This window comes from Streptomyces sp. NPDC102274 (assembly GCF_044766385.1).
In the GTDB taxonomy this organism is placed as follows: Bacteria; Actinomycetota; Actinomycetes; order Streptomycetales; family Streptomycetaceae; genus Streptomyces.
The window spans coordinates 57,672-113,740 of the sequence record NZ_JBIWLW010000032.1 but is presented as its reverse complement, the minus strand read 5'-3'; the positions used below and the strand labels follow the sequence as shown (position 1 = coordinate 113,740).

51 protein-coding genes, 2 tRNA genes and 2 pseudogenes (1 of these 55 only partly in view) are annotated in these 56,069 nt (G+C 70.2%); 21 read left to right on the top strand and 34 right to left on the bottom strand.

Going from position 1 to position 56,069, the window contains the following annotated elements:
• Nucleotides 1–472 precede the first annotated feature (472 nt).
• A complete protein-coding gene (locus ACIRQP_RS32825; protein ID WP_403896641.1) occupies nucleotides 473–688 on the bottom strand; it encodes a hypothetical protein in 216 nt (71 codons plus the stop codon).
• 212 nt (nucleotides 689–900) lie between these two features.
• Nucleotides 901–1,347, bottom strand: a pseudogene (gene larB, locus ACIRQP_RS32820) (nickel pincer cofactor biosynthesis protein LarB); the annotation flags it as partial.
• Between the two features lie 104 nt (nucleotides 1,348–1,451).
• Here larB and ACIRQP_RS32815 point away from each other — a divergent pair.
• From ACIRQP_RS32815 to ACIRQP_RS32790, 6 genes are all read left to right on the top strand, one after another.
• Entirely contained in the window at nucleotides 1,452–1,850 is a 399-nt protein-coding gene (locus tag ACIRQP_RS32815) for a hypothetical protein (RefSeq protein WP_403896639.1), read from the top strand.
• On the top strand, nucleotides 1,847–2,758 hold the full coding sequence (locus ACIRQP_RS32810; protein ID WP_403896636.1) for a hypothetical protein: 912 nt from the start codon (nucleotides 1,847–1,849) through the stop codon (nucleotides 2,756–2,758). The genes ACIRQP_RS32815 and ACIRQP_RS32810 overlap by 4 nt, the downstream gene beginning before the upstream one ends.
• Complete coding sequence (locus tag ACIRQP_RS32805) at nucleotides 2,719–2,976, top strand: hypothetical protein (protein WP_403896633.1); 258 nt, start codon at nucleotides 2,719–2,721, stop codon at nucleotides 2,974–2,976. Before ACIRQP_RS32810 ends, ACIRQP_RS32805 begins: the two co-directional genes overlap by 40 nt.
• Nucleotides 2,976–4,214, top strand: coding sequence for a hypothetical protein (locus ACIRQP_RS32800; protein ID WP_403896631.1), 1,239 nt, complete (start codon nucleotides 2,976–2,978; stop codon nucleotides 4,212–4,214). Before ACIRQP_RS32805 ends, ACIRQP_RS32800 begins: the two co-directional genes overlap by 1 nt.
• 266 nt (nucleotides 4,215–4,480) lie before the next feature.
• Nucleotides 4,481–5,797 (top strand): mannitol dehydrogenase family protein, encoded by a 1,317-nt coding sequence (locus ACIRQP_RS32795; protein WP_403896629.1) that lies wholly within the window; start codon nucleotides 4,481–4,483, stop codon nucleotides 5,795–5,797.
• A complete protein-coding gene (locus ACIRQP_RS32790; protein ID WP_403896626.1) occupies nucleotides 5,794–6,537 on the top strand; it encodes a hypothetical protein in 744 nt (247 codons plus the stop codon). Before ACIRQP_RS32795 ends, ACIRQP_RS32790 begins: the two co-directional genes overlap by 4 nt.
• A gap of 110 nt (nucleotides 6,538–6,647) precedes the next feature.
• On the opposite strand, the gene ACIRQP_RS32785 is transcribed toward ACIRQP_RS32790, so the two are convergent.
• The 3 genes from ACIRQP_RS32785 to ACIRQP_RS32775 all read right to left on the bottom strand — a co-directional run bounded on the left by ACIRQP_RS32785 (nucleotide 6,648) and on the right by ACIRQP_RS32775 (nucleotide 9,808).
• On the bottom strand, nucleotides 6,648–7,613 hold the full coding sequence (locus ACIRQP_RS32785) for an aldo/keto reductase (RefSeq protein ID WP_403896623.1): 966 nt from the start codon (nucleotides 7,611–7,613) through the stop codon (nucleotides 6,648–6,650).
• 178 nt (nucleotides 7,614–7,791) lie between these two features.
• Complete coding sequence (locus tag ACIRQP_RS32780) at nucleotides 7,792–8,853, bottom strand: zinc-dependent alcohol dehydrogenase family protein (RefSeq protein WP_403896620.1); 1,062 nt, start codon at nucleotides 8,851–8,853, stop codon at nucleotides 7,792–7,794.
• 79 nt (nucleotides 8,854–8,932) lie between these two features.
• On the bottom strand, nucleotides 8,933–9,808 hold the full coding sequence (locus ACIRQP_RS32775; protein WP_403896617.1) for a sulfotransferase family protein: 876 nt from the start codon (nucleotides 9,806–9,808) through the stop codon (nucleotides 8,933–8,935).
• 495 nt (nucleotides 9,809–10,303) lie between these two features.
• On the opposite strand from ACIRQP_RS32775, the gene ACIRQP_RS32770 reads away from it, so the two are divergent.
• The 3 genes from ACIRQP_RS32770 to ACIRQP_RS32760 all read left to right on the top strand — a co-directional run bounded on the left by ACIRQP_RS32770 (nucleotide 10,304) and on the right by ACIRQP_RS32760 (nucleotide 11,638).
• Nucleotides 10,304–10,627, top strand: coding sequence for a DUF4333 domain-containing protein (locus ACIRQP_RS32770; protein WP_403896614.1), 324 nt, complete (start codon nucleotides 10,304–10,306; stop codon nucleotides 10,625–10,627).
• Between the two features lie 322 nt (nucleotides 10,628–10,949).
• A complete protein-coding gene (locus ACIRQP_RS32765; RefSeq protein WP_403896611.1) occupies nucleotides 10,950–11,252 on the top strand; it encodes an ArsR/SmtB family transcription factor in 303 nt (100 codons plus the stop codon).
• Nucleotides 11,249–11,638: a VOC family protein gene (locus tag ACIRQP_RS32760; RefSeq protein ID WP_403896608.1), complete on the top strand. Its 390-nt coding sequence runs from the start codon at nucleotides 11,249–11,251 to the stop codon at nucleotides 11,636–11,638. The genes ACIRQP_RS32765 and ACIRQP_RS32760 overlap by 4 nt, the downstream gene beginning before the upstream one ends.
• Nucleotides 11,639–11,848: 210 nt before the next feature.
• On the opposite strand, the gene ACIRQP_RS32755 is transcribed toward ACIRQP_RS32760, so the two are convergent.
• Nucleotides 11,849–13,177, bottom strand: coding sequence for an enolase C-terminal domain-like protein (locus ACIRQP_RS32755; RefSeq protein WP_403896606.1), 1,329 nt, complete (start codon nucleotides 13,175–13,177; stop codon nucleotides 11,849–11,851).
• Between the two features lie 148 nt (nucleotides 13,178–13,325).
• Nucleotides 13,326–14,663: a gluconate:H+ symporter gene (locus ACIRQP_RS32750; protein ID WP_403896603.1), complete on the bottom strand. Its 1,338-nt coding sequence runs from the start codon at nucleotides 14,661–14,663 to the stop codon at nucleotides 13,326–13,328.
• 673 nt (nucleotides 14,664–15,336) lie between these two features.
• On the opposite strand from ACIRQP_RS32750, the gene ACIRQP_RS32745 reads away from it, so the two are divergent.
• The 4 genes from ACIRQP_RS32745 to ACIRQP_RS32730 all read left to right on the top strand — a co-directional run bounded on the left by ACIRQP_RS32745 (nucleotide 15,337) and on the right by ACIRQP_RS32730 (nucleotide 18,515).
• Nucleotides 15,337–16,323, top strand: coding sequence for an alpha/beta hydrolase family protein (locus ACIRQP_RS32745; RefSeq protein ID WP_403896600.1), 987 nt, complete (start codon nucleotides 15,337–15,339; stop codon nucleotides 16,321–16,323).
• A 143-nt stretch (nucleotides 16,324–16,466) separates the two neighbouring features.
• Nucleotides 16,467–17,036: a TetR/AcrR family transcriptional regulator gene (locus tag ACIRQP_RS32740; RefSeq protein ID WP_403896594.1), complete on the top strand. Its 570-nt coding sequence runs from the start codon at nucleotides 16,467–16,469 to the stop codon at nucleotides 17,034–17,036.
• Nucleotides 17,037–17,149: 113 nt separating this feature from the next.
• Complete coding sequence (locus ACIRQP_RS32735; protein WP_403896591.1) at nucleotides 17,150–18,346, top strand: GDSL-type esterase/lipase family protein; 1,197 nt, start codon at nucleotides 17,150–17,152, stop codon at nucleotides 18,344–18,346.
• 82 nt (nucleotides 18,347–18,428) lie between these two features.
• Nucleotides 18,429–18,515: transfer RNA gene (locus tag ACIRQP_RS32730), tRNA-Ser, on the top strand.
• Nucleotides 18,516–18,611: 96 nt separating this feature from the next.
• Here the strand turns inward: ACIRQP_RS32730 and ACIRQP_RS32725 are convergent.
• The gene (locus ACIRQP_RS32725; RefSeq protein WP_403896589.1) at nucleotides 18,612–19,001 is read right to left on the bottom strand and encodes a hypothetical protein; all 390 of its coding nucleotides are present in this window, start codon (nucleotides 18,999–19,001) and stop codon (nucleotides 18,612–18,614) included.
• Nucleotides 19,002–19,057: 56 nt separating this feature from the next.
• Between ACIRQP_RS32725 and ACIRQP_RS32720 the strand changes: the two genes are divergently transcribed.
• On the top strand, nucleotides 19,058–19,837 hold the full coding sequence (locus ACIRQP_RS32720) for a helix-turn-helix transcriptional regulator (RefSeq protein WP_403896587.1): 780 nt from the start codon (nucleotides 19,058–19,060) through the stop codon (nucleotides 19,835–19,837).
• 26 nt (nucleotides 19,838–19,863) lie between these two features.
• Here ACIRQP_RS32720 and ACIRQP_RS32715 read toward each other — a convergent pair whose 3' ends face one another.
• The 8 genes from ACIRQP_RS32715 to ACIRQP_RS32680 form a co-directional block, all read right to left on the bottom strand.
• A complete protein-coding gene (locus tag ACIRQP_RS32715) occupies nucleotides 19,864–21,234 on the bottom strand; it encodes an NAD(P)/FAD-dependent oxidoreductase (RefSeq protein WP_403896585.1) in 1,371 nt (456 codons plus the stop codon).
• A complete protein-coding gene (locus tag ACIRQP_RS32710) occupies nucleotides 21,231–21,773 on the bottom strand; it encodes a flavin reductase family protein (RefSeq protein ID WP_403896582.1) in 543 nt (180 codons plus the stop codon). Before ACIRQP_RS32710 ends, ACIRQP_RS32715 begins: the two co-directional genes overlap by 4 nt.
• 125 nt (nucleotides 21,774–21,898) lie before the next feature.
• Nucleotides 21,899–22,414, bottom strand: a complete 516-nt coding sequence (locus tag ACIRQP_RS32705) for an SRPBCC family protein (protein ID WP_403896580.1) — start codon at nucleotides 22,412–22,414, stop codon at nucleotides 21,899–21,901.
• Nucleotides 22,414–25,083 (bottom strand): MMPL family transporter, encoded by a 2,670-nt coding sequence (locus tag ACIRQP_RS32700; RefSeq protein WP_403896577.1) that lies wholly within the window; start codon nucleotides 25,081–25,083, stop codon nucleotides 22,414–22,416. The genes ACIRQP_RS32705 and ACIRQP_RS32700 overlap by 1 nt, the downstream gene beginning before the upstream one ends.
• Nucleotides 25,080–26,099, bottom strand: a complete 1,020-nt coding sequence (locus ACIRQP_RS32695) for a hypothetical protein (protein ID WP_403896574.1) — start codon at nucleotides 26,097–26,099, stop codon at nucleotides 25,080–25,082. Before ACIRQP_RS32695 ends, ACIRQP_RS32700 begins: the two co-directional genes overlap by 4 nt.
• An 81-nt stretch (nucleotides 26,100–26,180) precedes the next feature.
• On the bottom strand, nucleotides 26,181–27,620 hold the full coding sequence (locus tag ACIRQP_RS32690) for a cytochrome P450 (RefSeq protein WP_403896571.1): 1,440 nt from the start codon (nucleotides 27,618–27,620) through the stop codon (nucleotides 26,181–26,183).
• A 17-nt stretch (nucleotides 27,621–27,637) separates the two neighbouring features.
• Nucleotides 27,638–28,318: a class I SAM-dependent methyltransferase gene (locus ACIRQP_RS32685; protein WP_403896568.1), complete on the bottom strand. Its 681-nt coding sequence runs from the start codon at nucleotides 28,316–28,318 to the stop codon at nucleotides 27,638–27,640.
• Between the two features lie 211 nt (nucleotides 28,319–28,529).
• A tRNA-OTHER gene (locus ACIRQP_RS32680) sits at nucleotides 28,530–28,628 on the bottom strand.
• 178 nt (nucleotides 28,629–28,806) lie between these two features.
• Between ACIRQP_RS32680 and ACIRQP_RS32675 the strand changes: the two genes are divergently transcribed.
• Complete coding sequence (locus ACIRQP_RS32675) at nucleotides 28,807–29,556, top strand: GDSL-type esterase/lipase family protein (RefSeq protein WP_403896565.1); 750 nt, start codon at nucleotides 28,807–28,809, stop codon at nucleotides 29,554–29,556.
• On the opposite strand, the gene ACIRQP_RS32670 is transcribed toward ACIRQP_RS32675, so the two are convergent.
• The 7 genes from ACIRQP_RS32670 to ACIRQP_RS32640 all read right to left on the bottom strand — a co-directional run bounded on the left by ACIRQP_RS32670 (nucleotide 29,543) and on the right by ACIRQP_RS32640 (nucleotide 36,435).
• On the bottom strand, nucleotides 29,543–30,799 hold the full coding sequence (locus ACIRQP_RS32670; RefSeq protein WP_403896563.1) for a beta-ketoacyl-[acyl-carrier-protein] synthase family protein: 1,257 nt from the start codon (nucleotides 30,797–30,799) through the stop codon (nucleotides 29,543–29,545). The genes ACIRQP_RS32675 and ACIRQP_RS32670 overlap by 14 nt on opposite strands.
• Nucleotides 30,799–31,038 carry an acyl carrier protein gene (locus ACIRQP_RS32665; RefSeq protein WP_403896560.1) on the bottom strand — a complete coding sequence of 80 codons (240 nt, stop codon included), beginning with the start codon at nucleotides 31,036–31,038 and terminating at the stop codon, nucleotides 30,799–30,801. The genes ACIRQP_RS32670 and ACIRQP_RS32665 overlap by 1 nt, the downstream gene beginning before the upstream one ends.
• Nucleotides 31,039–31,102: 64 nt before the next feature.
• Nucleotides 31,103–31,618 (bottom strand): hypothetical protein, encoded by a 516-nt coding sequence (locus tag ACIRQP_RS32660; protein WP_403896557.1) that lies wholly within the window; start codon nucleotides 31,616–31,618, stop codon nucleotides 31,103–31,105.
• A complete protein-coding gene (locus ACIRQP_RS32655; protein WP_403896554.1) occupies nucleotides 31,618–32,133 on the bottom strand; it encodes a type II toxin-antitoxin system RatA family toxin in 516 nt (171 codons plus the stop codon). The genes ACIRQP_RS32660 and ACIRQP_RS32655 overlap by 1 nt, the downstream gene beginning before the upstream one ends.
• Nucleotides 32,126–33,466 carry an aspartate aminotransferase family protein gene (locus ACIRQP_RS32650; protein WP_403896551.1) on the bottom strand — a complete coding sequence of 447 codons (1,341 nt, stop codon included), beginning with the start codon at nucleotides 33,464–33,466 and terminating at the stop codon, nucleotides 32,126–32,128. The genes ACIRQP_RS32655 and ACIRQP_RS32650 overlap by 8 nt, the downstream gene beginning before the upstream one ends.
• Nucleotides 33,467–33,480: 14 nt before the next feature.
• Complete coding sequence (locus tag ACIRQP_RS32645) at nucleotides 33,481–34,620, bottom strand: acyl-CoA dehydrogenase family protein (protein WP_403896548.1); 1,140 nt, start codon at nucleotides 34,618–34,620, stop codon at nucleotides 33,481–33,483.
• Nucleotides 34,621–34,725: 105 nt separating this feature from the next.
• Entirely contained in the window at nucleotides 34,726–36,435 is a 1,710-nt protein-coding gene (locus ACIRQP_RS32640; RefSeq protein ID WP_403896545.1) for an aldehyde dehydrogenase family protein, read from the bottom strand.
• A gap of 185 nt (nucleotides 36,436–36,620) precedes the next feature.
• Here ACIRQP_RS32640 and ACIRQP_RS32635 point away from each other — a divergent pair, with 185 nt between their 5' ends.
• Nucleotides 36,621–37,628: a bifunctional lysylphosphatidylglycerol flippase/synthetase MprF gene (locus ACIRQP_RS32635; RefSeq protein WP_403896542.1), complete on the top strand. Its 1,008-nt coding sequence runs from the start codon at nucleotides 36,621–36,623 to the stop codon at nucleotides 37,626–37,628.
• On the opposite strand, the gene ACIRQP_RS32630 is transcribed toward ACIRQP_RS32635, so the two are convergent.
• From ACIRQP_RS32630 to ACIRQP_RS32620, 3 genes are all read right to left on the bottom strand, one after another.
• Entirely contained in the window at nucleotides 37,612–38,412 is an 801-nt protein-coding gene (locus tag ACIRQP_RS32630) for a BTAD domain-containing putative transcriptional regulator (protein ID WP_403896539.1), read from the bottom strand. The two genes, ACIRQP_RS32635 and ACIRQP_RS32630, sit on opposite strands and share 17 nt — an antisense overlap.
• Nucleotides 38,413–38,964: 552 nt before the next feature.
• Nucleotides 38,965–39,624 (bottom strand): response regulator, encoded by a 660-nt coding sequence (locus ACIRQP_RS32625; RefSeq protein ID WP_403896537.1) that lies wholly within the window; start codon nucleotides 39,622–39,624, stop codon nucleotides 38,965–38,967.
• The gene (locus ACIRQP_RS32620; RefSeq protein WP_403896534.1) at nucleotides 39,621–40,901 is read right to left on the bottom strand and encodes a sensor histidine kinase; all 1,281 of its coding nucleotides are present in this window, start codon (nucleotides 40,899–40,901) and stop codon (nucleotides 39,621–39,623) included. Before ACIRQP_RS32620 ends, ACIRQP_RS32625 begins: the two co-directional genes overlap by 4 nt.
• A gap of 134 nt (nucleotides 40,902–41,035) precedes the next feature.
• Here ACIRQP_RS32620 and ACIRQP_RS32615 point away from each other — a divergent pair, with 134 nt between their 5' ends.
• Together ACIRQP_RS32615 and ACIRQP_RS32610 are read left to right on the top strand one after the other, a co-directional pair.
• Nucleotides 41,036–41,944, top strand: coding sequence for an ABC transporter ATP-binding protein (locus ACIRQP_RS32615; protein ID WP_403896532.1), 909 nt, complete (start codon nucleotides 41,036–41,038; stop codon nucleotides 41,942–41,944).
• The gene (locus ACIRQP_RS32610; RefSeq protein ID WP_403896529.1) at nucleotides 41,941–42,846 is read left to right on the top strand and encodes an ABC transporter permease; all 906 of its coding nucleotides are present in this window, start codon (nucleotides 41,941–41,943) and stop codon (nucleotides 42,844–42,846) included. The genes ACIRQP_RS32615 and ACIRQP_RS32610 overlap by 4 nt, the downstream gene beginning before the upstream one ends.
• Before the next feature lie 72 nt (nucleotides 42,847–42,918).
• On the opposite strand, the pseudogene ACIRQP_RS32605 reads toward ACIRQP_RS32610, so the two are convergent.
• A pseudogene (locus tag ACIRQP_RS32605) lies at nucleotides 42,919–43,056 on the bottom strand (SAM-dependent methyltransferase); the annotation flags it as partial.
• A 180-nt stretch (nucleotides 43,057–43,236) separates the two neighbouring features.
• Between ACIRQP_RS32605 and ACIRQP_RS32600 the strand changes: the two are divergent.
• The gene (locus ACIRQP_RS32600; protein WP_403896527.1) at nucleotides 43,237–43,599 is read left to right on the top strand and encodes a hypothetical protein; all 363 of its coding nucleotides are present in this window, start codon (nucleotides 43,237–43,239) and stop codon (nucleotides 43,597–43,599) included.
• Between the two features lie 73 nt (nucleotides 43,600–43,672).
• Here the strand turns inward: ACIRQP_RS32600 and ACIRQP_RS32595 are convergent, their stop codons facing one another.
• The 4 genes from ACIRQP_RS32595 to ACIRQP_RS32580 form a co-directional block, all read right to left on the bottom strand.
• Nucleotides 43,673–46,597, bottom strand: a complete 2,925-nt coding sequence (locus ACIRQP_RS32595) for a M56 family metallopeptidase (protein WP_403896524.1) — start codon at nucleotides 46,595–46,597, stop codon at nucleotides 43,673–43,675.
• Between the two features lie 54 nt (nucleotides 46,598–46,651).
• Nucleotides 46,652–47,185: a hypothetical protein gene (locus ACIRQP_RS32590; protein WP_403896521.1), complete on the bottom strand. Its 534-nt coding sequence runs from the start codon at nucleotides 47,183–47,185 to the stop codon at nucleotides 46,652–46,654.
• Between the two features lie 206 nt (nucleotides 47,186–47,391).
• Entirely contained in the window at nucleotides 47,392–47,862 is a 471-nt protein-coding gene (locus tag ACIRQP_RS32585) for a nuclear transport factor 2 family protein (RefSeq protein WP_403896518.1), read from the bottom strand.
• Between the two features lie 222 nt (nucleotides 47,863–48,084).
• Entirely contained in the window at nucleotides 48,085–48,315 is a 231-nt protein-coding gene (locus ACIRQP_RS32580) for a hypothetical protein (RefSeq protein ID WP_403896516.1), read from the bottom strand.
• A 346-nt stretch (nucleotides 48,316–48,661) separates the two neighbouring features.
• On the opposite strand from ACIRQP_RS32580, the gene mptB reads away from it, so the two are divergent.
• A complete protein-coding gene (gene mptB, locus ACIRQP_RS32575) occupies nucleotides 48,662–50,236 on the top strand; it encodes a polyprenol phosphomannose-dependent alpha 1,6 mannosyltransferase MptB (RefSeq protein WP_403896513.1) in 1,575 nt (524 codons plus the stop codon).
• Nucleotides 50,237–50,453: 217 nt separating this feature from the next.
• Here the strand turns inward: mptB and ACIRQP_RS32570 are convergent, their stop codons facing one another.
• On the bottom strand, nucleotides 50,454–51,779 hold the full coding sequence (locus tag ACIRQP_RS32570; protein WP_403896511.1) for a geranylgeranyl reductase family protein: 1,326 nt from the start codon (nucleotides 51,777–51,779) through the stop codon (nucleotides 50,454–50,456).
• 450 nt (nucleotides 51,780–52,229) lie between these two features.
• Here ACIRQP_RS32570 and ACIRQP_RS32565 point away from each other — a divergent pair, with 450 nt between their 5' ends.
• On the top strand, nucleotides 52,230–52,526 hold the full coding sequence (locus ACIRQP_RS32565; RefSeq protein WP_403896508.1) for a hypothetical protein: 297 nt from the start codon (nucleotides 52,230–52,232) through the stop codon (nucleotides 52,524–52,526).
• An 88-nt stretch (nucleotides 52,527–52,614) separates the two neighbouring features.
• On the opposite strand, the gene ACIRQP_RS32560 is transcribed toward ACIRQP_RS32565, so the two are convergent.
• Both ACIRQP_RS32560 and ACIRQP_RS32555 read right to left on the bottom strand, forming a co-directional pair.
• The gene (locus ACIRQP_RS32560) at nucleotides 52,615–53,487 is read right to left on the bottom strand and encodes a TauD/TfdA dioxygenase family protein (RefSeq protein ID WP_403896505.1); all 873 of its coding nucleotides are present in this window, start codon (nucleotides 53,485–53,487) and stop codon (nucleotides 52,615–52,617) included.
• A gap of 197 nt (nucleotides 53,488–53,684) precedes the next feature.
• Nucleotides 53,685–56,069: the final stretch of an amino acid adenylation domain-containing protein gene (locus ACIRQP_RS32555; protein WP_403896502.1), read on the bottom strand. Its footprint extends 7,260 nt past the window's final position; the window shows 2,385 of its 9,645 coding nt (coding positions 7,261–9,645); the start codon falls outside the window, past its right edge; the stop codon is at nucleotides 53,685–53,687.

Sequence of the window (56,069 nt, the reverse complement as noted above, 5' to 3'; positions counted from 1 at the left end):
TGCTGAGCGGTACGGCGGTGAAGTGGAACGGCGGTGAAGTGGAACGACGCGGAGCCGACCGCGAAGAACACACCTGGACGCCGACTACCGGCTATCGGCTGTTGGTTGTCGGCCGCTGACCACTGACTACTGACTACTGACTATTGACTACTGGCGTACTGGCGAGTCACGGAACGCGGACTCGTATGCGGGGCATCAGGCTCCCACACGACCACACCGTGAGTAGCAGTATGTTTCCGGACTGCGGCAGCCGCCGCTCCGGCATCAGAGGTGCTCCGGAGTCCCAACAACAGGGCTTGTCCACGCGCCGTTTCACGCCCCACGAACACCGACGGCACGTTCGTCCCCGCCCGTTGTACGCACTGGTCCCCGTGCCCGATCGCTCCCGGCGAGCGCCCGCCGGAGCCCCCTCGCCCCGCGTCGGTCGGGGTCGGGAAGCTCGCCCTCCGGACCGTCCGGCCGGATGTCTGGATTATGAACGGCGTGCCGAGGGGCTGCCGGTGGAGTCGTCGGCCGGGGCGATACCGAGCGAGCAGCGGGAGCAGATGGAGGAGATCGACGCGTCCCGGCGCCCGGTGTGGCCGGTGACGTGGCGGCGGTGCTTCCACTTGACCCGGCTGCACCTGGACGCCGGCGGGACGAGATGGACGAGATGCCGGCCGCAGCGGAACGAATCTTCAGTCCTCACCGACCACGCGTACGACCGGGGACCACTCCGAAGAGATCCGATCCGCGATCCGCGATCCGCGATCCGCGAACCGCGAGGACGAGCGGCCCGGCTACGTGCGGCGCCTGGCGGCGTTCGCCGCAGCTTCACCGGTCTCTCTATCGCGAACCGCAGTATCAGGCTGCCGAGCAGCATGTCGCCGGAAATCCCGGAAAACGGATTCAGCCAGAGGATCATGCCGCCGCCCGCGCCAGCCCGAAGGCGGCCATCGCCGCGCTGAAACCGGCATCGATGTTCACCACGGTGACCCCGGCCGCGCAGGAGCTCAGCATGGCCAGCAGCGCGGTCACGCCCTCCAGCGCGGCGCCGTACCCGGTCGAGGTGGGCACCGCGACCACCGGTACGGAGACCAGTCCGGCGACCACGCTGGCCAGCGCGCCCTCCATGCCGGCCACCACGATCAGCGCGTCGGAAGCCGAGATCGGTTCGATCCTGTTCAGCAACCGGTGGATGCCCGCGACGCCGACGTCGTGGTACTCCGACACGAGCAACCCGATACTGCGGGCGGTCGTCGCCGCCTCCGCGGCCACCGGACCGTCGGCGGTGCCGGCTGTGACGATTCCCAGCCGGAAGCCGCCCGGGGCGGCCGGCCGCCACACGATGATCTTCGCTTCTTCGTGGTATTCGCCTCGGCCAGTTCCGCGTCGGAGATCTCACGGCGCCGGTCGACCGCGCCGGCCAGGTCTTCTTCGGGGAGTTCGACGCTGGCCACATTGCCGTTGGCGTGAGCCCGCACCCGGCAGCGGCGCAGGCCGAGTGCGTGCAGGGCCGCTTCCGCGGCTTCGACGCGCGCCAGCACGTCTGTGGCGAGAACACCGCACCGGACCATCCGGCCCGGCACCCGACGAAGGTGAATCTGCACGACCTGGTGGACATCGCCATCGACACCAAGGTTCCGATCGGCGACGCGGTGATCACCATGGACGGAGTGACCGAGCGATTGGCCGCCGTGTCCACTTTCGCCAACGCCTACGCGCTGAACGCCCTGGTACTGCGGGCTGTCCAGTTGCTGGCCGGGACAGGGGTGGAGCCGCCGGTGTGGCGCAGCGGCAACTCGCCGGGCGGAGACGAGGCGAACGCGCGGTTCCTGGCAGATTTCCGTTCGCGTGTGGCCAAGCTATGAGCAGGACACTCACCGGGCGGGACCCGGCGACCAACCACACCGTCCGGGTCACCGTCGAGGACGGGCGGATCTCGCGGATACGGACACTCGCCGAACCGGCCGAACTGTGGCTCGCTCCCGGTCTGGTCGACCTGCAGGTCAACGGTTTCCAGGGGCACGACGTCAACGGTGAGGACACGGATCCCGGTGTCGTCGCGGAACTCGTGCGGTCGCTGCACCGAATCGGGGTGACCACGGTGGTTCCGACCATCGTCACCGCCGCCGAGGAGCGGGTGATCGCCTCTCTGAACGCGGTCGCCGAGGCCCGTGCGGCCGACCCGATGGTGGCGCACGCGATTCCCTACGTCCATGTGGAAGGGCCATATCTGTCCGGTGAGGACGGTCCGAGGGGAGTCCACGACCCCGACCAGATCCGGCGGGCCGACCTCGCGGAACTGCGCCGGTGGGGTGATCTCGTGGGGATGGTCACCGTCTCGCCGCACGAGGACGCGGCGATCGAGTTCATCGCGGAAGCCACGCGCAGGGGCGTGCGCTGCGCGATCGGCCACACCCACGCCACACCGGAGCAGATCACCCGCGCCATCGACGCGGGCGCGCGACTCATCTCGGCAACGGGGCGCACGCCGTGCTCGCCAGACACCCCAACTATCTCTGGTCGCAGCTCGCCGATGACCGGCTCCACGCCGGGTTCATCGCCGACGGACACCATTTTCCGGCGGAGACATTCAAGTCGATGCTCCGGGCCAAGGGAGTTGAGCGCTCACACCTGGTCTCCGATTCCACCGCGCTGGGTGGCAAGCCTCCGGGCCGCTACCGCACCGCGGTGGGCGGAGAGGTCGAGTTGTCGGACGACGGCCGACTGTCCTATGTGGGCACTCCGTTCCTGGCCGGTGCGTCACGGTCGCTGACCGACGGGGTGGCGACCGCCGCCGCGATGGCGGCTCTGCCCCTGTCCGTCGCGCTGCGCCTGGCGTCGGTGAACCCCGGACGATTCGTGGGGGAGCGCGGAACACTGCGCGTCGGCGGGCCCGCCGATCTGGTCACCTTCGCGTGGTCGCCGGGGGACACCACTCTCGACGTACGCACCGTGCTGGCCTCCGGCGTCACGGTGCGGGAGAGCGCGTGATGCCCCGGGTGGGTGTGGCCGTCCGCGACTGCACCCCACGGGCCGGGCTCGCGATGTCCGGGTTCGCCGCCCGCACCGAACCCGCCACCGGTGCACACGACCCGTTGACGGTGCGTGCGCTCGCGGTGGACGACACCGTCCTGCTCACCGTCGACGCCTGCGGTCTGCACGAGGATTTCTGCGCGCGGGTGCGTGCCGCGATCCCCGGCCACTCGGTGGTCGCGGCGACCCATACCCATGGCGGCCCGGTCACGATGCCGGGCCGCCTCGGCGGGCCGCTCGACCGGGCCTATCCCGACGCGCTGGCCGCCACCTGCGTCGAGGCCGCCCACAGCGCGCTGGCCGCGCGGGAGCCGGCGACGATCGAGGTGGGCGTCGGCCCGGATCCAGGAATCGCGCGCAACCGGCGGCGGATCGACGGCGCGGTATACGCCCCGCTGACCGTCGTCCGGTTCCGGCGCCCGGAAGGCTCGTCTCTCGTCTGTGTGGTGAACTACCCGTGCCATCCGGTGGTACTCGGCGCGGACAACCGTCGGTGGACGGCCGATTACCCGGGCACGGTGCGTGCGGCGATCGAGGCGGCCGAGCCCGGATCGGTGGGGCTGTTCCTCACCGGATGCTGCGGAGAGCTGAACACCGGGCACAGCGCCCACGCGTCGGTGTCGGTGGAGACCTCACAGGACCGCACCTTCGAGGCGTGCGAGCGGGTCGGCGGCCGGATCGCCGAGGCGGCGCTGGCCGTTCCCACCCGCTTGTCGCCCGCAGCGGGACCGGCCAGGGGTATCTCGGCGGAGACCGATCTGCCGCTACGCGCGCCGGACCCCCGGGACACCGCCGCGTCGTGCACGGACTGGCAACGGGAACTGCCCCTCGCCGCCCCGGCGAGGCAGGCACTGCTGCGCGGCTGGATCTCCTGGGCCGAGGACGTCGCGCCGACGCCCATGGCCTCCTGGACCGCGCGGGTGACTGTGCTGCGCTGGGGCGGCGTACGTCTGGTGGCCCTGCCGGGCGAACCCTTCTCGGAGACGGCGCGTGACATCACCGCCCGGCTCCCCGGCGACACCCTGGTCATCGGTTACGCCGACGGCTGCCCTGGATACATCCCGCCCGCGGGGGAGTTCGCCCACGGCGGGTACGAGGTGGACGAGGCACACCGCTACTACGGGATGCCGGCGCCGTTCGCCGAGGGCGCCGCCGAGCGGCTGACCGAGCTCGCGGTCGCCATCGGAGGTGAGTGAACGGCGGTACCGTCCGATCCGGATGAAATAGACGTTCTGTAGCGGATTTTGGGCCGGTCCGGGCGAGCCGACCACGCGGCGGAGGGCCTGCCCGAGGACATCTCACACGTCGACGGGCCGGAGGGCCCGGAGCTATCGCGAAAGCAGCGTCGTCCGCGCGCAGGCCAGGCGGACTTTCCCAACAGGCCCTGGGACCTGAACTTTTGAAAGGCGGAACAATGGCGAGGCTCAGCCGAGCGGCATGGGGAAACACGGAACCCGCACCGGTGCGTATCGCGCATCTCGGGCTCGGCGCGTTCCACCGGGCACACCAGGCATGGTGGACCGGGGCGGTGAGCCAGGACGACCCGTGGGGCATCGCGGCGTTCACCGGCCGCGGCCCGGCCGCCGCGACCGTCCTGGCCGGGCAGGACGGTCTGTTCACACTCCTGGTCCGGGCCCCGGACGGGGACGAGGCCCACGTCGTGTCGTCGATCTCCCGTGCGGTGGACGGTTCCGACACCGCCGCGTTCACCGGCTGCCTGGCCGACCCGGCGGTGGGCATCCTCACGCTGACGGTGACGGAAGCGGGCTACTGCCGGGGGGCGGACGGACGGATCGACCTGACCCACCCGGCGATCGCCGCGGACCGGCAGCGGCTTCTGGCCGGGCTCGACACCGCGGAGCCGCTGCGCAGCGCCCCCGGCCGGGTGGTCGCCGGTCTGCTGGCTCGCCGTCGAGCCGACGCGGGTCCGTTGGCGATCGTGCCCTGTGACAATCTCACCGACAACGGGGGAGTGTCCCGGTCGGTCATCAGGGACTTCGCCGAGACAGTCGATCCCGGTCTGACCGACTGGATAGCGGACTCCGTGGCCTTTGTCTCCACGGCGGTTGACCGGATCACCCCGCGCACGCACGCCGACGACCTGGTCGCCGCGGCCGCCCGCACGGGATGGGACGACCAGGCACCGGTGGTCACAGAGCCATTCCGGGAATGGGTGCTCGCCGGGGACTTCCCCGCCGGACGACCGGCTTGGCAGGACGCCGGCGCCCGATTCGTCGACGACGTCACGCCTTTCGAGGAGCGCAAGCTCTGGCTGCTCAACGGCGCGCACTCGATACTCGCCTACGGCGGGCTGGGGCGCGGGCACAGTACCGTCGTACAGGCCATCGCGGACGACACCTGCCGGCGCTGGGTCGAAGAGTGGTGGGTCGAGGCATCCGCGCATCTCGGGCAGCCCCAGGGGCAACTGAGGGAGTACCGCGCGCAGTTGTTGCTCCGGTTCCAAAATCCCCGGATCCGCCATCTCCTCAGCCAGATCGCGATGGACGGCTCGCAGAAGCTGCGGATGCGGGCGATCCCGGTGCTCCGGCGGGAACTGGCCGCGGGTCGACGCGGCGAAGCCGCCCTGCGGATGCTTGCCTGCTGGATCGCGTACGTGCGTGCGTCCCCCGCCGATCTGACCGACCCGTTGGCGGACAGCCTGCGGCAGGCCGCGCGGGCACCGTGGCGAGAGGCGTGCCGGGGGCTGCTGAGCGTGCTCGACGCCGAGCTGGCCGAAAATGACGGGGTCATCGCTGACCTCGACAGCATGGGGGTGTGAATGCCATGACAATGGCCGGGCAGGAGGTCATCGATGTGTCGCACTGGCTCGGCGCGCTCATCACCAGCGCCGAGATCATCGGTACCCGCGGCATCACCCCCGTGCGCGCACTGATCAACCGTGCCGCGGCGATGGTCCCCACCGAGTTGCGCTGCTTCAGCCTCGTGGTCGAATCCGGCACCACGAATCTGCACGCGATCACTTACGGCACGACGGAGGGGGCCTGGTCCGCGGCGGCGGACATCGCCGCCGAAGTCGATGTGCGGTACCTCGACGCGCCGGTGAAGCGTGTGCTGTCGCTCGTATCCGACCGTTATGACGAGATGTGGACGGCAGCCAAGGGAATGTACAAGGTGGAGCCGGTAGTCGCCGACGGCGGTCAGGTGGTGCTGTACGCCCCCCACGTCGCCGAGATCAGCCAGACCTATGGATCCGAGATCCGTGCCGTCGGCTACCACTGCCGGGACTACTTCGTGCGGCAGTGGGACCGTTACAAGCACCTGCCGTGGGGCGTGCTGGCGCACTCCACCCACCTGCGCGGCAGCGGTACCTACGACGTGACCGCCGGAGAACGCTGCCGCATCGACGTCACCCTGGCTACCGGGATCGACGCCGACACCACCCGGTCGCTGGGCCTGACCTATCTGGACCCCGCCTCGATCGACATCGCCGAGTGGTCGCGCGACCCCGAGACGTTGGTGGTGCACAACGCGGGGGAGATCCTCTACAGACTGCGTTGAGGGACAGCAGGTCCGCCGCGCACGTGCGGGTGGACTCCGTCGTCCGGTCCACCCCGGCCGCCCCCTCACGGCCGACCGCGATGGGGCGGGTCGTTCCGGCTGCCGGGGACCTACGTCCAGGGCAGCGCCGCCCGGCGCTTCCAGTACTCGGGAGCCGGCTCCGCCAGGACCGCGAGCCGGGCGAGCTGGTCGGCGTCGAGGCGTACCTCGTCGGCGGTGACGTTGCTTGCGAGCTGCGCGGAGGTGGCAGCGCCGGAGAGCACGATGTCGGCCCACGGCTTGTGAAGGACGGCGGTGAGGGCGACGGCGTCAGGGGTGGCGCCGGTCTCTCCGGCGAGATCCGCGAGGACGGGCGGCAGTCCCTCGTTGGCGAGACGGCCGTTGGCCATGGCTTCCTTGACGATGACGGAGCAGCCCGCGTCGTGTGCTTCCGCGAGGGCGGCTCCGGCGGAGGGCTCCAGCAGGTTGTGGGTGGCCTGGACGCTGGTGAACAGCTGGTCGCCGTCGACGGTGACCGCGAGCGCGGCGCGGATGGCGGCCGGCTGCTCGGGGCCGCTGGTGGACAGGCCGATGGTGACGCCTTCGGAGGCGAGGACCGCGAGCCGTTCGTGGAGAGCGCGATCGGTGAGCGCGGGGCTGTCGGGGGTGACGGAGTGGATCTGATAGAGGTCGAGGCGCTTGCCGAGGAACGCGCGGGTCTCGGCGATCTGACGGTCGAAGGTGGCCACGCTATGGTCCTTGACCTCGTGCACCGCCGCGTCGGTCCGCCAGCCGGCCGTGTAGGTGTAACCCCACTTGCTGCCGATCACGGCGTCGCGGACCCCGGGCCGGCCGCGCAGCCATGCGGCGAGGAACTCCTCCGCTCCGCCGTAGGAGCGCGCGGCGTCGAAGTACCGCACGCCCAACGCGTAGGCCTCGTCGAGCACTTCGTGGGCACGCGCGCGCATCGTGTCGACGGTCCGGTCGACGGGCAGGTCCCTGTCCCGGCCGAGGTTGATGTAGTCGGGACGGCCGATCGCCGCGATGCCGAGTCCGATGCGGGTGTACGCGGCCGCGGCGAGACGTTCGAATGGCACGGTCGATTGTCCTCCGTCGTACGGAGTACGGGACCTTCGCAGTCGTTCCGGTGTGGTGGACAGCCACCGCTCGGGAACACGGGTCCGCGCGAGCAGGACTCCATCCTACCGAGAACACGCCCGGCCTGCCCGCCCGAGGAACTGGCCGAAGAGTTCGGGCGCCCTCCGGGGAGTCGTGTCAGCCCCGGGGGGGAAGCTTGCCCGGTTGCGGCGCGATGACGGTGATGCCGGTACCCGAACCCTCACTCAGCCCCGCCAGCGCGGCTGGCACCTCGTCCAGCCCGATGATCGAGTTCACCAGCAGGTCGGGGCGCAGCCTCCCGGTGCTCACCTGACCCATCATCTCCGGGTACGCGTGGGCCGCCATCCCATGGCTGCCGAGGATTTCGAGTTCGAACGCGACGACACGGTTCACGGGTACGGCGGGGCCGCCCGGCGGCAGCAGTCCGACCTGTACATGCCTGCCCCGTGGCCGCAGACTCTCCACGGACGCCGAACAGGTCGCCACGGAGCCGAGCGCGTCGAGCGAGACGTGCGCGCCGCCGCCCGTTGCCTCCCGGACAGCGGCTGCCACGCCGCCGGGCACCGCTGTGGCGTCCACGCACACCTCGGCGCCGAACCTCCTGGCCAGCTCCAGCGCCCCCGGCGCGACATCGACCGCGACGACCCTGGCACCGCAGGCCACCGCGATCATCACCGCGGACAGACCGACTCCGCCGCACCCGTGTACGGCCAGCCACTCGCCCGCCCGGACGCGGCCCCTGGCCACGACGGCCCGGAAGGCGGTGGCGAACCGGCAGCCGAGGGCCGCGGCGGTGATGTAGGACATGTCCTCGGGCATGGCGACGAGGTTGACGTCGGCCCGGTGCACCGGAACGTACTCGGCGAACGACCCCCAGTGGGTGAAGCCCGGCTGCTCCTGGCGCAGGCAGATCTGTTGATCGCCCGCCGCGCACGCGGGACAGCTCCCGCAGGCGCAGGCGAAGGGCACGGTGACCCGGTCACCCACGTGCCAGTTGCCGACCTCCGCGCCCACCGCCTCGATCCGGCCCGCGGGTTCATGTCCGGGCACATGCGGCAGGGTGATCCCCTCGTCGTGGCCCATCCAGCCGTGCCAGTCGCTGCGGCACAGTCCCGTCGCCTCCACCCGCACCACCACGCCGGCGGACGGCGGCACCGGATCGGCCACCTCCCGCACCTCCGGCAGCCGGCCGAATTCCTCGAACACCACAGCTCGCACGGGCTCCACTCCCTGGTCGTCCGCCGGTCCACAGCCGGATCCGAGCCCCATTTGACCATCGGAATCCGACGGACAGGACCTAACTCTCGTAGCCCCACGACTTCGCGATCTCCACCAGACGCGAGGGCAGGTCGTGGGGAGTCTCGACCCGCTGCGCCGGTTTGATCACCCCGGATTTGATGGTGTCGCTCCAGTCGCCCAGTTGGGGGCGGAAGTCGCCGTGGTCGTGACGCCCGTAGTCGAGCATGCCGGGCTCCCACTCCACACCGAGGAACGCGCAGATCTCGCGGGTGACGTTCTCCGGATCGGTGGTGAGGCGCTCGTAGGTGACGACGCACCCGTCAACCGCGTTCCGTGACTCGTCCAGCCTCTCCGCGTAGCGCAGCACCTCGGCGTGGATCTCGTCCAGGTCGGGATCGGCGCGGCGGTTGACCAGGGAGGCCACCACCGCCGCCGGATTCCGCAGCAGGAAGATATAGCGGGCCTGAGGCCAACATCGGTGGAGCCTGGGCCAGATCAGGGTGTTGGGCGGAGTCTTGTCGACGATGATGTTCTTGCCGCTGCGCTCCAGCTCCAGATGGAGCACCCGGTCCCACAGCACGTGTTCCAGCTCGTCCTTGTCCATCTGCAGTTCTCTCATGGCATCCGCGCTGAACTCGCGGTCCATGTGCACATGCAGGGTGCGCAGATGCATCTCGTGCGGGGCCCGGATCTCGGAGTGGCTGTTGAGCAGGACACGCAGCAGCGTGGACCCCGAGCGCACCGGCGAAAGAATGAAGACCGGTGTCTCGACCAGCCGGGGCGCCCGCGGGGCCCGATAGCCGTCGTCCGCCCCTGTCCGTACCGCCGCGGATGGCCGGCCGAAGTCCCGCGTCGGCGGGCGAAGGGCCTGCCCCAGGAGCCTTCCCCTCCTCCTCAGCCCCTTCGTGATGGTGTACATTCGCGCCTTGCTCACGCCGGCACCCTTCTTGCATTGTCTGTCGCCCTGTCAGCAGACGCGCTGGGGGGCACACACGCAGTCCAGGCGGCGAGGGCGAACTTGAAGTGTATGGAAAGTGAAGAGGCGCCGGAGGTGGGCGATCCGCAGGGCTGTCACCTGCGACAACGCCCTTTTCTTAGTTTTTACTTGAAGAAAATGCACCGGAAGACGCTTTTCTTCATCCCGGGGGCTCATTCACCGCCGTCATGTGACGGCGTCGGACGAGACATTCCGCCGAAGCCGAGCGAATCCCCCGGTCGAGATCGCCAACATGTCCCTCGCCGCCCGCGCCCTGAGGTGTCGCGTGGTCTTCAGGTTGCCCCGTGCCCCGGTGAATCGGCGCCCGTGCGCGACAACGACCGCGCCGGTACGTGACGGACGGCAGTGCCTGTTTCCCAACCCTGAGCCGGTGCGTGCGGTGTTCTGAGAAGGCCCTTGTCGCGGCAGCCGCAGGGGCGGTAGGAATCTGGGGTGACTGAACAAGGGAAGTTCGCCCGTAGCGTCGTAGGGCTATCGGCTGTTGTCATCGCTGTCTGTGCTGTCGTGGTAACGGTCAACGTAGTGAACGCTCAACCGCCGCGTCTGTTGGACCAGGAAGCGGTGGAGCGGCAGGTTGCGGCCACCGTGCGAGGGGGGAGCGACATGTCCAGGGACGGGGTGTTCTGCCCGACCGCGATGGAAGCCAAGAAGGGCAACGTGTTCGAGTGCTCTGTCGCGGTGGGCGGCGGTGGTACAGATTTCGCCAAGGTTGAAGTTGTCGACGACCAGGGCAAACTCAGCATGGACAAGTACTGACGGTCCTGCGCGGTGCCACACCTCCGTCACCTGTTCGGAGGCCCGAGGTCGGCGAGGGCGTGTCTTCAAAGTCCCGCCTGCCCGGCGACGCCCGGCACGCGTGCTCGCCGCTCTCGCCTCCTGCGAACTGCCGGAGATCGTGCGGCTCCGAGCACACGAATACACCGGGGACCGCCGTCGCCAGGGCCGGTGACCGGCCCAAGGTCCACCCGGCGGGTGCGGGACTGTCCGAGCGGGAGAGTGCCGATGCCGCGGCGGCGGAAGTCGTAGCGCGGGGCCCCTCGACTTGATAGGCAAGTGAATGCTTGCCTATGCTGTGGTGGTGGCCGACGACCTTTTCAAAGCCTTGGCCGACTCCACCCGCCGCACCATCCTCGACGAGCTCGCGCAGAAGTCCGGACAGACACTGTTCGAGATCTGCTCGCGACTGAGCATGAAGCACCAGCTCGGCATCTCGCGCCAGGCGGTCTCCCAGCATCTCGCCGTGCTGGAGACCGCCGGTCTCGTCGAGACCAGGCGGGAGGGCCGCTACAAGTTCCACGATCTGAACACGGCCCCGCTGCGGCAGATCACCGAGCGATGGCCCGTGCCCGACACATCCGGACCGGAGGAGAGCACCCCATGAGGATCCATCTGACCAGCGTCTTCGTCGACGACCAGGCCAAGGCCCTGCGCTTCTACACCGAGATCCTCGGCTTCGTGAAGAAGCACGACGTCCCGGTGGGCGAGAAGGACCGGTGGCTGACCGTCGTCTCGCCCGACGAGCCCGGCGGCACCGAACTCCTCCTGGAGCCCGCCGGCCACCCGGCCGTCAAGACCTACCGCGACACGCTCGCCCAGGACGGCATCCCGCTCGCCCAGTTCGCCGTCGACGACGTGAAGGCGGAGTACGAGCGCCTGCGCGACCTCGGCGTCCGCTTCACCCAGGAGCCCCTGGAGATGGGCGCCGTCACCACCGCGGTCTTCGACGACACCTGCGGCAACCTGATCCAGATCGCGACACAGCCGTAGCGGACGGTCGGCCGCGTTCCGGTTCATGGGGGGGCTCCTCCTACAGCGTCCGCCGTCGTGCGTGACCGTACTCCCGTGATCGCCGTGTCTCTCCCCCCGGCCGACCGGTGCGGGGACTGTCACGCCAGGCCGGTGGCGACCGGGGCGTTGGTGCCTCCACCACCCGGCAGCCGTTGTCCCCGTACGCCCGCGAGGTTCTGTGAGGAGTCCTCAGCGCACAAGACAGGGGCGTTTGCCGTCGAACTTCCAGTCGGGGACGAGGTAGCGCATTCCGATGGCGTCGTCACGCGCCCCCAGTGCCTTCTCCTGGTACAGGTCGTGGGCCGCGAGGAGGCGGTCCATGTCGATCCGGACCCCCAGGCCGGGGGCGCTGGGCAGGGCGATCTCGCCGCCGACGATGCGGGGCGGGGCGGTGGTGAGTCGCTCCAGTCCCTCTTGCCAGATCCAGTGTGTGTCCAGGGCGTTGTACTCGCCCGGGGCCGCGGCTCCGCAGTGCGCCACCATGGCCAGGGAGATGTCGAAGTGGTTGTTCGAGTGGCATCCCCAGGTCAGGCCCATCGCATTGCACAGCTGGGCCACTCGCACCGAGCCCTGCATGGTCCAGAAGTGCGGGTCGGCCAGCGGGATGGAGACCGACTGGAGGGCCAGGGCGTGGGTCATCTGCCGCCAGTCGGTGGCGATCATATTGGTCGCCGTGGGGAGGCTGGTGGCGCGCCGGAACTCGGCCAGGATCTCGCGTCCGGAGTAGCCGCCTTCGGCTCCGCAAGGGTCCTCGGCGTACGCGAGCGTACCGACGAGCGGCCGGCACAGCTCGACCGCCTCGCGCAGCGACCACGCGCCGTTGGGGTCGAGGGTGATACGGGCTTCGGGGAAGCGGTCCTTGAGCGCGCGTACGGCCTTGACCTCCTCGCCGCCCTCCAGGACGCCGCCCTTGAGCTTGAAGTCGCGGAAGCCGTACAGGTCGTAGGCGGCCTCGGCCTGACGGACGATCGCCTCGGGCGACAGGGCCTCCTCGTGCCGGATCCGGTACCAGTCCACGGTGGAGTCGGGATCGCGGACATACTCCAGGTCGGTGCGGTCGGGGTCACCGACGTAGAACAGGTAGCCGAGGACCCGGACGGAGTCGCGCTGCTGCCCGTCGCCCAGGAGGGCCGCCACGGGCACGTCGAGGTGCTGCCCCAGGAGGTCGAGCAGCGCCGACTCGACGGCGGTGACGGCGTGGACGGTGGTACGCAGATCGAAGGTCTGGTCGCCCCGTCCGCCCGAGTCACGACCGGCGAACCGGTCGCCGATCTCGCGCAGGACGCGTTTGTAGTCGCCCACCGTGGAGCCGACGACGAGGGGTTCGGCATCACGCAGTGTCCGGGTGATCTTCTCTCCGCCCGGTACTTCCCCCAGCCCCGTACGTCCCTCGGAGTCCGTGAGGACCACGACGTTACGGGTGAAGTAGGGGCCATGTGCGCCGGAGAGGTTGAGCTCCATGCTGTCCCGGCCGGCGACCGGGTAGACGGAGAACGCGGTGACGGTCGGCTGGCTCATGACCGGGAACCTCCAGGTGTGCGGCGGCTGTTGGCCGGGGTGGCTGTCAGTGGCATGGGGGTGGTGGGTCCGATTCTCATCAGGATGCGTTGTGTGGTGAGGTGATCAGAGGTGATGTGAGATTGCTCGGAGAGTGCTCAGAGATTGATCAGAGGTTGAGGACGTCGAGGGCCCATTCGAGCGCCAGCACACCGCCCAGACCAAGGATCGCGAGCACCGTCGTGTAGGTGGTGCGGGCCTTGATCGCGTCGATGACCGAAAGGTTGAAGTACTCCTTGAACATCCAGAATCCGGGGTCGTTGACGTGGGAGAGGGCGATCGACCCGCAGGAGACGGCGAGGACCAGGAGCTCGGGGTGGACCCCGCTGCCCGCCAGGAGCGGCAGCACCACGCCGGAGGCCGTGACGACGGCGACCGTCGCCGACCCGAGAGCCACCCGGAGGATGACCGCGATGAGCCACGCGAGGATGATCGGCGAGACGGACCAGCCGTGGGTGAGGTCCTTGATGTAGTCGGAGATCCCGCCCTCGACGAGGACCTGCTTGAAGGCGCCGCCGGCGCCGATCACCAGGAGGATCATCGCCATCGCCTGGGCCGCCGAGGTACAGGACGCGCTGACGTCCGCCAGGCTGCGGCCGATCCGGGGTCCGAACGCCCAGATCGCCAGGAGCAGGGTCAGCAGGAGCGCGATCGGCGCCGATCCGACGAAGGCGACGAAGTGCAGGAACGGGTTCGAACCGGATACGGCCATGTCGGTCACCGCGGCGCCCGCGATCAGCACCACGGGGAAGAGGGCCACGGACAGCGACCAGCCCATGCCGGGCATCTCCTCGTCGGCGAACACGTGCTCACCGACCAGGCCCTTGGGTATGGAGGGGTTCATCGCCCTGACGAAAGGAAGACGCGGCCACACCAGGGCGATCAGCGCGCCGATGGGGACGGCGATGAACAGGCCGTAGAACAACGTCAGGCCGACGGAGGCGTGGAAGGTCGCGGCCACGGCGGTGGGGCCGGGGTGGGGCGGGAGGAAGCTGTGCATGGTGGACAGGGCGATCGACATCGGCAGCCCGACCCACAGCAGGTTCGCCCTGGTGACCCGGACGATGGTGAACGCGACGGGCACGATGATGACGAAGGCGACCTCGTAGAACATGGTGACCCCGATGAGCATCGCCGTCACCACCATGGCCACCTGGACCCATCGTGGCCCGAAGGCGTCGAGGAGCTTCCCGGCTATGCGTTGTGCGGCGCCGGAATCCCCCATGACGCGGCCGACCATGGCACCGAGCCCGATGGTGAGCATCGTGTCACCGATCTGGCCCCCGATGCCGTCCGAGAGGACTTCCGGGATCTTCTCCACCGGGATCCCCTGGACCAGCCCGACCGCGACCGCGACGAGCAGGAGGGCGGCGAAGCCGTTCAGTTTCAGCTTGGTCATGAGGAAGAGCAGAATCAGAACGCTGATCCCGACTACGAGCAGAGGCATGTCAGTTCCCCTTTGAACTGTCGGTCGAGTAGCCGGAGGCTCCGCCGGGCGTGGGACGGCGTGGGGGTGCGGCAGGGCACAGGTGTGAGGCGATCCGGGCGGCGCGGGCGGCGATCCGGGCTGCTCCGGGCCGCGTCAGCGCGCTCGTCGTACGGGTCCCACGCGGCGTCCGCGCCCTCGTCCCCGTCCAGCGCCCCGAACTCCCCCGTTCCGTAGGCGGGGAACCCCCGGTGCCGTCGCCAACTGAGCGGTCAGGTACGCCCGGTACGACTCCGGATCGAGGCTGCCGTCGTCCCGGAAGCTCGCGAGCGGGAAGGCCGGCACCCCTCGCGTCGTGACGTCACGCAGCAGCTGGGCGATGCCCTCGACCTCCGCGCTGAACCCTGTCATCGAGCCCGTCCCTATATGCAGATGACGTCTACGTATGAGAATGGAGGTTAGGCTCGCGAACGGGGTGGGGTCAATGGGTGCGGATGGCCGTGCGGCGACCGTGGCGCCGCGCGGTAGGTCGGCGTTCGGAGTTCGTCGACAAAGCGGAACCTCGTTCCGTATGTTAATCGGAACGGCGTTCCGGTTTCGGTGTGGCTGAAGCCGGACGCTGCCGACCGCCTCATGCCGCCGTCGGCCGAACGAGACCGTCGGCAGAGGCCATGGAAAAAGGGACATACGCATCATGAGTGAATCGACTTACACGGCCGACGCCGTCAGCGCGCCCACCCCGGTCCTCTCGGTCGGTCCGGTAGTGCTGTCGGCTCCCGGCCGGGCCGTGGACCTGGAGGTACGCGTCTCCGCGCCCGTGACCGGGAGCGACCTGCCGGTCATCCTCCTCTCGCACGGTCAGGGCCACTCGAACAACCTCTCCTCGCTGAACGGCTACGCCCCCCTCGCCAACTTCTGGGCGGCGCACGGCTTCGTCGTGATCCAGCCCACCCATCTGAGCTCCAGGACGCTGAGCCTGGATCCCGAGACCCCCGGGGCGCCTCTGTACTGGCGATCGCGGGCCGAGGACATGAAGCGCGTCCTCGACCGGCTCGACGTGATCGAGGCCGCCGTCCCGCAGCTCCTCGGGCGCCTGGATCCGGGCAAGGTCGCCGTGGCCGGGCACTCGATGGGCGGTCACACCGCGAGCCTGCTGCTGGGCGCCCGGCTCACCGATCCGCAGGACGGAACGGAAGTGAACCTGGCCGAGCCCCGGATCAAGGCGGGCGTGCTGCTCGCCGCGCCCGGCAGGGGCGGTGACGCCCTCAGTGAGTTCGCGGCCGAGAATCTCTCTTTCTTCTCGACCACGGACTTCTCCACGATGGCGACGCCCACGCTCGTGGTCGCCGGTGACAAGGACGCCTCTGCCCACCTGACGGTTCGGGGCCCGGACTGGCACGCCGATCCGTACTTCCTCTCCCCGGGCCCCAAGTCCCTGCTCACCCTCTTTGGCGCGGAGCACGGGCTGGGCGGGGTCTCCGGATACGACGTGGCCGAGACCACGGACGAGAACCCCGAGCGTGTGTCCGCGGTCCAGCGGCTCACCTGGGCCTACCTCCGTACGGAGCTCTACCCCGGGGATTCCGCCTGGCAGGCGGCGCGTGACGCGTTGATGGGCGGCCCCGACCCGCTCGGACGAGTCGAATCCAAGGAGGGGGAGCCGATTCCGCGTAACGAGTAAGTCGAAGAGGCACCCCGACCCGGTGGGCCGCGCGTGGACCGCCGCCACCCAGCGCGCGAAGCCTGCGCCCTAGGTCGAAATGTTATTTGCCTAGGAAGATTAGGCAGATGCATAATCGACTCAGGCTGATGGAGGGATGGGTCATGGTGAGAGCTGGGCTGACAGCGGAACGTCTGACACAGGCGGGGGCGGAACTGGCCGATCAGGTCGGTTTCGACAAGGTGACCGTCTCGGCGCTCGCCCGGCGGTTCGGTGTCAAGGACGCGAGTCTGTACTCGCACCTGAAGAACTCCCAGGACCTCAAGACCCGGATCGCTCTGCTGGCCTTGGCGGAACTCGCCGACCGGGTCGCCGCGGCCCTGGCCGGGCGGGCGGGCAAGGACGCCCTGGCGGCCTTCGCGAACGCCTACCGCGACTACGCCAGGGAGCACCCCGGCCGCTACGCCGCGGCGCGGCTCAGGCTCGACCCGGAGACGGCGGCCGCCAGCGCCGGCTACAGGCACGCGCAGATGACGCGCGCGATCCTGCGCGGCTACGACCTGACGGAGCCGGACGAGACCCATGCGGTCCGGCTGCTGGGGAGCGTCTTCCACGGCTACGTCAGCCTGGAGATGGCCGGAGGCTTCAGCCACAGCGCCCCCGATTCGCAGGAAACCTGGTCACGGGTAGTGGACGCGCTCGACGCCCTGCTCCGGAACTGGCCCGCACCATGAACCCGGCCATCACCCGACTGAACTCTTCAGGCAACCAGGTCCTGTCCGGACAGGACCTGGTGCCCCTCCCGGCAAGGTTTGCCCGTCGCGGCACCAGAACAACAGGCGGAGAAATGAACACCGAACACAACTGGATCACCACGCCCATCACCGCGGACATCCTGCGCGGCGCCCTCGACCTGGAACAGACCGCGCACGGCGTCCTGCCGCACCGGCTGCCCGCGCGGGCCCGCGCCCAGAACTCCGACGGACAGCTCGCCATGGTCGAGTCCCAGCCCTCCGGCGTCCGGCTCGTCTTCCGCACCGGGGCCACCGTCATAGAACTGGACGTGCTGCCCACCAAGAGGGTCTACGTGGGTACCCCGCCCCGCCCCGACGGCGTGTACGACCTGCTCGTCGACGCTCGCCCGGCCGGCCGGGCGAGCGTGACCGACGGCAACACCCTGACCATCGACATGACCACGGGGACCGCCGAGCACCGCCCCGGCCCCGTCGGCACCCTCCGCTTCGCCGACCTGCCCGACGACATCAAGGACATCGAGATCTGGTTGCCGCACAACGAGACCACCGAACTCGTCGCCCTGCGCACCGACGCTCCGGTCGAGCCGGCACCGGACCGGGGCCGCAAGATATGGCTGCACCACGGCAGTTCGATCAGCCACGGCTCCGACGCCGCCGGCCCCACCACCACCTGGCCGGCGCTGGCCTCCTCCCTCGGCGGTGTGGAGCTGATCAATCTGGGTCTGGGCGGCAGCGCCCTGCTGGACCCGTTCACCGCCCGCGCTCTGCGGGACACCCCTGCAGACTTCATCAGCGTCAAGATCGGCATCAACCTGGTCAACACCGACCTGATGCGCCTGCGCGCCTTCACACCCGCTGTGCACGGTTTCCTCGACACCATCCGCGAAGGCCACCCCACCGCACCGCTGCTGGTCGTCTCGTCCATCCTGTGCCCCATCCACGAGGACACCCCGGGCCCCACCGCGCCGGACTTCAGCAAGCTCAGCGAGGGGAAGCTCCAGTTCCGGGCCGCGGGCGACCCCGAGGAACGGGCGGCCGGGAAGCTGACGCTCAATGTCATCCGCGAGGAACTGGCCCGCGTCGTGGAGCAGCGGGCGGCCGAGGACCCGAACCTGTATTACCTGGACGGCCGTGACCTCTACGGCGAGGCCGACGTCGCCGAGTTGCCGCTGCCCGACCAGCTCCACCCGGACGCCGCCACCCACCACCTCATCGGTGAACGCTTCGCCAAACTGGTCTTCACGCCCAACGGGCCCTTCGCGGACAGCCGCGCCGCTCAAGGCATCTAAGGATCATGTCAGCCAAATCTCAGGCCGGTCCAGCAGAATCATAAGCACCGAAGGGAACGGGGGAGACCCCGCCCGGAGGTGGGGAGAGGTACCCGAAGCGGCCCAACGGGGTTCCTGGGAAACCTGGACCGGGTGCAAGCCCTCGCAGGTTCGAATCCTGCCCTCTCCGCACAATGGTGGCCCGGCCGCCGCCCGAATCGGGCGGCGGCCGGGCCACGGACACCGGGGAGGCGAGGTGCGGACGCGCACCTCGCCTCCCCGGCGTTCAGGCGTTTTTGCGCCAGACCAGGACGGCCGTCACGGCCAGCAGCGCGATCGCCGCGATATCGATCCGCGCCACACGCATCGTCGCGTCGTTGAGCGCCGGTGTGGAGTAGGCGAGCAGCAGGAACGAGCCCATGCTGACGCCGCCGCCGACGAGGGCGGGCACCTGCAGCGACGGGATGAACGCCGCGCAGAGCAGGGCGATTCCGACGAGTCCCAGCAGCACCGCGCGATGCCGCAGAAGCACCGTCAGATCAGCGGAGTCGGGACCGTCGATCGACACCCCGTACGCCGTCGTGATCTGGGACGGGGCCAGTGCGACGACTCCGGGCAGGAGGTTCACCGCACCGACGACGACGAACAGTGCGCTGGTGAGTCGGTCGGTCCACATGTGATTTCCGTTCAACAAGAGGAGGGGATGATCGGGGTGTTGGTTAGCATGCCCGCATGCGACCGGCGCTGCTTTCAGAAACGTGCCGTGACCAGGCCGCGTTGTGGTTGTGGCCGGGGCACGCGCTGTATGTCGGACCGTCCCTGGAACTGGACGTCCACTCCGGGGCGGTGAGCTGTCTGGCGGTGGGTGTCGACGGGGAGTTCACGGTCCGGCTGGAACACGGCCCGGCCCATGTCGCCCGTACGGCGCTGGTGGCGGCGCGGGTGCGGCACCGGATCGTGGCCGGCGGGAGCCGGATGGCCTTCTGCTACCTGGATCCGGCCTCCGCGCGGGAGCGGGCGTGCCGCCGGCTGATGAGCGGGAGCGCCGAACTGGCCAGGGACCATGAGCGCGAGCGCGAACTGGCCTCGCTGGCCATCCTGTTGGAGCAGGGCGTGCCACTGTCGGACGTACGGCAGTGGCTGGATCTCGCCGGACCCGACGGCCTCTCGGGCCGCCGGGATCCGCGCGTACAGCAGGCGACCCGCCGGTTGTCCGAGAGGTCCGGACAGCGGCTGCCGGCAACGGAACTGGCGGCGGAGGCCGGTCTGTCCGTCTCGGCTTTCCTGCGGCTGTTCCGGGCCGAGACGGGCACGACGTTCCGTCGCTACCGGATGTGGACGCGCATGCTGAGGGTGGCGACCCTGCTGGAGACCTGGCCCGATCTCAGCACGGCGGCCGTCGAGTCGGGCTTCGCCAGCCCGTCCCACTTCAGCAGCGCCTTCCACGCGATGTTCGGCCTGCGGCCCAGCAGTCTGTTCTCCCCTCGGCTGACGATCAGGGCCGCCGGGTAGGCGGGCCCGGCCCACGGGACCCGGCCTCATGGTGTGCGGCGGGCTTCCCGGTCCATGCTGTTCAGGTAGGCCCGCAGAAGTCCCCTGGCCGGGCGCGCGGTGAGCGGGACGCGCGGGGCCCGGTCGCGGTGCCAGGGGTAGTCGGCTGGGCCCCGGGCCGCCGAAGGGTCTTCGACGAGGGACTCCGCGACATGCGATCCATGGGCCACCGACATGGCCAGGCCGTGGCCGCAGCAGCCACCGATGTACCACACGTCCGGGTGGCCGCCGACACGGCCGACCACGGGGAGGTCATCGACGGTCATGCCTATCTGTCCCGACCAGCGATGGGTGACCGGGACCTCGGCGAGGGCGGGGTGCAGACGCCGCAGCCGCTCTTCCAGCCAGGTCCAGGTGGCGGTGCGCAGCGCGGTGGCCCGGTCGGCACGCAGCCCCGGCAGATGGACGGCCCTGCCGCCGCCCACCACCAGGCGGCCGTCGTGGGTGAGACGGAAGTACGGCGCCAGGGACATGCTGTCGACGAGGGACGTTCCGGTGCCGCCCCCCAGCGCCGCGCGGGCCTCGGGGCCGAGCGGGGCGGTGGCGATGGCGTGCACCTGAAGGGGCAGGACCGTGCCGACCGGCAGCCCGAGCGGCCCGGCCGCCGCGTTGACGGCCAGGACGGACGCGCGGGCCCGGAGCGTACCGCTGGGGAAGAGCAGTTCGGTCGGCGTGTCGCCGTCACCGGGGTGCATGCCGCGCAGAGGGCTGTCGTTGTAGAAGCGGACGCCCTTCGCGGCGCAGGCGGCGGCCAGCGCGCCGCTCAGCGCGGCCGGGTCGAGGGTGGCGGCGGAGCGGTAGAGCAGGCCCGCGTGGTAGGGGACATCGAGGCGCTCGCGGATGGCGGCGGCCGACAGCACGGGGACGTCCAGGCCGAGCGCCTCGTACGTCCGCGCCTGCCGGGCGAGGGACGCCAGGCCGGAGGCGGTACGGGTCGCCACGATCTGCTGGCCCTCGCGCAGCCCGCACGGCGCGCCCAACTTCTCCGTCAGCGCGACCACTCGCTCCACCGCGGAGACGGAGGCCAGATACATGGCCCGTGCCATGGACGGGCCGAAGCGGCGGGCGGCGCGGTCGATGGACGGACCGATCCGGGGCCCGAGGAGGCCGGTGCCCCGGCCGCTGGCGCCGGCCGCCGGATGGCGGGCGTCCACGACGACGACGTCCAGTGAGGGATCGCGTTCGATCAGGTGGTAGGCGGTGGACAGACCGGCCAGGCCGGCTCCGACCACGGCGACGTCGGCGGTGAGCCCGCCGGTCACGCGTGCGGAGGGCGCGCCGGCCGTGGTCCGGCCGGGGTTGTCTTCGGGGGAGTCGTCGGGCGCCCAGCAGGGCTCCTCCCGTACCGGGGCCGTCACCGCTTCCCCCCTTCCGCCAGGGTGTGGAAGCCGCGGTCGTGCCAGATCAGGGGGCGCCCGCCGGCCGTGTGCAGGGCGGCCACCCGCCCGACGACGAGGCAGTGGTCGCCGTAGGCGCGTACCTCCTCGGTCCGGCAGACCGACCAGGCGTAGGTGTCCGCGAGCACCGGTACGCCGAGCACCTCCTCGTACGATTCGGCGGCGAAACGCTCGGCCGGGGTGGCCTTGGAGAACAGCCGCGCCCGGCCGCTCTGGTCCTCGTGCAGCAGATGTACCGCGAAGGCGGAACCCGGTGTGATGGCGGCGAGCGTACGCGAGTTGTGGGACAGACAGACGAGCAGCAGCGGTGGGTCGGCGGAGAGCGAGGTGACGGTCGAGACGGTCGTCCCCACCGGGCCGTCGTCCGAGGGCGCCGTGACGACGGCGATGCCGGAGGCGAGGCCGGCGTAGAAGTCCAGGCAGAGTTGGGCGCCGGGAACGGACGTCTGATCCACTTCCGGCCCGCCGGTACGCGCACCGGCTATGACGGGCTGCATCATGGGGCTCCTTTCAGTCCGGTTTCTTGTCTTCTGTTCCGGCGACCCGGGGGCAGGGCGGCATGGCGGGGCCAGCAGCCCGCGGACCGCGTCTACGGGCGGACGGCGCCAGGTGTCGGACAGGACCCCTAGCGGCCGGCCTCCAGAGCGTCCCGCAGGGCGACGAGGGTGGTGTGCATGGTCGCCCGGTTGCGGGTCCTGCGGCGTACGACGCCGGTCACCAGCGGGGTGACGGCCGTGAGCGCCATGCCGAACGGGCCGGAGCGGCGGTCCCGCCACTCCTCGTGCACCTCGCAACCCTCGGGCAGCGGTGTGAAGCGGTACGTCCAGCCCGCCACCGCGATACCGAGGAAGCTCACATGGAAGGCGAAGGTGCGGCCGGGATCCGCCTCGACCACCTGGCACAGGGTGGGCCATGGCAGCCACCGGGCGCGGTTGCGCCCGATGAACCGCATACCCGTCCTGGCCGGGCCGCCCCGTCCGATGATCCACGCGCCACGGCACTCCGGGCTCCACTCGCCCATCCTCGCCACATCGCTGACCGCCGCGTAGGCGGTCTCCGGCGGCACCCGGATGACGATGCTCTCGGATATCCGTGAGGGGGAGTCGGATTCCGGTGGTACCGCGGCGGTCTGGTCGGTCACTACGGGGCCGTCCCTTTCATACTGACCGTACTTTCGGTTTGTACGGGTGCGGGTGAGTCGTCGGTGGTGCCGTGCGAGTCGCCTGTGGTGCCGTGACCGGCGATGGCAGGTCCCGGCGCCTGCTTGCGGCCCGGCAGCCACCAGTTCCAGCGGCTCATCAGACGCATGGACGCCGGGACGATCAGAAGCCGGATGACGGTCGCGTCGAGCGCGATGGCCAGGGCCATGCCGAGACCCAGCTGCTGCATGGGCAGGATGCCGGTGAACGCGAAGGCCGCGAAGACCGCGACCATGAGGACGGCCGCGCCGGAGATCAGCGGCATCGTGGCGGACATGCCGCGCGCCACGCTGCCGATGTCGTCCCTGGTGGCGAGGTAGTCCTCGCGGACCCGGCTGAGCAGGAAGACCTCATAGTCCGTGCTGAGGCTGAACAGCAGGGTGACCAGCAGTACGGGGACGAAGTTGGTGAGGTGGCCGTCCACGTCGAAGCCGAACAGCCCGCTTCCCAGACCGTCCTGGAAGACCAGCACCAGCACCCCGTACGTGGCGCCCACCGAGAGCAGGTTCATCGCGATGGCCTTGAGCGGCAGGAACAGGGAGCGGAAGGTGAGGAGGAGCAGCAGATAGATCACGGCGAGCATGGTCGCGATGACCGGCACCAGCCTGTCCTCGATCACCTTGTTCGCGTCGACGCCCTCGGCCGTCTCCCCGCCGACACTGACGTTCCAGCCTCCGCCGCCGGACGCGAAGCCGGCGGCCTCGGCGCGTACGGACGTGAGCAGGTCCCGCACCGAGTCGGAGGAGGCGGTGTCATTTCCCACCACCTCGATGAGCGCGGTCCTGCCGTCTCCGGACACGAAGTGCCCGACCGTGCCACGGGCGTCGGCGGGAAGCCGGTCCAGCGAGGTGAGGACCGCGAACGGGCGGTCCTGGCCGACCTGGCGGAGCGTGCCGATCGCCGAGTCGGCCCGTACCACCCGGCGCAGTCCGGCGACGGTGTCGTGGAACCGCAGCAGCTTCGCCACGTCCGCGTCGGAGCGCTTCTGGAGCGGTACGCGCGACTCGACGACCACCTGGATCGGCGCGGCGCTGCCCACCCCGAACTCGTCCCTGGCCGCGTCGTACCCCTGGCGAACGGCCGCGTCGGCGGGCACGACCCGGGCGTCCGGGGTGAAGGTGTCCAGGCGCAGGGCGGGGATGGCGAGCGCGGTCAGCGCCGCGACGCCGACCACCAGGAACAGCACGGGGCGGCGCATGACCGCGTGGGTCACGGCGACCCAGCCGCCGCCGGACCCCGGGCCTTTCGTCGGGATCACGCCGGGCTCGCGTGCCCCCGTGCCGCGCCTCGCCGCGTTGTCGTCGGTCACCAGGGCTCCGCCATGGCTCCCTCCTCCGCCTTGCGATCCACGGCACCGGACCCCGCTCCCTGATCCGGCCTGATCCCCACGAGAGGCCCTGGCGGTGTTCGCCCCGCGGCGGCCGATCCGGCCCCACTCGATCCTGGACCCCAGCAGATGCAGCAGTACGGGCAGCAGCAGCACACTGGTCAGGACGGAGAAGGCGACCACGACCACGGCGCCGAGAGCCATCGACTGGATGACGCTCAGATCCACCAGGAAGAGAGTGGACATGGCGGCCACGATGGTGATGCCGGAGGCCACGACGGTCTCGCCCGAGGTGCGCAGCGTGCGCGCGAGCGCGCGCTCGCTCTCCTCCCGGGAGAGCGGACCGCCTCCGGGAGGCAGTTCGCTCTTGAAACGCATGATCATGAAGAGCGAATAGTCCACGCCCACGCCGAGACCCAGCATCGTGGCGGCGTTCTGCACGAACACCGAAAGCTCGGTCTGCCGGGCGATGAGCGCGAGCACCGCGAGGGCGAAGACCACCGAGGTGACGCCGACCAGCAGGGCGGCGAGCGCGGCCGCCACGCTGCGGAAGAGCAGCAGCAGGACCAGGAGGATCAGCGGGAGGGTGACCAACTCGGCGAGGATCAGCCCGCGTTCGCTCAGATGGTTCACCTCGCCCCACAGGGCGGCCTGGCTCACCAGGGACACCCGCAGGCCCTGTGGCTCGTACTGCAGGCTGAGCCTGTCCTGGATGTCGGGCAGCAGGCGGCGCGCGGTTCCGTCGTCCAGCTCGGAGCCGACGCGGACCAGCGCGGTCCGGTCGTCGTCGCCGAGGAAGGCGGCGCGCGCCCGGTCATCGGTGAGCGTGGTGTATCCGTAGCCGCCCGAGGCCCTGAGGGTGTCGTCGCGGAGCACGACCTCGGCGGCGTCCCGTACCCGCGCCTCGAAGGCGGGATCGCCGGCCCGGTGCCGGGTGTCCTTGATCACGAGGGTCAGGGAGGTGGCGCCGCGCCCGTCGAACCCGTCGGTGAGCCGCTCGGCGGCGACGGCGGAGCCGGAGCCCGGCACATACCACCCACCGCCGCTGAGCAGTCCGGGCAGCGGGGCGGCCTGCCAGCCGGCGACCACGAGCAGCAGCAGCCACAGGACGGCGAGCGGCCGTCGCCGACGGCTGGTCAGGCAGGAGAGGCGCGTCGGTAACCGGGATCCGTCACGCCCCGCGGACCCCGCTGAGCCGCCCGGCCCGTCGGACGGCCCGCCCGACGACCCGCGACGGGACTCGTCCACAAGTCCCCCGCGGGCCGGGTCGCGACGGTCTCTCATGCGCGGATCGCGATTCCGTGTTCGCGGTCGTCGGTCAGGATCTCCATCAGCGCGCGATTGCTCGTGGTGAGACGCTGGCGCTTGCCGGTCGCCTTGTTGACCAACTCCAGCTCACACCTGCCGATCTTGGTGTTCAGGCAGTGCTTGATGCCACCGGGAGGGTTGTAGTAGTTGAGCCCGACGAAATCCTCGGGCGCCGCGGTGAAGCGGCCCCGGATGGCGACGGTCTCGTCGGAGCTGGTGAAGTCCCAGTAGAAATAACCGAAGTCGGCCTTGGCCTTGAGCGCCTGGCGGGGCGCGGACAGGGAGTACTCACGCTCCTCGTGGCGGAGCACCAGGAACGTGATCTTCGGTGTCTTGACCGGGCCCACCAGCTTCGTACGGCCGGTGACGATCTCCAGGAAGCTGTCGGGGTGCTCGTCGAACCCGGCCACCTGACCGAAGGCGTAGTGATCGGTGTGCCGGCTGCCCCAGTTGTGGTTCTGGCTGCCGGTCCAGCCGTCGACGTCGATCGTCTCGCCATCGACCGTGAGCTTGCCGCTGTAGGTCGACAGAGGGACCCCGACCAGGCTCTTGGCCTTGGGGAAACTTCCGGTGTACATGCCCGGCGGCAGCAGGAGCAGCGGCGGTTCCGAGCCCTCGTACGTCAGGTCCCAGCCGATGTGACCGTTGGTACCGGCCGCCTCGCCCTTCAGCGCGCCCGTCTCCAGGACCCGGTCGTTCACCCGGGCGCTGAAGGAGTCGGGGCTGAAGTGGCAGTCGGAGATCGGGTATTCCTCCTTGGCCACCACATGACGGCCGGTCGTCCCGTCGAAGTAGATGGCCCACAGTTCACCGATGGCGGCATGGGGCATGCCGGCGGGACTGAAGATCGTGTACCGGATCCAGAAGGCCCGGGGCTCCGTCGGGTGGTTGCCCCGCTGGTAGAAGCTCTCGTAGTGGCCGGCTTCCTGGCCCGGACGGTACTGCGTCCAGTTCAGGCGCTCCGCGTCCGCTGTGCTGGGGTCCAAGTTCATCGGGTCCGTCTTCCCATCCGATACTGGCACTGGCTGTGCTGTGCTGTGCTTGTGGTGGCGCCCGGCGCCGGTGCCCCACCTTTACCGAGCGCCGAGCGCTCCCGTACGCGCGTGCGCGGTCATGGACATTCCGTAGCGCGGCCGCAGGGTGATCGACGCCTGGTTGACGACGCGGTGCGAGGGCACGTGCCGGAACTCGTACCGCCGTACCAGGGCGGCGAGCAGCAGATGTGCCTCCATCAACGCGAAGTGCTTGCCTATGCAGAGGTGCGGACCGGCTCCGAAGGGCATGTGGGCGAAGCGGTGGCGCCCCTTCTTGCCCTCGGGGGAGAAGCGGTCCGGATCGAAGCGCTCCGGATCGCTCCAGTGCCGCTCGTGGCGGTGGATGTTGTAGAGATTGACCAGCAGCCGAGAGCCGGCCGGCACGCTGTGGCCCCCCAGCACGGTGTCCTTGAGCACCAGCCTGGGGACGATCGGCGCGGACGGGTACAGTCGCAGCGCCTCCTCGAAGACCTGGAGGGCGTAGGGCATGGCCGCCAGGTCGTCCATGGTGGGCATACGGTCGCCGAGGACCTCGTCCACCTCGTCCTGGACCCGGCGCATCGCCCGGCGGTTGCCGGAGAGCAGATAGAAGGCCCAGGTGAGGGTGATCGCGGTGGTCTCGTGACCGGCGCCGAAGGTGGTGATGACCTCGTCGCGCACCTCGCGGTCGCTCATGCCCTCGCCGGTGTCGGCGTCCCGTACGTCCAGCATCATGTCGAGGAGATCGGGCGGCCCCTCACCGCGGGGGACACCGGAGGCGGCCGCCTTGCGGCGCTCCGCGATGATCCCGTACGTCATCTCGTTGATCCCCTTCATCACCTCCTGGAAGCGGCGGTTGCGCGGTGTGGGCCACTCGGTCGGCGGGCTGAAGGGGTTCTGGAGGCGGTCGAAGGCGTAGTTGATGGCGACATCGACGGCTTCCGGGCTGATGCCGTCCCTGGTCTGCTCGACATCGGTGCTGAACATGCACCGGCTGACGATGTCGAGCGTGACCCGCATCATCTCCGCGTGCACGTCCACCACATCGCCGCTGCGGTACGTGGCGGCCATATGGGTGACCTGATTCGCGGTCGACTCGGACATCGAGTCAAACATGCGCGCGATCGCCTGCTTGGTGTAAATGGGCTGCATCATGCGCCTGTTGCGCATCCAGCTCTCGTGATCGTCGCTGGTGAGCAGGCCCTCACCGAGGATCAGCCGGAGCGGGTTGTCCGGGCCGAGCTTGCCGTAGGTCGCGCTGTCGGTGAGGACCTCACCGGCGAGCTCGGGGCTGGAGACGCCGTGCACGACGACGGGACCGAGCCGGTAGCGGACCAGATCACCGTGGTCACGCCAGCCCTGGTGCATGGCGTCCAGGATGTCCTTGCGGAAGTCCAGCACGCTGCCCACCACGGGCAGCCCGCGCGCCTCCGGCGCGGAGGGGGCCGTTGCCCCGGACGGGGACGGAGCGGTGGCGGCGGTGCCGCGTGTTGCCGTCATGAGAGGGTCCCTCCCCTTCACTTCCGGGCCAGGGCGCTGACCCAGCCGAACGAGCGGAGCGGCTCCGCGACGAACCGGGCGTCCCGGAAACCGGCCTTGCCCAGCATCTCCACCAGATCGGCCCCGGAGAGGATACGCAGGCCCTCGCGCTCGGAACGCTCGGTGAACCGCCGTCCGAGGTAACGCTGTTTCGCCGTGGGCTTGTCGGCTGCCTCCCGGCTCATCTCCAGGGTGATCGACACCTGGCCGCCGGGCTTGAGGACCCGGTACGCCTCGCTGAGCCCGCGCATCGGGTCGGGCCAGAAGTAGAACGTCTCGATGGCGCTGACCTGGTCGAAAGACGCGTCGCCGTACGGCAGTTCGCCGGCGTCGCCCCGCTTGATCTCCACCCGTCCCGCGGCGACGCCGTCGACATTGCGCCGTACGGACTGACGGACCATCTCCGCGGAGTAGTCCACGCCGGCGACGAACCCCTGACTCGCCCGCTCCGACAGGAGCTTGACGGCCATTCCGCCGCCGCAGCCGATGTCCAGGACGCGCTGGGAACGGCGTATCTCCATGTGCTCGATCGCCCACACGGTGAGCGTACGGTGCTGCTTCGCCATCACATGGCCGATCAGCCTGCCGGCTCGCCCGTTCGGCTGCCGGAAGTTGTTCTCCACCAACTCCAGCGGCCTCTTCAGCAGTTTGTCGATCATCCGGACTTCCCTTCGCGATTCGCAACGTCTCGGGTGGTGCCACGGAACGGGCCGCCGACCCCGGAGGACGGGCCCGGCAACTTCCGGGAATGGGTATGCGGGCCACGGCGCGCGCATGGAGCGGCGCGCCGGTACCCCGTCTGCCTGACGGTCCTGGGCGCGGTCCCCGAACCCACGGGAACGGCGTCGCGGCACGGCATCGGATGGTCGGCGGAGAGGGCAGGATTCGAACCTGCGCGGGCCAATGCCTGTCCGGCGACCCGATCCGGGTTGCCCCGGAACCCCGTTGGACCACTTCGGGTACCTCTCCCAGCCTCGGAGGCGGACTGGCCGCTGCTCCTGCTGCGCCACTGATGCTGCCGCAGCTTCCTGAGATCACGCTGAGATCTTCCTGAGACCGCTCGTCGTGGTCCGGACGGGGGCAAATCGGGGGAGTGGACCGGAATCGAAGCGGGCAGCAAGGAAGGGTTCAGAAGGAAGGGAACACCGTGAACGACACGACCGAACAGCGAATGTCCCTTGTCCAGGAGGGTGCCGACCCGCGGTGCCTGCGGCCCGGCGAGGCCGGAAAGCTCCTCGCCGGGGCCCCATGGCGCCGCCTGGTGGTGCTGGGCGACATCGCGGTGGAGCGGGCCGTGGAACAGGTCGAGGGGTACGGGCCGAGGCCCTGGTACGACAGGGTCGCGACCGCCCTGGGCGACGCCGCCGAGGGGTTCGCGTACCTCAACCTCCTCGGCCGGCGGGAGCTGCGCGCCGCGCAGGTGCGTTCCGGTCAGCTCCCGGCCGCTCTCGCTTTCCGGGGAGACCTCGCGCTGGTCTGCTGCGGCACCGCGTACACACCGGACGAGGCGCTCGACATGTACGGACTGACGGCGGAGCTGGTACGGATCGTCGCGCCGCTGCGTGACGCCGGGTACGACGTCGCGCTGCTCGGCTCCTATCAGTTGGCCGGCTGGTCCGGACTGCCGGCCGGCCGCCGGGAACAGGTGGCCGAACAGCAGAAACGGGTGTCCGAACAGGCCAGGGCCGTCGCCCTGCGCCATGGCACGCTCTACGTCGACTTGGCGTCCCTTTACTCCGACACCGAAGTGGCGGCCGTGTGGAGCCGCGACCGGGCGCGGCCGAACAGCCTCGGCCACGCGGTCGCCGCCGCCGCCGTGGTGCGTGCCCTCGGCGGCCGGACGGCCACCGCCGTGCCCGCGGCCGGGGACGACCAGGGACCGGTCAGGCCCTGGTGAACAGCAGTACCGCATTCTGACCGCCGAATCCGAAGGAGTTGCTGACGGCCACCTCGGCGCGCAGGTCGCGCCCGGCCTTGAACACCATGTCCAGTTCGAGTTCCGGGTCCAGGCTCTCCAGATTGGCGGTCGGCGGGATGTGACCCGCTTCGAGGGTCAGCGCCGTCACCACCGCCTCGATGGCCCCGGCGGCGGCGAGGGAGTGGCCCACCACTCCCTTGACGGAGGTGACGGCGGGCCGCTCCCCGAGCACCCGGCGGATCATGCGGGCCTCGGTGGCGTCGTTGAGTACCGTCGCCGTGCCGTGCGCGTTGACGTGGTCCACCTCGCCGGGGCCGACCCCGGCGTCGCGCAGCGCGGCGCGCACGGCGAGCTCCGCGCCCCCGCCCTCCGGGTCGGGAGCGGTCGCGTGGAACGCGTCGGCGGAGGCGCCGTACCCGCTCACCATGGCCCGGATCGTCGCTCCACGCGCCCTGGCGTCCTCGGCGCGTTCCAGGACGAGTACGGCCGCGCCCTCGGCCGGCACGAAGCCGTCCCGGTCGGCGTCGAAGGGACGGGAGGTGGCGGACAGCTCGTCACGGCGGCCGGCCAGGGCCCGCATCTGGCCGAAACCCGTGATGAGAGAGGGGACCAGGGGCGCTTCGGTGCCCCCGGTGATCACCACGTCGCAGGCTCCGCTGCGCAGCAGTTCGCGTGCCGTGCCCACCGCCGTGGTCCCGGAGGCGCAGGCCGTCGCCGTCACCAGGCTGGGTCCCCGGGCGCCGAACATCATCGACACGTATCCGGCGCACATGTTGGGCGACAGCATGGGGACGAGCAGCGGGGAGACCTTGCGCGGTCCGCGTTCCAGCAGCACCTTGTGCTGTTTCTCCCAGGTGGCGGCGCCGCCGATGCCGTTGCCGAGGACGACACCGACCCTGGTGGCGTCCCAGGAGTCCCGGTCGAGGCCGGAGTCGGTGACCGCCTCGTGCGCGGCGACCAGCGCGAGCTGGCTGCTGCGGTCCAGCCGCCACATCTGCTTGCGTTCGATGAGCCCGCTGGGGTCGAAATCGGTGACGGCGCACGCGAAGTCGGCGGGTATGCCGGCGAGCGCCGGTACCTCGGTCGCCGCCGTACCGGCCCCGGCACGGATCCGCTCCCAGCTCCGCTCCACCCCGACCCCGGCGGCGGTGACCATGCCGACTCCGGTGATCGCGGCGTCGAACGGGGCCTGTGCCGGGACGGTCGTCGGTGGACGGGCCATCAGACGGTGGCCAACTTGCCGGAGATCATCTCGGCGGCCTGACCGACGGTCGACTCGGGGCCCAGCTCGCTGTCCTCAAGAGGTACGTCGAACTCCTCCTGGGCGGCGACGGAGAGCTCCACGAGAGCGAGGGAGTCGAGTTCGAGGGCGCTGAGCGTGCTGGTCGGTGCGATGCTCTCGGGGTCCAGGCCGAAGGTGCTGGTGAGCAGTTCCAGCAGGCGCGGGTAGACGTCTTCCATGAGGGTTTCCCTTCGGGAGCGTAGGCGTTCGTAGGTGTGCCGGCAGCCGGGGCCGGCGGGTGTGTCAGCTGCTTTGCGGCTGCCGGGCGGCGGTGGCCACACCGGCGGCACCGTCGGCCGGTCCGGGGTGCGCGGCCGGCGCGGCGTCGAACTGGTCGGTGAAGCGGGAGTAGGCGGGATGGGCCACCGGTTCGAAGTCCAGCGCGAAGGGCTTGAGGAAATTGCCGAACAGCGCGCGGTCGCCGAACAGATGGATGGGGATGACCAGCAGCGCCCACTCGGGGCCCCACAGCCAGATCCACGCGAGCACCACGAGCGTCTGGGTGACCAGGCTGTGCATCACGTTGTAGAGCACGTAGTACGCCCGGTGTATCCGCTTGGACGCGCTGCGGTGGTAGGCGATCGCCCCCGGGATGTATCCGATGAGGTCGATATAGACGAACAGACCGATCGCCGGGAGCCATCTGACCTCGTCGAGATGGGTGAAGAAGAAGGCCGCGGCGATCACCAGGCCGAGCCCGTACTCCAGCCGGATCAGCCGGTAGGTGGTAGGCGTCTCGAAGAGGTTCTTGCCGTCCATCAGCGCGATCCCGACGCGGCGGTGACGGGCGCGTCCGTCACCTCGGCGACGGCGCGGGCGACCGCCTCGTCGCCGATCACCGAGGCGTTGCCGTCGAAGAGGCTGATGACGACACGGGCGATGGTCTCCTTGAAGACCCGTTCGGCGACCGGGTCCAGAATGCCCGCGAGGCTGGGGATACCGAAGTCGAACTCGGCGCTGAAGTCGACCACGCAGTCCTTGCCGTCCGCGACGAGCCGCCAGACACCGGTGAACTCGGCGAAGTCACCGTCGATCTGCTCGAAGGTGATGGTCAGGCCGTCCCGGTCGAAGCGGTCGGACTCGGTCCAGCACAGGATGCCGTTGCGGAAGTAGACCTCCCAGTCGCTGACCTCCTGCTCGCCGGACTCCTGACGGGACGTCACTGAGCGGATGACATCGGTGAATTCGGAGTACCGGTTGAACGCGCTGACGCGATCGAACGCCACCGCCGCGTCGACGTCATGAACGCTGACCTTCACTTGCACGCTACGCATGGATTTTGTCACCTTCTGCTGTGGGTGCGTACCGGGCGCCCTGCGCGCGGCACGCGCGGTCGACCGCCTCGTAGAAGAAGTCCAGGTCGCTTCTGGTCAGTACCGCCGGCGGGGTGAAGCGCAGGACGAGATGCGAGTTGAGGGAGTGATTGGCGATGACGCCGTTCATGATCAGCTCGATCAGCAGATCGCCCGCCGGTCCCGGCTCGGCGAACTCGATCCCCAGCAGCAGCCCTTGGCCCCGTACCTCGCGCACGGCGTCGCCGTAGTGCGACCGGACGATACGGTCCAGTTCCGGGAGGATCTCGGCGCCGAGCTCGCGGGAGCGGGTCACGAGGTCGTCCTCGTGCATCGCCGTGAGCGCCCCGCGTACGGCGGCCATCGCCAGCGGCGCCCCGGAGAACGTGGACGTGTGCAGATACGGGTCCCGGTCGAAGGCCCTGAACGCCTCCCGGGTGGCGACCACGGCCGACACCGGTACGACGCCGCCGCTGAGCCCCTTGCCGACGAGCAGTACATCGGGGCTGATGTCCTCCCGGTCGGCGCCCCACCAGGAACCGAGCCGGCCCAGACCGGTCTGGATCTCGTCCAGGACGAGGAAGGCCCCGTACCGGTCGCACAGTTCCCGCACCGCGCGCAGATAGCCCGCCGGCGGGATCACCACTCCGGCCTCGCCCTGCACCGGCTCGACGAACACACACACTTCGCCGGGGGCCGCCGCCAGCAGGGGTTCGAGGGCGGCGGCGTCACCGTACGGGACATGGCTGGTCTGGGGGAGCAGCGGCCGGAACGGGTCCTGGAAGACGCTCTTGCCGGTGAGGCTGAGCGCGCCCATGGTCTTGCCGTGATAGCCGTTCTCCATGGCGACCAGCCGGTGGTGGCCACGGGTGCGGGCCAGCTTGATGGCCGTCTCCGCGGCCTCCGCCCCCGAGCCGGCGAAGTGCACCCGCTCCAGTCCGCGCGGCGCCACCGACACCAGGGCGTCGGCGGCCAGGGCGACCTGCGGTTCGAGGAAGAGGCGGGTGGCGACCGGGTGGGTGGCCAGCTGCTCGGCGACATGCCGGATGACGGTGGGATGCCGGGCGCCCATCAGGAAGACGCCGTATCCACCGCAGTTCAGGAAGCGCTCGCCCGTCGAGGTGGTGACCCAGGCGCCTTCCGAGGCCACCTCGATGTGCCCGCCGAACAGTTCCCCGAGGGTCGCCCGGCCCTTGCTCAGGCGGGCCCGGTACAGCTTGCCCAGCTCCTCACGCCCGAGGGTGGCGGGCGTGGTGGCGGGGACGGCCGGGGGCACGGTCGGCGGAAGAACGGATGTCGGTGTCGTCGATGACATGGATGTCCCTCTCATCAGGTCAGGCGCAGCGGGTGGCCTGCGACGTGGTCGAGATACGGACCGGTGAAGCTCGACCGCGACGGCGGGTGGAACGACAGACCGTGCGCGGCGCCGGCCAGGTAGGCCACGTCGGAAGAGGACATGAAGGCCGTGCCGCCGAGCAGTTCGACGGCCTGGTTCAGCGCGTCGCCCAGCGCGTCCTGGGCGGCGTACCGGGCGACGAGCGTGCGGGCCAGCGCCGCGTTGCCGGTTTCGCCGTCCTTGATCATCCGGGCGGTGCCCTCCAGCAGCAGGGCGGCCGTCTCCAGCCGGGTGAGCACCCGGGCGCGGTCGGAGTCACTGCCCCGGCCGCCGTCGACGACCCGCTCGACCAGTCCGCTGACGATGCCGAGATAGCAGGCGGAGATGAGCAGTTCGAACCAGATCAGGCCGACGGTCTGGAGGTCGTCCAGGTTCCCGGCGTCGCCCTCCGGCTCGGTGCGCATCAGCAGCTGCTCGTCGACGAAGACGTCCGTGAGCCGCACCTCGTCGCTCTCCGCGCCCGCGAGAGTCCGGCTTCCCCAGAACGGATGGACGCTGACGCCCTCGGTCTCCCGGGGAATCAGCAGCACCGCCATCCTCGGCTCGCCGCTGTCGGTCGGCAGCGCCACGCTGGCGGTGAGCAGGTCCATCGAGTGCGACAGGCTGCACGGCTTCTTGGAGCCGTTGATCACATAGCCGCCGTCCGCCTTCGACGCCGACATCATCGGCGAGAGGATGCCCCGTCCCGGCCGGCCTTCCGCGAAGCCCGAGGCGACCAGCAGTCGCTGCTCCGCGATCCCTTCGAGCAGCGCCCACTCCATGCCGCTGCTCTGGATGGAGTCGGCCAGGGTGAACAGGGTCGCCACCGAGAAGTGGTGCATCGTGGTGGCGATCGCCAGGGACGGCGCCCGGGAGGCCAGGGCCCGTACCACGGCGAGGGCCTGGAGCGGATCGGCTCCCGCCCCGCCGTAGGTCTTGGGGATCACGAGACCGGGGCCGCCGGCCGCGCGGAAGTGGTCGAGTGCGGGGTTCTTCGGTGCTTCCAGCTCCTCCAGCGGAGTGCCGGAGAGCAGATCGAGCAGGCCGGGCAGGAATGATTCGCACGTCTCGCGTGCGGCTTCCAACGAGCGCATGGATCCCCCTCTGTTCTGTCGTTCTGTCGTGATGGCTTCGAGGCTTCGGGCTTCGGGGCGTGCGGGAGGTCCCGTACGCCCCGTCGGGCCTGGTACGGGACGCGGTCAGCGGTCGGAGGCGGCCTTGAGGGCCTTCCAGGCGCCGAACACCGCTTCGGAGGGGCGCGCGCCGGTGGAGACGCTCACGCCCTGGATGTGAGAGGTGCGCAGGATCGGGTAGTTGGCCTCGCCGAACACGCCCCCGGTGAGCCCGGTCCCGCCGTGGGTCGGCAGATAGGGCAGGAACCCGATGTGGGAGTCGTTCACCTTGAGCAGCCCGCCCTGGGTGATCCGGGTCACGATCCGGTCGACCACCTCGGGATCCCGTGCCCACGCCGAGTTCCGCAGCCCATAGGCGTTGCTGTTGACGAAGTCGACGAACCGCTCCAGCAGGACATCGTCGGGGGCGGGCTCGGCCACGATCACCGGCAGCAGCGGGAAGAACGTCTCCTCGCGGACCGCCTGGACCTCCCGGGCCTCCTCCAGACCTCGAACCATCACCACCGTGGGCTCAAGGAAGATCCCGGCTGTGTCACGGGTTCCGTCCTCCTGGATCGCGTGTCCGCCGCACACCAGCTCCGCACCCCGATCGAGGGCGTCACGCAGGCACGAGAAGAACTTCTCGTTGCGCAGCACCGGAGTGAGCAGAACGCCCTCCTCCGACGACCGGCCGGGCCTGATCCGCGCGGCCTTCTCGGCGAGCAGGGCGACCAGTTCGTCGGAGACGTCCGGGTGGACCACCACCTGGTTGGGGATCATGCACAGCTGGCCGGAGCCGTAGAAGCTCTCCGTGATGGCCTCGGCCGCCAGGTCCAGGTCGGCGTCCTTCCACACCAGCACCACGTCGTTGCCGGCCAGTTCGAGGATCGGCTTCTTGCCCGCCGCGATGCAGCGCTCCTGGAAGCGCATCCCGTTCTCGCTGCTGCCGAAGTACATGATGTCGTCGACGAGCGGGCTCTCCAGCCAGGCGTCCAGCATCGGAGCCGGGTCGCCGCACACCACGCCGAGGGTGCCGGAGGGAGCACCCAGCTCCGCCAGCACCGGCGCCACCACCTCCTGCAGTACGTACATGACGCCCAGCGGGGCGCTGCGCGGCGCCCGTACGACCAAGGAGTTGCCGGCCATGATCGCGGTCACGCCGAGCAGCGCGCTGGAGAGCGGGGCGTTCTGCGGGGGGTTGAGGCAGACCACACCGTCGGGGCGGCGGCGCACCGAGATCCGCCGCTCCCCGTGCTGGTACTCCTGGAGCATCTGGCTCCGGTAGAAGCCGAGCGACTCGGGCCCGAACACCTCCAGGGCCCCGGACACCTGCCAGCGGGCCAGCGCCAGCGGGTGCCCCTCCTGGACGAGTACTTCGGTGATCCGCTCGGCCTGCTCGGCGAGCCTGCGGTAGAGCAGGGTGCCGAACTGCTCGATCCGGGTCTCCGGGGGGAACGCCGCCCAGGGCGTCGCTGCCGCTGCCGCGGCTTCGATCGCCAGATCCGTGGTCTGGCGGTCGGCCCGCGCCACCCGGCCGACAATGGTGGCCGGCAGGTTCTCGGCGGGAATGCGGCCGCTCTCCAGCTTCCGCTTCATGGTGAGCGTGGAAAAGGCATCGTCCAGCAGGGCGTCCGAGTCGACCACGTACACCCAGGTCCCGCTCGGAACGGCCTTTCCATCGATGAGGGAAAGGTAGGTGGGGACTTCCGGCCGAGACGCTCCGGAATCTTCTTTTCCTGACGCCGAAGGCGTCGCGATATCGCTGCTCACGCAGCCCCTCCGCTCTCCATTTCCCATCAGCTGACGGGAATGTTCGCAGTTCCAAGTGGTGGTTATGACCTTCACATGCGCCCCTGAAAATCCACGGAGACGGCGCTGAGACGGCGCTGAGACGGCCGTTTCAGGGAAATGGAAGAGAGTCTGAGGAGCATGTCCCCGGGCACCCGGCCCGGTAACTCGACGCATCAGGCAACGGGAGTGAGATGACGACGCGCAGCGGAGAGGTATCCGACGAAGAAGTGCTCGGAGTGCTGGAAATGCTCCGTAAAGATGGCGATAACCCCAGCGCCTTCCTCGCGCTTAACTCCGGTAACGCGTACTTCACCGACCCGTCGGCGGACGGAGTCGTCGCCTATCGCGAGGCGGGCTCATATCTGATCCAGTTCGGCGGCGTCAACGCTCCGCCGGAACAGCAGGAGGCGCTGCTGCGGGCCTTCCTCGCGCACGCGCGCCGGCGGCGTCGCAAGGTCGTCGCCATACAGGTCCTCGCGTCGGACGTCGAGCTGTACGCCCGGTGCGGTTTCACGGTCAATCAGGTCGGCTCGTCCTACTCGGTGCACCTGCCCGACTTCGCCCTGCGCGGAACGCGGTTCATGAAACTCCGCAACAAGATCTCGCGGGCCCGGCGCAGCGGCCTGGAGGTGACGGAGGTCTCCCACGAGGAGTGCGCGGCGGAAATAGCCGGCATCGACGGCGCCTGGCTGCGGAGCAAGGGCCGTCATGTCAAGGAGATCGAGTTCCTGGTCGGCGAGTTGGGCGGGCCCGTACAGCACGCGCGGCGGCTGATGCTCGGCCGGCTCGACGGAGTGCCCATCGCCTACATCTCGTACTCACCCGCGTACGGATCGCGTCCCGGGTGGTTGCACGACCTGAGCCGTCGGCTCCCCGACGCGCCTCCCGGTGTGATGGAGGCGATCAACCTCACCGCGCTGGAGACGTTCCGTCAGGAGGGCGCGGAATGGCTGCACTTCGGCTTCACACCGTTCACCGGGCTGTCCGCCGAGCACGATCCGCCCGAAGCCAGCGGGGCCACCCGCAGGATTATGCGGCTGCTGGCCGACCACGGAGACAAGGTCTATCCCGCGGCCAGCCAGCTCGCCTACAAGGAGAAGTGGGGCCCCCAGCTGGTGCTTCCCGAGTATCTGGCCTTCCACGGGCGGGCCAGGCTGGGTGCCATCTGGCAGATCCTTCGGGTCACGAAATCCGTATGACCTCTTCGCCGGCCCCCGATATGGACAGGTGGGGAGATTGCCGGAGGATGTCCTGGAACCTGTCTCTCAGTCCGTGTCCGGGCTGAAGTCCCAGATGCTGCGACAGGTACTCGCGGGTGCGGTGGTAGGTGTTGAGTGCGTCGGCCTGCCGTCCGGACAGGTAGAGGGCGGTGATGAGCTGTTCGCAGAACCGCTCGTGCAGCGGGTACCTGGCGTGCAGCTGCTCCAGCCCGGGGATGACGGCCCGGGGCTGGTCCAGCCGGAGCCGGATGTCGAAAAGCCTTTCGTACGCTCCCAGTCTGACCTCTTCCAGCTGGGTGTACGCCACTTGACAGATCATTCCGTTCCCGGCGTCGATCAATGCCGGGCCTCGCCATAACGATACCGCCTCGGTCAGCAGGTCGACGGCGCCTTTGGGATTGTTGTGCGCGCTCGCCGCTTCGGCGCGGGCCACCAGATGGAGGAGCCGGGAAGCATCGACATCCTCCTCGGTCAGTTCCAGGACGTATCCGGTCGGTGAGGTCTGGATAACATTGCGCAGAGCTGCCTTCCCGCCGTGTGCGACCAGTACCCGGCGCAGCCGGGCGATATGGCCGTGCAGTGAATTCTCCGCGCTGTTCGGTGGCTCTTCGCCCCATAGCTCGTCAATGAGCTCGCTCCGCGAAACGGAGCGCCCCACCGACAATGACAGCGCCGCTAGGATAGAGCGTAACTTCTCTCCCGGTATCCGGACCTGAACCCCGTCATCGATTACTTCCATCGGTCCCAGAAGATTGATCTGCAATTGTCGCCCATTGCCTTTCTGATGCGACCGGGGGAGCGGGTGTGTGGAGTGCCTCCCCCGAGGCCAACTCTGCGTACCTAGCGATGGTCGCTCCCTACTCGTAGGTAAGAGGGCGCGGACCGACAGGTCGGATGCATCAGCTATGAAACTTGGCTCGTTCTCGACGTTCCATGCCAGACATCACGCCAACGCGAGGTGAGTGCACGCCAAGTTGCTGAGAACTTCCTCTTACTGACGATCGAAAAACGCCGAAGGACGGGCCGGGCGCCGCCGATGACCGAATCGGACGTTCCGCTTGGGTGCCACATCTCCGAACAGGCCATGCTCCGGTGAGGGTTCGCGGAGAGGCGGCCCGGGGCTGCCCGAAATGGCCGCTGTTCGTTGATCTGAATTTGTTGGGATCTTTGCCATACACACGGCGAGTCGAGTGGCATTGCAAGGCCGTCGTTTTCCGGTCGGGGCCCGCGGGCAACCGGACGCCGATTCCTGCCCGTTTCCTGCCCGTCGCTGCCCGTTCCGCCTGGCCTGGCGGGGACGTTCGCATCTGTCCGCTCAGGACGACGGTGTCACGAGGCCCGTCTCGTAGGCCAGGATCACGAGCTGCACCCGGTCGCGGGCGTCGAGCTTGGCGAGCAGGCGGGTGAGATACGTCTTGGCGGTGGCGACGCTGATGCAGAGCCGTTCGGCGATCTCGGTGTTCGACAGGCCGCCGCCGACCAGTGTCAGTACTTCGCGTTCCCTGTCGGTGATGCCGCCGAGTTCCGCCCTTCGCGGTGACGTGGCCGCCGGGCGGCCGACGAACTCCTTGATGAGGCGGCGGGTGACGCTCGGTGCGATCAGGGCGTCTCCGGCGGCGACGGTACGTATCGCGGCGAGGATCTCGTCCAGGGCCATGTCCTTGACGAGGAATCCGGACGCGCCGGCGCGAAGCGCCCCGTAGACCTCATCGTCGTCGTCGAAGGTCGTCAGGATGATGACGTGTGCGGAGCCGGTGCCCGCGGTGATCAGCCGGGTGGCCTCGATGCCGTCCATGCCGGGCATCCGGATGTCCATCACGACGATCCCGGGGGCGAGTTCCCCGGTCAGGGCGACGGCTTCGGCGCCGTTCGACGCCTCACCCACGACCTCGATGTCCACGGTGTCGGTGATGACCATCTGGAGGGCGGCGCGGACCAGGGGCTGGTCGTCGGCGAGCAGGACGCGGATGGTCATACGGCCTCGGCCCTCGGCTCCGTTTCGGCCCACGCGGATCGCGGTACCGGCAGCCGGGCCGCGACCAGGAACCCGCCGCCCTGCCGCGGCCCGGCGGTGAAGTCGCCGTGCAGCAGAGCGACCCGCTCGCGCATGCCGACGAGGCCGTACCCGGTGTCCGTACCGGCGTCGCCGCCCCTGCCACGGTCCGAGACCTCGATGGCGAGCGCGTCGTCGAGATGATCGAGGCGCACCCGGCAGGACGTGGCCCCCGAGTGCCGTACGACATTGGTCACCGACTCCTGGACGATCCGGAACGCCGCGAGGTCGATGTCCGCCGGCAGCGGGTGGCCCCTGCCCCGCCATCGCAGGTCCACGCGGACACCGGCGGCCGTGGTCGTGCCGGCGAGGCGTGCCATGTCCGCCAGTCCGGCGGCCGGGTGCGGAGGCGCTTGCGCGCGTCCCGGGTCTTGGCGGGTACGTTCCTGGTCTCGGGCCTCACGCCCCTGTTCCTGGTCGGCCTGGCGCAGCGCGCCGAGCATCCGCCGGAGTCCGGACAGCGTCTCGCGCCCGGCCTTCTCCACGGTGAGCATCGCCTCGCGGGCCCTGGCCGGCTGGGTGTCGACGACCCGGGCGGCGGCGCCCGCCTGGAGGGCGATGATGCCGATGCTGTGGGCGACCGTGTCGTGCATCTCCCGTGCGATGCGCAGCCGTTCGGCGGTGACGGCCTGGGCGGCGGCGCGGGCGTGCAGCTCTTCCGTGTGGGCGCGGGCCTGGAACACCGAATGGCCGGCAAGCCAGGCGATGATCACGGTCAGGGCCACGTACGGCTCGGAGGAGGTGCCGGAATCGCCGCCCGTGAGCGTCCGCAGGACGAGGTAACCGGCCGGCACGGCGATCGCCCCGGCGGCGGCGAGGAGCGAGGTGCTCCGGGGCCGGGTGGCCGCGACGTAGCCGAGGACGGCATCCGCTCCCAGGAACTGCAGCGGCGGGATCTCGTCCTGACGCCACGCCGCCGTGGAGAGGACCGTCCCGAGGAGGACCAGTCCGTACGCCACCGACGCCCTGCGTCGTAGCAGGGCGCTGCCGGCCAGGACGAGCGCGAAGGTGAGGACAAGCAGCGTCCGGGCCGCGAACGAGTGCAGTCCGTCCCGGGGATAGCTGAGCGAGTACCCGGGCCCGGACGGCAGCACGACGTACTCGACGATGGGCTGCACGGCCGCCGCGAACCACACCAGCGCCGTCCACAGGCCCGGCGGTATGCGCTTGAGCAGCGGCAGAGGCGGTGAGGCGGACATGGCGTGATCGTAAACGGCGGGCGGGCGGGCGGTCATCGGCCCGTGGTCGTACAACCGGGGTCGACATCCACGCCGTTCGATTGTCAGCGGGAGACGGACGACGAACACGGCTGCCCACCGGCACCGTTGTTCCCGTGATCGAAGTCAACGAACTCACGAAGCGATACGGCCGCACGACAGCCGTCAACGATCTGACCTTCACCGTGCGCCCCGGCCGGGTGACGGGTTTCCTCGGACCGAACGGCGCCGGCAAGAGCACCACCCTGCGGATGATCCTCGGCCTGCACGAGCCCACCGGTGGCACGGTCACCGTCGGCGGCCGGCCCTTCCGTGACCGCCCCCGCGGTCTGCGTCATGTCGGCTCACTGCTCGACGCGCACGATATGCACGGCGGGCGCAGCGCGGTGGCGCAGCTGTCCGCCCTGGCCCGCGGCAACCGCATCCCGCGGCGCCGGGTGGAGCAGGTGCTGGAGGAGGTCGGCCTCGTCGAGGTCGCCCGGCGCCGCATCGGCGGATTCTCCCTCGGCATGAAACAGCGGCTCGGTATCGCGGGAGCTCTGCTCGGCGATCCTCCGGTGCTGCTCTTCGACGAACCGCTCAACGGCCTCGACCCGGAGGGCGTGAAGTGGGTGCGTGACCTGTTTGGGCGGCTCGCGGCCGAGGGCCGCACCGTCTTCGTCTCCAGCCATCTGATGTCCGAGATGGAGCACACCGCCGACCAGCTGATCGTCATCGGCCGGGGCGAACTGATCGCCGCGGAGAGCCTTACCGAGTTCTCGGCCCGCGGAACCCGGCGGAGCGTCACGGTGGGCACAGCCGCCGCCTCCGTCCTGAGCGACCTGCTGACGGCGCGGGGCGCGACCGTACACGCGGAAGGCGAGTTGCTCACCGTCACCGGTATGGAAGCGGTCCGTATCGGTGGGATCGCCCTGGAGCACCGCATCCCGCTGCACCACCTCCACACCGGGTCCGCCTCCCTGGAAGAGGCGTTCATGGAGCTCACGGCCGACAGTGTCCAGTACCTCGCAGGAGAATCCCGATGAGCGCGACCAGTTCCACGCCCACGCCCATGTCCGACTCGGTGCCCGCTTCTGTGTCCGCTTCGGCGTCGTACGCGCCTGTCGGCGCGCCCGGTGCCGCCGAACCCCGCGCGCGCTTCCATGATCTGGTCGTGGCCGAGTGGATCAAACTCCGGTCGCTGCGCTCGACCTTCGTCGCGTACGGGGCGACCGCCCTGGCCGTCATCGCCTTCAACGCGGGAACCGCCTATGACACGTACAACTACTGGGGCACGCGCGCCGCGGCGGACCGGGCCGCCTTCATCCGGGAGGGGGTCGCGCTCCAGCACGCCTTCACCGTGAACGCCGCCATGGTGATGGTGCTCGCCCTCGGCGCGATCGGCGCGCTCGCCGTCATCGGCGAGTACAGCACGGGCACGATCCGTACGACCTTCGCGGCCGTTCCCGCCCGCCGTTCGGTGATGGCGGCCAAGGCGGTCGTCGTCGCGGTGGTCACGACCGCCTTCGGCTTCTTCGTCGCGGGAGCCTCGTTCGTTCTGACCCAGGCGATTCTCGACGGCCGGGGGGTGGGTGCCTCGATCGGTGACCCGGGCGCCCTGACCCTCGTCGTCGCGTCCGCCCTCCTCTCGCCGGTGTGCGCGCTCGCCGGTCTGGCGCTCGGCGCCGTCATCCGGCAGACAGCGGGCACGATGACCGCCACCGTCGCGGTGCTTGTCCTGCTGCCCCTGGCCCTCACCGACGGCCGCCACTGGTCGGCGGTGGCCGATCACGCCATGCCCTTCCAGGCGTGGATACGGCTCTCGGAGGTCAACCACCCGCAGACCGCCTTCCCGTGGACGGCCTCCGGAGCGTGGACCGTCTACGCGGTATGGGTACTCGCCGCGGCCGTACTCGCCGTCACCAGCGTGCACCGGCGCGACCAGTAGGAAGTGCCGGTGCCACCAGCGAGCCGTGGTTCCGGCTCCGGCTCCGGCTCAGGGAAGTCCGCACCACGTCGGCTACGGCCGGGCGATGCGGCGGAACAGGGCTGTCCAGAGGAAGGACTCGCCGAAGGAGGGGGACTCGGGCGACTCGTCGTGCATACGGCGCAGTTCGACCTCCGCCAGGTCGGAGAAGATCCGGCGGAGCGACTCCGGCAAGCCAGGGCGAGGGGCAGGGCGAGGGACAGGGGCAGGGGCAGGGGCAGGGCCGCGGATACGGAGCGCCGCGCGTCGGCCGCGAGCCGCGCCGGCTCGCCGTATCGGTGAGAACACCCTTTCGTCGAACGTAAGTTGAGGATTTCCGGCAGGGCCGACGGTCGGTTTATGATCTTGGTTATGACTTCGCAGACCCCCGAGAAGAGTCCGTCCCGCAAGCAGAGACTCCAGGAGAAGCAGCGGCGCCAGCTGGCGGTCGTCGACACCATCGACAAGGCCGAGGCCAAGCTGCGGAAGGCCGAAGCGGAGCTGGCCGAGGCCGTGGCGGAAGCGGTCGAGGTCTTCGGGAGCGAGCAGGGCGCTTCCGAGGAGCTCGGGCTGTCGATCGAGTCGATCCGCGGCTTCCTCAGCCTCGTAGAGGGCGGCACGAGTGGTGCCGAGGAGCCTGACGGGGCAGGGGAGACCGTGGAGACCGCCCCGGCGGTGAGCCCCGCGAAGGCCAAGGCCGAGGTCAAACCGGAGCAGGAACCTGTGGCGGTGTAGCCCCCGGCGTCGGTTCGTCGTTCCGGCCCCCGCCGAGCACGGTTCCGGGGCATGGTACGAAGACACCGCGGCCTCAATAGCCGCCGTAACCCGCCTCGCGCAGCACCGTTTTGACCCTGTTCGTGACCGCCGCGGCGCTGTTTCCGGCGGCGATCAGGTCACCTATCGCGGTGACGAAGAGATCGTTGTCCTGCCGCTCCAGGGCGCGTTCGCAGTCCTGGCTGCCCTTCTGCGCCTGAGTACCGAGAGCGTGCCAGGACGACTGGGCCTCGGGGTCGGGTACCCGGAAATAGGCGCCGTTCACCCAGCCGGCGATTCTGCCGAAGTCGGCGCAAGTGGGCCGGACCCGGGCCAGATAGGTCAGATTGGTGTTCTTGGTGTCCACGGCCGAGCGCAGCACAGCGCCGATGTGCTCGAAGTCGGCCGCGGCATGCTCCAGCAGGTAGCGGCCGCCGAGGCGGTGCCAGGCGTGGACCTGCTGTGCCCTGGTGTCGGCGGACACCGGCACGGCGGGTACGTCCGACCACTGTCGGGTCAGCCACTGGCTGGTGGCGGCGTCGGGGACCATGGTGTGGAACCTCGCCAGGTAGACCGGCTCCACCACGCCGATCCCCAGCGCCGCCGCGGACAACACGCCCACCGCCAGGCGCACGCGGAAGCCCCGGGCACCGACCGTTCGCCCACCGGGCCGGGGCGGTTCCACACCCACCATGCCCGTCGGTCGCGTCCGCCCCGGCCATACGCGTCGGCCGAGCGATCCGGCCGCCGCCACCAGGAGAGCGACGACCGCGGCGAGTACGAGGGTGCTGTTGATCAGACGCGGCAGCGTCCACTGCAGCAACTGCCAGGCAGGGTGCCAGGAACAACTGCTCTCCAGGGTGTTCAGCGGCCGGACGCAGCCGTCCGAGGAGACGAGCACGACCATCCCCGCGAGTCCCAGCAGAGCCGCCGACTCCGCCGCGATCAGTGTGCCGACCAGCCGGCGCCCTCGGCCGGTCCGCACCCCCGCGACGACCGCCGCCACCGCCGTCGACCCCACCAGGGCCACGAACATCCACACCAGATAGCGGACCTCGTACACACCACCGCGCTGCTGTGGACCGGGCTGTGAGGTGTGCAGGTAGGCCTGCACACCCGCGAGGGCGAGCCAGCACACCGCCCCGCCCAGCAGCCCCGGCCGCAGAGCCCGGTGCAGCGGCGGCACCGGCTCCCCGGCCGGAGTCCACCGGTCGCCACCGCCGGGCAGGGTGCCGGTCACCCAGCGCGGAGTGCCCGTGACCCGGCCGATCGCCCAGGCCGCCAGCGGTACCACCCACAGCGCCGCCATCGCGGCGGGAATCAGCGGTGAGGCGACGAATCCGTTCACCACCGGCAATACGGCGGCGACGGCCGAGACCACGGCCGAACGCGCCCCGTCGGCATCGGTGGAGATCCCGGCGGGGCGCGCCTCGCCGGAGCCGGGGAACACCTGAAGGACGCTCTGACGCGTAGCACTGCCGCTGTAGGACGCCCCGGCCGCCCATGACCACCCGTCCATGGTCCACCAGGCGAACCACGCGGACAGCACCAGCGTGGCGGACACCAGACCGATCAGCAGCGGCGGACGAAGCGAGCGCCCGCGCCAGGTACTGGCCCACAGGTGGGCGCACTGGGTGACCCACCAGGCGAACGCGACCCCGGCGACCACGACCAGGATCAGCACCGCGGGCCGCTGCGGAAGCCATTCGGAGCCGCCCATGCCGTATCCGGTGAACAGCCCCCCGGTGCCGAGCCCGGCGCCCAGCCACAGTCCCGTGCGCACCCCCGAGGGCACCGGCCTCCCCGTCAGGACCGCGTACGCCACCGTCCGCCAGAGCGCCGTCCCGATCACCCCGGCGACCAGCGCGGCGGGGGCCAGCGACACCAGTTGGACCCGCCACAGGCTGTAGAGGCTGTACGTCGACAGATAGGTCAGCAGGTGAACGCTGATCGTCGCCGCCGCTGCTCCGGTCAGGAACATCGGCAGGGCACGGGCCCCGAACAGCGGCGCCGGATCCACCAAGGCGTCACGGCGCTCCTCCCAGCGCGGATGCGTGCCCCAAAGCTCCCGCAGCGAGCCGAGCGCGCGCCGGAACCTGCCGCCTGCCGGGGTCCGAGTGGTGACGTCCCATCCGTGGGGGTTCGCACCCCAGCGCACCGCTGCCAGGTCGGCGTAGACCTCCCGGCTGCGCAGCACGTCCGACCGCGCGAGGTAGACCAGCGCGACCAGGAGGCCGGGGAACAGCAGTCCCCGGGTGAGCACCGGTGCGTCGGTGGACCAACTCCACCACGTGAAGATGCCGTAGACCTGAGTGCTCTCCCAGATCAGATAGGGCACGAGTACCAGGGCGAGGAACACCCGCCACAGGGCGACGGTGCTATAGGTGACGGTGACGTCCCGGTTGGCGATGTGGGCGAACTCGTGCAGCAGCACCGCCCGGAAACGCTGGGGGTCACTGTGCCGGCAGGCGAGCAGGCCGCCGTACAGGCACACGGTCGGCCGGCGATTGCGGCCGAAGACCACGGCGCCGGTGGAGACCGCGGCCCGGTCGACGACCATCCGCGGCAGCCGGGACAGGCCGGCGGTCTGCGCCAGGTCCGCCAGCAGGAGGCGAATCGCTCCGTCCTCGTCCACTGATTCGAGCGGAACGGCCCGCCTTCGCCGGGCTTTCCAGGCAGGCAGAAGGAGAAACAGCAGGGCGGCCGCGACGGACAGGAGGACCGGCCAGCCGTAGATCTGCCACTGCGCGGGCGGTGGTGCGTACTTGGCCATGCACGCCTCGTAAGGGACGGCCTGGCTGAGGGCGTTGACCGCTGAGGCAAGGGTCCCGGCCCGGTCCGGGTCGATCCCCGCCGCGAGTTGGCAGCCCACTTGGTCCCTGCGGTGCAGAGCGAGGACGACGGGCAGCATCATGGCTCCGCTGGCGGCCAGCAGCAGGACCAGCAGCATCGCGAAACGCACGGTCGTACCGGCGCCCATCGCCCGTTCGTCGATCGGGGGCCGAGGGGCGGGCGTGCCCATAGTGGGGCCGGCCTAGTTCTCTTGGGGAGTGCCGGATACGGCGGGGGTGTCCGGCCCGCCGTCGTCGGAGGTATCCGGCTCGGCCAGCGCCAGCCCGGCCACGACCCCGTCCGCGACCTCCGAAGCGCGCTCGGCGGGGAGGCCGCGCCGTTCGGCGGTCTCCAGCACCAGCCGCCGTACCTCGACGAGCTGTTCGCGGGTCAGCGGTGGCATCGTGACGGGCGCCTGGCGTCGCCGGAACAGCCGGCGCAGCAGAGCGGTCGATTCCCTCGACGCACTGTCCAGGGCGGCGTCCGCGATGCGTCTGGCCGCCTGGTCCAGCGTCAGCCAGACCACCGGTGTGATCAGCACCGCGATCTCGCCCATGCCGAATCCCAGTGGCTCCCGCCGCTGTCCGCGACCGGTCAGACGCCGGATGGCTGTGGCGTCGTCGAGGTTGAACAGCCCGTCCAGGAGGGGCAGTTCGTCCGGTGCCAGGTCGGCGATCACCTCGCGGACCAGATCACGTACTCGGCATCCACCGGACGAGAGTGCTTCTGAACCCATGTCATCTCCCCGAGGGCCCGGCGCCTTCCCCCATCGGCCGCGTCAGCTGATGACAACTGTGGCATGGAATCAGTTCGTTCGACAGCGGGACCGCTGAACACCCTGCCCGGCGAGGCCGCTCGCGGACTCCTGTCCGTGGCGGCCCTCGCTCTCACCACGCCTGATCCGTCCGGCCGTCTCCGGCCTCCGACCGCTCGTCCGCGCTGTCAGGCAGGAACCCGGGAGGCGGCGATCCGGTAGAGACGCTCGTCGCCGTCGACCGGTCCATTGCGCCTGACGGCCCATGTCCTGATGCGCCATTGATCGTCGATTCGCTCCAGGTTCTGAATCCACTCGCCACGCATGGAACAGAACTTCACCGCGCTCGGCGCGTCGTCCAGGTAGTGGTACGCGTGCACATATGTCCGGCATCGTGCTCGGGTGCCGTCGATTTCGATCTGAATGTTCGACGTGGCGTGGTTGGTCACATCGAACCCTGCCAGCGCGCGCCTCATCCCTTCGGCCAGCTCTTCGACGGACACCTCCTGTGGCGGGCCTCCGAGGTGGCTGGACAGGTCGAGGGTCAGCCTGGAGGTGAAGATCCGGTGGAGCAGATCCCACCTTCGGTCGTCTTGCGCGTATGCCAGCGAAACGATGCGATCGTTTATCGCGGCTCGATCGACCAGCTGTCCGTCCAAGGCTGACACCTTTCACTCCTCCACTCACAGCACTGTCGGCGTCCTGGTTCGCTACTACTCGCGTCGCCGCGGCAGCGGCCATCCACCAGGTCGTCAGGGCTTTTCTTCTACGGGGGTGCCGGGCCGGGCGTTGTTCTCCGACGTCTCAGCCGGCGACGACGCGGTGCCCGACCGGGGCCTGGGGGTCGGACAGCCACTCGGTCATGGAGCCGTCGTAGACCTTCACTTGGTCGTAGCCCGCGGGGAGGGGTCCCACAGCATCGCCGGACCCGACGCGGACACGGCCGAACAGGGTACGTCGACGCTGCCGGGAATGGTCTTGGTCAGGACCTGGAGTGCCTGTTCGGGCAGGATCGAGGCGTCGACCGCGAGCAGGTCGGGGTCATCGAGGCGCTGGGCGAGCCATGCGGTGGTCACCAGGGGGGCCGGCAGGCGGGTGCTGCGGTTGGTCATGTCGCTGAGGCAAACACGGCCAGTGATCCGCGGCGAGTTTATTTGCTGTTTTGGCGAATGCGTGATGTCCGCACGGCGCGGGCCCGCGGGCGGTGGCGGAGTTCGCGTTCGGCGACCGGCCGACCGGTGGTGTGGGTGGCCAAGCGGGTGGGCTCCATGCCGTCGGGGTCGGTGAGCCTCAACCGGGCCTCCGGGGACGGGCCGGCCTCGTGCTGTGTGTGCCTCACCCTTGTCACCTCTGTGTGGGCCGGAGACGGTTCCCCTGACCCGGCCCACACAGCACGGCCGGCCTTGGACAGGCTCCCTCACCCGCGGCCCGTGCGGTCATTCGATAGGTTGGCTGGTCATGTGGGCATTGAACGCCGGTGGATACCGTCGGCTGGGCGCGGCCGGCTCCGTCGCGGCCGCTGCGGGCGGCTGGGTCGCCGGTACGCTGCCGGACCGTGAACCGTGGGGGCTCTGGATGCCCCATGGGTCCGCGGTGACCGTGGCGGGCGCCGTCCTGGCGTACGTCGGGCTGACACTGCTCGTCGTCGCCTGGTGGCGGTACGGCAGGGCCGGGGCCTCCACGCGCGACACGCTTGTCACCCTTGTCTGGTGGGCGACCCCGCTCGCGTTGGCGCCGCCGCTCTACAGCGCCGATGTGTACAGCTACATCGCCCAGGGCGCGATGGTCCTCGAAGGACACGACGTCTACGGCGCGGGCCCGTCCGTCCTCGACCCCGCCGGGCTCGGCGGCGACGCCGCCGCGAGTGTCGGAGCGAACTGGACCGACGCCCCCGCACCGTACGGTCCGTTCTTCCTGATACTCGCGCGCGGCGTGACCTGGGCGACGGGCGGGACCATCGTCCCCGCCGTGCTGGGGATGCGCCTCATCGCCGTGGGCGCGTTGGTGCTGATCGTGTGGGCTCTGCGGCGTCTCGCGCGCGAGCGCGGCACGAGCGAGAGCGGCGCGCTGTGGCTCGGGGCGCTCAATCCGCTGTTGCTCATGCATGTGATCGGCGGCATGCACAACGACGGGCTGATGATCGGTCTGATGCTGGCGGGCGTGGTGCTCGCCCTGCGCGGCAGATGGATCGCGGCGGGCGCGCTCGTCGGGCTCGCCATGATGGTCAAGTCCCCGGCGGCGATGGCGCTGCTGTTCATCGGCGTGTTCGTGGGCAGGGCGGCGACCGGAACGCTCGCTCGGCGGGTGGCGAAGGGTGTGGCGCCGGGCCTGGTCGCGGTGGCGGTCGCCGTCGCGGCGGCACTGCTCGGCGGCACCGGCTTCGGCTGGCTCCGGACCCAGAGCGTCGCGGGCACCATCCACACCGCGCTGTCGGCCACCAGCGACCTGGGTCTCGGCCTCGGCGAGCTGCTGCACCTGCTTGTCGGGACCGACCCGGGCCCGGTCAAGGCCGCCGTCCAGGACCTGGGGCTGGGGGCGGCGCTCGTACTGATCGCGTACCTGGCGTGGCGGACGGTGCGTGCCAGCCCGGACGTGGCTCGGGCCTCGGCCCCCGCCCGTGCCGTGGGTACGGCCCGTGCCGCGGACTCGGCCCGTGCCGTGAATACGGTCCGTGCCGCGGACGCCGACTCCGCTTCGGAACGTGCCCGTCCGCTGGATCCTGTCCATGCCCTGGGGATGGCTCTCCTCGCTCTGGTCGCCCTCTCGCCGATGGTGCAGCCGTGGTACCTGCTCTGGGGCATGACGGTGATCGCCGCCACCACGCCGTACGGCCGTACCGGCACGGTGCTGACCGTGCTGTCGGCAGCGCTCGTGTACGAGACCCATCCCTCCGGGGCCACCCCGTGGTACGGCTTCGTCCTGGCGGTCGTCGCGTGCGTGATCGGCACGCTTCTCGTCCGCCGCGACCGGAACGCGCCGGTCGAGGTCCCGGCGCCGACTGAAGGGCTTGCCGTCGGCGCTCACCGTACGTAGCCGCGCTCCGCGCGGTCGGCGACCGGCACGTCGAGGGGGGCGCGCGAGGCCCACCGCGCCTTCGTCGAGGCGTTGCAGATGGCGCAGTACGCGAGGCGGAGCCGAGCGCCGTCTCCTCGATGCGCAGAACCAACACGTCGAACTTCTCGGGCTCCTCCGGACCGGTGAGCGAGACATTCGGAACCCGTCGCTCCGGTGTCGTGGACGGCCGCCGTCCTCAGCGGCGGCGTACGGGCGGTGCCGGGACCAGGCGGACGACGGTGTTGAGCAGATGGTCGATGACGTCCCGCGAGGGCTTCTCGGTGAGGTTGGCGAGCAGCCGGGCCAGGGCCTTGAGCAGGAACGGCGAGCCCATCACGTAGCGGTTGAGGACCGGTTGGAAGCCCGACCGGCTGAAGACGAGGTCGGCGGCGGCATTGCCGAGACGGTAGTAGCGCCCCCAGCGGCGGTTCATCTCCACGGGGTAGTCGCGCAGCACATGCTCGCGCCTCGGCCCGTCGGGAAGGGCCAGCGCGAGCGCTGCCCGCTCGGCCGCGACCTGGCCCGCCTCCATGGCCTGGCCGATGCCCTCGCCGTTCCAGGGGCTGATCATGCCCCCCGAGTCGCCGACCAGCAGCAGCCCGCGCGTGTACAGCGGATGACGGTTGAAGCCCAGCGGCAGAGCCGCGCTCCTGACGGGACCTTCGGCGTTCTCCTCGCGCAGCCCCCACGCGTGAGGTGTACGGGCGAGCCAGTGGTCCAGCGCCGTCCGCAGATCCGCGTTTCCGTACCGCCGGTGCGGCAGCGCGCCGAGACCGACATTGACCCGGCCGTCGCCCATCGGGAAGATCCAGCCGTATCCGGGCAGATAGTGATCGTTCCCCGGATGGCGCAGATCGGCCCAGAGCTCCAGGTACTCGTCCTGGGAGCGCTCCGCGCTGCGGTAGTAACGGCGGGCGGCCGTCGCGATCTGCCTGTTCGGGTCCCGTTGCAGGCCCAGGGCGAGGGCGAGGCGGGCGGAGGCGCCGTCGGCGGCGATGACGATCGGTGCGCGATAGACCGTGGGCTTCCCGGCCCCGGCCGCCGCCCCGGCTCGGGTCCCCGCCCCGTCTGCCGCTCCCGCCGCCGTCGTTTCGGCTGTGGCGGTGACACCGGTGACACGGCCGGCGGGATCGGTCACCGGGCTCGTCACCTTCACGCCCTCGCGCAGCCGCGCTCCGGCGGCGACCGCGCGCCGGGCCAGGATGTCGTCGAAATCGTGCCGGCTGCGCGAGAGACCGAAGTCCGGGTAACTCCCCAGGCCGGGCCAGTCGATATGGACCCGGTGCTCACCGGCCACCCAGCGCATCCCGCGTGACCGCATCCACCCCGGAGCCTTGATGTCGACGCCCATCCGGATGAGTTGATGCACCGCCCGCGGGGTCAGGCCGTCGCCGCACACCTTTTCCCGGGGGAAGCGCGTCTTCTCCAACAGCAGGACATCGACGCCCGCCGCTGCCAGATGGTAGGCGGCGGACGAGCCGGCCGGCCCGGCCCCCACCACGATCACCTCGGCCTCGTCCATGAGGAACCCCTTCCTGGGACAGCCGGTGCCACACCGAACAGGGCAGCCCCGCACGTCATCATCGGTCAGGACGAGCTGATACGGAACCTGGCCTCGTGACGCGGAGGCCGGAAATGTCCCCCGGGAATGGGACTTTGGGGCGATGGTGGCGTGCCGTTCACGCTGGTCCACGACTGCACGCCGGCAGCCATGACTGTCACGCGGGCAGCCTGGCTCGCGCGTTCCCCCGCCGAGCCCGGGGCCCCGGGCCGAAAGGGTTTCCTGTACGTGGCGGACGGTCACCGATATCCTGGAAGGCTTTCCACTGCCGTGGATCGTGCGGTGAACCGCCGTCCGCTCCAGGACCGGCCGGTGCCGCGGACAGAGGAAGGGGTGTGTCGCCGTGATGTGGCGAACCCGGCCGCCCGCCCGGAGAGCCCGGGATGGGGCGGCGGTTCCGGAAGGAACGAGATGTCCCGAACGGACAGGACCAAGCCTTTGCGGGTGCGCTTCGCGGAGCACAACCCCCGGCCGGTCCACGATCACCGCTACGGCCCCTGCGATCTGCCGACCGACCCGACGTGGGAGGACACGGACACCCGCTGCCGGTGGGGACACTCCGACTTCGGCCGGACGTGCTGTTCAGGACCGAACGGGCGTGCCGCCAAAAAGGAGTGGGGGGAGATGAACAGGGCCCGCAACCGCAAGGATCGCTACGCGGCCCGGCGCGAGGCTCGCCGTTTCGCCACCGGCGAGTACAGCGGCTGACTCCGCCTCCGTCGGACACCCCTCAGGTGTGTCCGTCCGCTGTCCGGCGGATCTTCGCGGACCAGCGAAGATCCGCCGGACAAGTCCACTAACCCTTGAGCGGGCCGCCGTTGATGGCGATCCGCTGGCCGTAGCGCGTGAACGGGTAGTAGTCGTACGTCGCGTGGTGCTGTACGCAGCGGTTGTCCCAGAACACCAGCGTGTTGGGGCTCCACCGGACGCGGCAGCTCAGCAGCGGCCGGTTCGGCAGCACGTCGAACAGCATGCCGAGCACGGCCCGGCTCTCGTCGGACGACAGCTGCGGTATCCGTCCCGTGTAGGCCCTGTTGACATAGAGGATCCGCCGGTCGGTCTCGGGGTGACGCACCACCAGCGGGTGTTCGCTCTTGGGGATCACATATCCCGGCGGCGGGGTGTGGCCCTGAAAGGCGATGAGACCGTCGTGTATGGCGGTCATGCCGTCCAGGAGCTCGCGCATGGCCGGCGACAGCATCTCGTAGGCCAGATGCATATTGGCGAACAGGGTGTCGCCTCCGCTGCCCGTCTCCGGTACGCGGGTGAGGTAGAGCATCGAGCCCAGCGACGGTTCCGCGTCGGCGGTGCCGTCGGCGTGCCAGCCGTTGCCCGCCACGTTCGCCGCCTCGGCGGTGGTGCTGATCTCCAGGATGTAGGGATCGCCCTCCTCGGGCGGCGGGTTCACCGGGCGGAGCTCGCCGAAGTGACCGGCGAAGCGCTTGTGGTCCTCCTGCGTGAGGAACTGGTCGCGGAAGACCAGGACATGGTGGTCGAGGAACGCGGTCTTGACCTCGCCCAGTTGCTCCTCCGACAGCTCCCGGGAGAGGTCGACGCCCGAGACCTCGGCGCCGATGACGGGGGTGAGGGAGTCGACCTCGATGGTCCGGTAGTCCCTCGGGGGCCGTGAGGTGACACGTTCCAGGGCGTCCAGTTCGTACTGCTCCACAACTTCCTCCTGTGGGGTGGGAAAACGAGTCTCGGCCGGACAGGGCCTAAGGGGTTTGAGGCCTACGGGTTTGGATCCCACGGGTTTGGATCCCAGGCGTTTGGGGTGCAGGCGTTTGGCTCGCAACACGAGAGACGAGGTCCCCGGCCGCGGAGCCGGACGCGGCGCCGAGGGGAAACGTCTCCACACCGACGGGGTCAGCGGTGCTCGGGAGCGTCGTACGAGGCCGCGTTGATCGCCTCGGCCACCGCCCGCACGTACGGCGGCCGGACGACGCCGTAGTGCGTGGTGTCGAGCCGGTGCCAGGCGGTGGGCTCAGGGAGGTACGGCCGCCACAGCGCCCGCTGTTCCTCCGGGGAGCCGAGCGACGGCATGCCCGCCACCGGCCGCTCGGCCAGCCACAGCCGGCTGGGAGTGACGGTGAGCCGTCGCACCCGGTGGTCGGCCATGCTGAGCAGATTGGCCCGGCAGCAGTGGGCGAGCCGCTCGGCATAGGCCCGCGCGTGCTCACCGGCCGACTCGTCCCCGCTGTGGCCGAGTTCGGCCGCGAACACCGCTTCGAGCTGCGTCTCGTCGTACGCCCGGAACAGCGCTCCGGCACCTGGCGGCGGTGGGTCGAGCAGATGGAGCGCCTCCACGGGACGGCCGGCCGCTTCCGCCTCCGCGGCCATCTCGGCGGCCACCCAGGCACCGAAGGACCACCCGGCCAGCCGCAGGCGCCACGTCGCCTCGGGGAAGCGGGCGAGCAGCGCGGCCCGGTACCGCCGGGCCCGTTCGGCCAGGGTCCAGGCAGGCAGTGCGGGCCGCCGCAGCGCGGGGTCGGCGATGAGGCAGACGGTCAGCCGGGGGTCGAGAGCGGACACCAGCGACCGGTACGCCTGGATGTCACCGCCGACGGGGTGCACCAGACAGAGCACCTCGCCTCCGGTGCCCTCCTGCCAGACCTCCAGCGCCACTTCCTCGGCGGCGGCTCCGACAGCTGCCCCCGTGGGAGTCGTCCGGTCGAGTCGCGTCAGGATCTCGTTGAGCGAGACCCGGTGGCTGAGCCACGACAGTTCGAGTTCGACACCGAAGTGCCGTTTGACCTCGCTGATCAGATCCAGCATCGTCAGCGAGTCCGCGCCCAGGTCGTAGAGCGGTACGTCCGGGTCGAGCTGGTCGACGCCCACCCACTCGCACAGCCGCTCGGTGAGGAGACCGGCCGCCGTGTCCGCGCCCCCGTCGCAATCCGCGACAGGTGCCGGAACGGGGTCGGCTGTTGATGCCGTTGGCTCCGCTGATGCCGCTGATGCCGCTGATGCCGCTGATGCCGCTGATGCCGCTGATGCCGCTGATGCCGCGTAGAACACGCGGGACTCGTCCAGAGCGGTCGTGGAGACGAGGAGCTGCGGCAGTTGCAGCCCGACGGCTCGCGCGAACAGCCGCTTTCCCTCGTCCACCGTCAGGCCGACCGACAGATGCGCCTGATGACGGGCGTCGGACAGGGGTGCCCGCAGCGCCATCCCGGTCTCGCGCCACACATCCCAGTTGACGGTGATCCGCGCGGTGGTCTCGGTCTCGTCCGACCGGTGATGGGCGAAGCCGTCGAGGAGCGCGTTGGCGGCGGCGTAGTCGAACTGGCCGACGCCGCCGAGCAGCGCCGACATCGACGAACAGTAGACCGCGAGCGTCGGCAGGTAACGCGCGATCAACCGCTCGGTCAGCAGGGCTCCTTGTACCTTGGCCGCCGTTGCCCGCCGCATCGCGGTGGCGTCCCGCCGTACGAGCAGTCCGCCGGCCGCCGCGCCGGCCGCGTGGACCACACTGTCGAGCCGCGCCGTCCGCCGGCCGATCCGCGACAGGATCTCCTCGGGCGCCGACGTGGCGAGGTTCGCCTCGATCAGCTCGACGTGGTCGGACCAGGGTGTCAGTTCCTCCGGGAGCCGGGGCGTTCTGGCCAGCAGCAGGACCCGGCCGTCGGTCCGCTCAAGGAGCCAGGCGGCGACGGCGGTGCCGATGCCGCCCGTGCCGCCCAGAATCAGATGGACGCTCTCCTCGGTGTGCAGCGCCACAGGGGCGATTCCGGCCGGGGACACCGGAAGCGTGATCTGCTCCCACCAGTAGCCCTGGCGCAGTGCGAGCCGGCGCGGCAGCCGGGCCCCGGGAGCGGTGTCCGCCCCGGTCTCGCTGTCTGTTCCGTCCGCGGCGTCGGCCAGCAACGCGGCCAGTCGCGGAGCCCAGTCGGCCAGGTCGGCGCCGGGGAGATCCAGCCAGTGGCCGTCGACCTGTCCCTCCTGCGGTGCCACCTCGACGGCACCGGCCAGCAGGTTCAGTTCCGGGCGCGGTACGGGGCCGTCGACCGGTCTTGCGCCGTACGACAGCCACCACGGCCGCACCTTCGGAGCCCCGGGCCCGGCGGCCACCGCCCGGACCAGCGCGGCCGGCGCGTCGAGACAGGCCTTGTGGGCGCGCGCCAGCGTGTCGGAACCGACCGGGCCCTCGACGGCCAGCGGCAGCGCGTGCAGCCAGTCGATGCCGTCCCGGCCCGCTTCCGCCAGCGTGTCGAGCAACTGGCGCAGCGACATGGGGTCGGTCGGGTCGAC

Coding starts and splice junctions, on each gene's coding strand:
- ACIRQP_RS32810 (WP_403896636.1), top strand. CDS start 1,847: ATGAGCAGGACACTCACCGGGCGGGACCCGGCGACCAACCACACCGTC.
- ACIRQP_RS32800 (WP_403896631.1), top strand. CDS start 2,976: ATGCCCCGGGTGGGTGTGGCCGTCCGCGACTGCACCCCACGGGCCGGG.
- ACIRQP_RS32760 (WP_403896608.1), top strand. CDS start 11,249: ATGAGGATCCATCTGACCAGCGTCTTCGTCGACGACCAGGCCAAGGCC.
- ACIRQP_RS32755 (WP_403896606.1), bottom strand. CDS start 13,177: ATGAGCCAGCCGACCGTCACCGCGTTCTCCGTCTACCCGGTCGCCGGC.
- ACIRQP_RS32750 (WP_403896603.1), bottom strand. CDS start 14,663: ATGCCTCTGCTCGTAGTCGGGATCAGCGTTCTGATTCTGCTCTTCCTC.
- ACIRQP_RS32745 (WP_403896600.1), top strand. CDS start 15,337: ATGAGTGAATCGACTTACACGGCCGACGCCGTCAGCGCGCCCACCCCG.
- ACIRQP_RS32740 (WP_403896594.1), top strand. CDS start 16,467: ATGGTGAGAGCTGGGCTGACAGCGGAACGTCTGACACAGGCGGGGGCG.
- ACIRQP_RS32735 (WP_403896591.1), top strand. CDS start 17,150: ATGAACACCGAACACAACTGGATCACCACGCCCATCACCGCGGACATC.
- ACIRQP_RS32725 (WP_403896589.1), bottom strand. CDS start 19,001: ATGTGGACCGACCGACTCACCAGCGCACTGTTCGTCGTCGTCGGTGCG.
- ACIRQP_RS32720 (WP_403896587.1), top strand. CDS start 19,058: ATGCGACCGGCGCTGCTTTCAGAAACGTGCCGTGACCAGGCCGCGTTG.
- ACIRQP_RS32710 (WP_403896582.1), bottom strand. CDS start 21,773: ATGATGCAGCCCGTCATAGCCGGTGCGCGTACCGGCGGGCCGGAAGTG.
- ACIRQP_RS32700 (WP_403896577.1), bottom strand. CDS start 25,083: ATGAGAGACCGTCGCGACCCGGCCCGCGGGGGACTTGTGGACGAGTCC.
- ACIRQP_RS32695 (WP_403896574.1), bottom strand. CDS start 26,099: ATGAACTTGGACCCCAGCACAGCGGACGCGGAGCGCCTGAACTGGACG.
- ACIRQP_RS32690 (WP_403896571.1), bottom strand. CDS start 27,620: ATGACGGCAACACGCGGCACCGCCGCCACCGCTCCGTCCCCGTCCGGG.
- ACIRQP_RS32685 (WP_403896568.1), bottom strand. CDS start 28,318: ATGATCGACAAACTGCTGAAGAGGCCGCTGGAGTTGGTGGAGAACAAC.
- ACIRQP_RS32670 (WP_403896563.1), bottom strand. CDS start 30,799: ATGGCCCGTCCACCGACGACCGTCCCGGCACAGGCCCCGTTCGACGCC.
- ACIRQP_RS32665 (WP_403896560.1), bottom strand. CDS start 31,038: ATGGAAGACGTCTACCCGCGCCTGCTGGAACTGCTCACCAGCACCTTC.
- ACIRQP_RS32660 (WP_403896557.1), bottom strand. CDS start 31,618: ATGGACGGCAAGAACCTCTTCGAGACGCCTACCACCTACCGGCTGATC.
- ACIRQP_RS32655 (WP_403896554.1), bottom strand. CDS start 32,133: ATGCGTAGCGTGCAAGTGAAGGTCAGCGTTCATGACGTCGACGCGGCG.
- ACIRQP_RS32650 (WP_403896551.1), bottom strand. CDS start 33,466: ATGTCATCGACGACACCGACATCCGTTCTTCCGCCGACCGTGCCCCCG.
- ACIRQP_RS32645 (WP_403896548.1), bottom strand. CDS start 34,620: ATGCGCTCGTTGGAAGCCGCACGCGAGACGTGCGAATCATTCCTGCCC.
- ACIRQP_RS32640 (WP_403896545.1), bottom strand. CDS start 36,435: ATGGGAAATGGAGAGCGGAGGGGCTGCGTGAGCAGCGATATCGCGACG.
- ACIRQP_RS32635 (WP_403896542.1), top strand. CDS start 36,621: ATGACGACGCGCAGCGGAGAGGTATCCGACGAAGAAGTGCTCGGAGTG.
- ACIRQP_RS32625 (WP_403896537.1), bottom strand. CDS start 39,624: ATGACCATCCGCGTCCTGCTCGCCGACGACCAGCCCCTGGTCCGCGCC.
- ACIRQP_RS32620 (WP_403896534.1), bottom strand. CDS start 40,901: ATGTCCGCCTCACCGCCTCTGCCGCTGCTCAAGCGCATACCGCCGGGC.
- ACIRQP_RS32610 (WP_403896529.1), top strand. CDS start 41,941: ATGAGCGCGACCAGTTCCACGCCCACGCCCATGTCCGACTCGGTGCCC.
- ACIRQP_RS32600 (WP_403896527.1), top strand. CDS start 43,237: ATGACTTCGCAGACCCCCGAGAAGAGTCCGTCCCGCAAGCAGAGACTC.
- ACIRQP_RS32595 (WP_403896524.1), bottom strand. CDS start 46,597: ATGGGCGCCGGTACGACCGTGCGTTTCGCGATGCTGCTGGTCCTGCTG.
- ACIRQP_RS32590 (WP_403896521.1), bottom strand. CDS start 47,185: ATGGGTTCAGAAGCACTCTCGTCCGGTGGATGCCGAGTACGTGATCTG.
- ACIRQP_RS32580 (WP_403896516.1), bottom strand. CDS start 48,315: ATGACCAACCGCAGCACCCGCCTGCCGGCCCCCCTGGTGACCACCGCA.
- mptB (WP_403896513.1), top strand. CDS start 48,662: ATGTGGGCATTGAACGCCGGTGGATACCGTCGGCTGGGCGCGGCCGGC.
- ACIRQP_RS32570 (WP_403896511.1), bottom strand. CDS start 51,779: ATGGACGAGGCCGAGGTGATCGTGGTGGGGGCCGGGCCGGCCGGCTCG.
- ACIRQP_RS32565 (WP_403896508.1), top strand. CDS start 52,230: ATGTCCCGAACGGACAGGACCAAGCCTTTGCGGGTGCGCTTCGCGGAG.